Here is a 56,794-nt window from a genome sequence, read left to right on the forward strand (position 1 = left end):
GGCTGTTCGCATGCGTCGGCGCGCTGATGGGCATCGGCCTGACGGGGCTGGTCTGCACCTGGCTCGGCGCGGGCGACCAGGCTTTGCCGCTTCTCGTCGCGCCGATCGGGGCGTCGGCGGTGCTGCTGTTCGCGGTGCCGGCGAGCCCGCTGGCCCAGCCCTGGTCGGTCGTCGGCGGCAATATCGTGTCCGCGCTTGTGGGCATCACGGTCGCTTGGTTGATTCCCGACCGCGTTATCGCCGCGGGCCTCGCGGTTTCGCTGGCGATCCTGGCGATGTCGCTGCTGCGTTGCCTGCATCCGCCTGGTGGCGCCGCCGCGTTGACCGCGGTGATCGGTGGCCCGGCGGTCGCCGCGGCCGGCTATGGCTTCGCATTCATGCCGGTCGGGCTCAATTCGGCGCTACTGGTCGGGCTCGGCTGGCTGTTCCACCGGTTCTCGGGACACAGCTATCCGCATCGGCCGGTTCCCGTTGCATCCGCACCCGCTCCGGTGAGCGTCGCGCCTGGTTTGTCGATCGAGGATATCGATCTGGCGCTGGAGGAATTGGGCGAAACCTTCGATGTCAGTCGCGAGGATCTCGACGTCCTGTTTCGCAAGGCGGAAGCCAATGCGGCTGCGCGTCTCGCACGCGACGGGCCGGGCGACTATGTGATCTGATCGCCGGTCGGGCGGGGAAGGGGGCGGCTGAGGATATAGGCAGCGCACCCCGCAAGAATTGCCGCAACGAACACCCCCAGCCCGGCCGATGGCCGCGAGCACAAATAGAAGATCGCATAGCCGATCGTGATCCCGGTGCAGGCCGCGATCTTGGCGCGCAGCGGGATCGCACCCTCCGCGCGCCATGCGCGAAGCGATGGGCCGAAACGCGGATGATCGAGCAGCCAGGCTTCGAAGCGTGGCGAGGATCGCGCGAAACAGGATGCGGCGAGGATCAGGAAGATCGTTGTCGGCATCAGCGGCAGCAAGGCGCCGATGATCCCCAACCCGACGCAGAAAAAGCCGAGCGCGAGCCACATCATCCGCAGCTTTTGCACCGGTGGCGCGGATGGATCGGGATCGTCTGTGCGGATGTTCGAGCCCTCGATAAGCGACCTTGCCGCATCGTTAGTTGAGTCGCGAACCATTCGCAACAAAGCGCCGGCGCTTGTGTCGAAGATCTCGCAGACCTATCTGGCGGGAACGGGGCCACGACCCCTCCCATCATGGGCAGCAACGACCGGGACGGCCCGGCCCTTTGAAAGGAGGGCCGTAATGGCCTGGTTTATTCTTCTTCTGGCAGGCTTGCTCGAGATCGTCTGGGCTTATTCCATGAAGCTCTCGGAGGGGTTCAGCCGTCCGGGGCCTGCCGCCGTCACCATTGTCGCGATGATCGCCAGTTTCGGATTGCTGTCGATGGCGATGCGTACGTTGCCGCTGGGCACCGCCTATACGGTGTGGACCGGGATCGGCGCGCTCGGCGCGTTCGTGCTGGGCATCGTGCTGCTCGGCGAACAGGCTGGCGCCGGCCGCATTTTCGCGGCGGCGCTGATCGTTACCGGCCTTGTCGTGATGAAACTCTCCACGCCATCGGCGTAAGTTGGGCACGTTCCCATTGCGGCTCCCGCGATTGCGGCATAGCAATGCATCTTTCCGATTTTGAAAAATGAGGGGGAATTATGCGTGGCGCTCGACTGATTCACGGATTGATCGCAATTGCCTGTATGGCCGGTCTGCCGGCGGCCGCGTCCGCCCAGTCGAAACCAAGCGGCCTCAAGGCCCGGGCGATCTCGGGCGTAGAGGCGCGCGCCAAGCTGGCGCAGGTGGTCAATGACTCGGTTTTCAGCTTCGCGGAACTCGGCCTGCACGAAACCGAAACCAGCCGCTACCTGACCGACCTGCTCGAAAAGGAGGGCTTCACCGTCGAGCGCGGCGTTTCCGGTCTTCCCACTGGCTGGGTCGCACGCTGGACGCACGGCAGCGGCGGTCCGGTGATCGCGGTCGGCAGCGATATCGACGGGATTCCCAAGGCGTCGCAAAAGCCCGGCATTCCTTGGCATGATCCGATGGTTCCCGGCGGCCCCGGCCATGGTGAGGGCCACAATAGCGGCCAGGCCGTCAACATCGTCGCCGCCCTCGCGGTCAAGGAATTGATGCAGAAAGAGAATATCGCGGGAACGCTGGTGCTTTGGCCCGGCGTTGCCGAGGAACTGCTGGCGGGCAAGGCTTATTTCGTGCGCGACGGCGTCTTCAAGAACGTCGATGCCGTGCTGTTCACCCATGTCAGCAACAATCTCGGTACCGCCTATGGCCAGCCGGGCGGCACCGGGCTGGTCTCTGTCGAATATACTTTTTCGGGCGAAAGCGCGCACTCCGCCGGAGCGCCCTGGCGCGGCAAGTCCGCGCTCGACGGCGTGATGCTGATGGGCACAGGCTGGGATTTCCGCCGCGAACATCTCCGCCCCGAACAGCGCTCGCACTATGTGATCACCGATGGCGGCGACCAGCCCAATGTCGTGCCACAGCGTGCATCGATCTGGTTCTATTTCCGCGAGATCGGTTTCGACGGGATCAAGAAGAATTTCGAGATCGGCAACACCATCGCGGAAGCCGCCGCAAAGATGACCGATACCACGGTCACGCGGCGGATACTGGGAACCGCCGCGCCGCGCCATTTCAACAAGCCGATGGCCGAGGCCGCCTATGCCAACATCAAGATGGTGGGACTGCCGCAATGGAGCGCCGACGACCAGGCGTTCGCCAAGGCGGTCCAGACCAACCTCAAGGCAGAGAAGGTGGAGGGGCTGGCGACGAAGATCGAGGAATTGAAGCCGCCCGTCGAGAATCCGCCGAGCGGGGGATCGGACGATATCGGCGACGTCGCCTGGACGGTGCCGACGATCACGATCGGCTATCCCTCGAACATTCCCGGTCTTCCGGGGCATAACTGGTCCAATGCCATCGCGATGGCGACGCCGATCGCACACAAGGGCGTGGTCGCCGGCGCGAAGGTGATGGCGATGACCATGATCGACCTGCTGACGAAGCCGGAACTGCTCAAGGCGTCCAAAGCCTATTTCACCGACGTCCAGACCAAGAACCAGAAATATGTGCCGATGATCAGCGCGACCGACAAGCCGGCACTCGAACTCAACGCGGACATCATGGCCCGCTTCAAACCCGAACTCAGCAAATATTATTATCAGCCCGAACGTTACGGTACCTATCTTGAGCAGCTTGGCATAAAGTGGCCGACGCTGACCAAGGCTGACGTGGCGAAAAGCGCGGGCGACGGAGGGCAGTAAGGGACCGGGTCGGAGTGTGCCGGGGGCGTCCGGCGCACTTCGGCGACAAATGGGGGTGGAATGGCAAGCATCGCGGTTGATGCCGTGCGGGAACCGACGCGCAAGGAGATCCGGCTGGTCATCGCCGCCTCCACGCTCGGCACGGTGTTCGAATGGTATGATTTCTTTATCTACGGCACGCTTGCCGCGATCATCGGTCGCACCTTCTTTCCCACCGGCAATCCGACGATCGAACTGATCCTGTCGCTGCTCGGCTTCGCGATCGGTTTCGGCTTCCGGCCGCTGGGCGCGATCCTCTTCGGTTATCTGGGCGATCGGCTCGGCCGAAAATACACCTTCCTCGTCACCATCACCATGATGGGCCTGGCGACCGCCGCGATCGGATTCGTGCCATCGGCCGCCAGCATCGGCCTGGCGGCCCCCGTCATCCTGCTCGCCCTGCGCATTCTGCAGGGGCTGGCGCTGGGCGGGGAATATGGCGGCGCCGCGATCTATGTCGCTGAACATGCGCCGCCCGGCAAACGCGGCTTCTTCACAAGTTTCATCCAGGCGAGCGTTTCGGGCGGCTTCGCGCTCAGTCTGGCCGTGGTGCTGGGAACCCAGGCCGTCGTCGGCCCTGAGAACTGGGAAGCATGGGGCTGGCGGATTCCCTTCATCGTTTCGCTGTTGCTGCTGGGTATTTCGCTGTGGATGCGGCTCAAGCTCTCGGAAAGCCCGGTTTTTCAGGCGATGAAGGCGGCCGGGCAGGTTTCGAGCAACCCGCTGAAGGAAAGTTTCACCCATCCCGGTAATGCGAAGCGCATCCTGGTCGCGCTGTTCGGCCTTGCCGCGGGCGTCACCGTCATCTGGTACACCGCGCTGTTCCAGGTGCTTTATTTCGTTCAGAACGCGATGAAGGTCGATGATCGCACCGCGCAGATCATCGTCGGCATCGGCGCGATGTCGGGGCTTTTCTGGTTCATATTGTTCGGCTGGCTGTCGGACAGGATCGGCCGCAGGAAACCGATCATCATCGGTTATGTCCTGACCTTGCTGCTGCTTTTTCCACTCTTCAAGCTGATCGGCGGGGCCGCCAATCCGCAAATGGCGCAGGCGTCGGGCGCCGCGTCGGTCGTCGTCGCCGGCCGGGATTGCGCCTATGATCCCTTCGCGAAGGTGCAGGCGGACGAATGCGGCAAGTTGCTCGATCATCTCTCGCGCAAGGGCGTGCATTATTCGACGGTCGATGCGCCGGCGATCGGGGTCAGCATCGGTGGCTCGGCGGTCGCCGATACCAGCCCCACGGGGCTTGACGCGGCGTTGAGCGCGGCGGGCTACAGTTTCGAGAAGGTGCGTCCATCGCACGGCAATATGGCGTTGATGGTGCTCGGCATTCTCGTGCTGTCGGCTTTGTCCGGACTGACATTCGGCCCGATGGCCGCATGCATGGCGGAGTTTTTCCCCGCGCGGATCCGTTACAGTTCGATGTCAATCCCCTATCACATCGGAACTGGATATTTCGGCGGTTTCCTGCCGGTGATCAGCCAGTATATCGTGGCACGGACGGGCGATCCCTATTCCGGGCTCTGGTACACCTTTTCGGTGACGCTGGTGGCGCTCGTCGTCGCGATATTATGGTTGCCGGAGACGACGCGCTTGAACCTCGACAATGCAGGGCGGGACGACTGATGTCTGTGCCGACAATCGAGATATCCTCCCCATTGCGCATCCGCCTGGACGGCGATGCGCTGGTCGGCAATTGGCGTTGGCTGGACGCCCGCAGCGGTTCGGCGGCGTGTGGTGCGGCGTTGAAGGCGAACGGATATGGGCTGGGCGCGCGAGAAGTTGCGACGCGGCTCGCCGATGCGGGGTGCCGCGACTTCTTCGTCGCGACCTGGGCGGAAGCGCAGGCATTGCTGCCGGTGATCGACGGCGCGGCGCTTTCGGTTCTTCACGGTGTACGCGCCGACGACATGGCTTTTGCCGTCGGATCGCGCGCACGACCGGTGCTCAATACGTCCGAACAGGTGCGCCGCTGGCGCGAGGCCGGTGGTGGCCCATGCGACGTGATGGTCGATACGGGCATGAACCGATTGGGCGTGTCGGTGACCGATGTGGCTGATGGATTGCTCGACGGACTGGAGATCGAGACGCTGATGACGCATCTCGCCAGCGCGGACGAGGATCTGCCGGTGAACGGTCTTCAGCGCGACGCCCTGACGGGTCTGCGCGGCAAGACCAGCGCCCGGCGCCTCAGCGTCGCGAACAGCGCGGGCATCTGCCTGGGCGATAGCTATGCTCTTGATCTGACTCGTCCCGGCATCGCGCTTTATGGCGGCGTTCCACGCATGGAGGCGGCAGGCGATATCCGCCAGGTGGTCGCGATCGAAACCCAGATCCTGCAGCGCCGTCGCGTCGCGGCTGGCGATATGGTGGGATATAATGGCACGTTCCGGGCGACGCGCGCGATGGAGCTGGCGATCCTAAATCTCGGCTATGCCGACGGTTATCTGCGATGCTTCTCCGGTACCGGCTATGCGCTGGCGGGTGGGCATGAATTGCCGGTGATCGGGCGCGTATCAATGGATCTGACCGCGATCTGCATCGACACCTGTTCGGATCTGCATGAAGGCGACTGGGTCGAGATCGGCTACGACCTGCCCGATGCCGCGATGCGGTCCGGCCTGTCGCAATATGAACTGCTGACCGGACTGGGGCAGCGTTATGCGCGCGTCTGGTCCTAGCTTGACGCGCTAGAGTGATTTCGAGGCAGGTGGAAACACCTGCCGACCCGGAAATCACGGCAACAAACGAATATTCGGAGTCCATCCGGTTCGATCCGAACCGGATGGACTCTAGCCGATCCGGTTCAGCGTTCGACGCACATGGCGATGCCCATGCCGCCGCCGATGCACAGGGTCGCCAGGCCCTTCTGCGCATCGCGGCGTTCCATCTCGTAGAGCAGGGTGGTCAGCACGCGTGCGCCCGATGCACCGATCGGATGGCCGATCGCGATAGCGCCGCCATTGACGTTGACCTTGTCGGGATCGAGCCCCAGTTCCTTGCCGACTGCCAGCGCCTGGGCGGCGAAGGCTTCATTGGCCTCGATCAGGTCGAGGTCGCCGACGTTCCAGCCCGCCTTTTCCAAGGCCCTCTTCGTGGCGGGGACCGGACCCAGCCCCATCACCGCGGGATCGACACCGGCAGACGCCCAGCTTGCGATCCGCGCCAGGATCTTCACGCCGCGCTTCTCGGCTTCCTCGCGCGTCATCAGCACGATCGCCGCCGCACCGTCGTTGATGCCGCTGGCATTGGCGGCGGTCACTGAACCGTCCTTCTTGAAGGCGGGCTTGAGGCTGGCCATCGCTTCGATGGTCGCGCCATCGCGAATATATTCGTCGCGCTCGACAACGGTGTCGCCCTTTCGCCCTTTGACCGTCACCGGCGCGATTTCGTCGGCGAAGCGGCCGGCGGCCCGCGCCGCCGACGCGAGCGTCTGCGAGCGGACGGCGAACGCATCCTGCTGCTCGCGCGTCACCTGGCATTGCTCGGCGACATTCTCGGCGGTGATGCCCATATGATAATTGTTGAACGCGTCGGTCAGCCCGTCGGTGATCATGGTATCGACCAATGATACCGTGCCCATCTTCTGCCCGGCGCGCAGCGCCTGGGCATGGGTGGAAAGTGACATGCTTTCCTGTCCGCCCGCGACGACGATGCTCGCATCGCCATTGGCGATCGCCTGAGCGCCGAGCGCGACCGCGCGCAATCCCGATCCACAGACCTGATTGACGCCCCAGGCCGGCACTTCCTTGGGAATGCCCGCCGCCATCGATGCCTGACGCGCCGGGTTCTGGCCCTGCGCGGCGGTCAGTACCTGGCCCATGATGACTTCGGAGACGTCGGCGGCATCGACGCCGGACTGCGCCAGGGCGGCCTCGATCGCGATCCGGCCCAGTTCATGTGCCGGCACCGATCCGAATGCGCCCAGGAAGCTGCCCACGGGCGTGCGCTTGGCCGCGGTGATCACGATATCGGTCATTGGAAATCTCCGGTGGAAGAGGTTTCCGGCAATCTATCAATGATTGTGCAGGTGCGAAAGCCAGGCGGCGAGCGGCTGCCAAAGCTGGGCTTTGGCGCGGCTGCCCACGACCATGCCGACATGGCCGGCGCTCAATTCGAGTCGTTCGGCAAGGCCGGTCGATGACGCCGCGGGCACGATGCGGTCGCTCAGCGAAACCAGATCCAGCAGCGGACATGAAAGACTGGCGGGGTCGATTGCTTTTCCGCCCACGTGCCAGCGGCCGTTGCCGGGCAGGTCCATGCCGAACAAATCCTCGAACGCTTCGCGTCCGGCCTCGAGCGTCAGCGGCGCGCCGGCATTGGCCCAGTCCTCCAGCGCCACGAATGCGCGCGCCTCCGCCGACTCCGGATCGAGCATGCCAAAGCGCTCATATTTGCCAACGGTGCGGCCTGGATCGAGCTTCCAGAAGGCGGTCTGAAGGATCTCCATCGGCAGGTAGCCGAGCGCCGCGCAGGTCGGTTTCGCGCCTTCCCACAGTGACGTCATGTCGTTGCGCGCGCCCTGCGGAAAACCGGAAAAATGCCAGGGCGCGGCGATCAGCGCGAGGCCGGCAACCGGGCGCAGCGAAGCCGCCGCCACCGCCATGGTGCCACCCAGGCAATAGCCGACCAGTGCCGCATCTTCGCCCAAGGCATCGAGCAGCGGCAGCAGCAGCGTTTCGACATGGCTGGCGATGCCCATCCCGCTTTCCCCGGGTAGAGGCGCGCCCCAGTCGAGCAGCAGCGGCCGGATTCCCTGGCTGGCCACCCAGCGGATCAGCGAATTGTCCGGCGCCAGATCGAGTACAAAGGGGGGATTTATGAGTGAAGGCACGAAGACGGCCGGGCGGCCGCTGCCGCCATAATCGCGCAGACAGGCCCGGCCGATCCGGGCGGCAACAGGCATGGGCGGGCCGCGATCGGCGCGGCGGGCATGCTGATAGGCCTTCAAGCCCCGGATCGCCGCCGCCGCGCGATCGGGCGATGCTGCGGTTTCGCTGCGCAGCAACTCGAGGAACAAGGGCAGGGGGCGCGGCCCGTGTTGCGGTGCGGCATCAAATGGTGCAGGGTGAGCCATTGTCTTGCGGGGGATGCTCCAGACCATGAAGAAGAACGCAGCCGCCGACGGCATCGTCATCATCAAGAAATACGCCAATCGTCGGCTCTATAATACCGACACGTCCAGCTATATCACGCTTGAACATCTCGCGGCGATGGTTCGCGAGAATCGCGAATTCAAGGTGCTGGACGCCAAGACCGAAGAAGACATCACGCACAGCGTCCTGACCCAGATCATCATGGAAGAGGAACAGCGCGGTCAGGCGATGCTGCCCGTCAACTTCCTCCGCCAGCTCATCTCGATGTATGGCGATTCGATGCAAGCGGTAGTGCCGGGCTATCTCGAAGCCTCGATGGAGGCTTTTCGCCGCAACCAGGAACAGTTCCGCACGGCTGTGGAAGGCGCGTTCGGCGCGGGGCCCTTCGCGGAAATGGCAAAGCGCAACATGGCGATGTTCGACGCGGCGGCCAGTGCATTCAAGCCCGGCGCCGCGAAACCCGTCGAAGTGGCGGGCAAGGACGATGAGATCGACGCGTTGAAGGCGGAACTGGCCAGCCTGAAGGACAAGATCGAGAAGCTCGGCAAATAGCCGATGTCCGGCTGTTCAAGCCGGCCGAATTCGTGATGAAGGACGGCGGGGTTGTGAAGCCACTTCGCCGGGCCGCAGGCGGATTCGGAACCCGCACCCACCGTCGCTCATTCTGCTCCGGTAACGACGGAGCTTGATATGGCGGCACGCGCATATTGGCAGGGGCAGATCCGGCTCGCGCTGGTTTCGATCCCGGTCGAGATCTATCCGGCGACCAAATCGACCGCGGCGGTCGCGTTCCATCAGATTCACGAGCCTTCGGGCAAGCGCATCAAATATGAAAAGGTCGTGCCCGGTATCGGCCCGGTCGATGCCGACGAGATCATGAAGGGGTTCGAGATCGCCAAGGGCGATTATGTCCTGCTCGAACAGGATGAAATCGACGCGGTGAAGCTCGAAAGCCGCAAGACGCTGGAGCTTGTCCAGTTTGTCGAGGCCAGCGAGATCGACGTGCTCTATTTCGAAAAGCCCTATTTCGTGGTGCCGGCCGACGATCTGGCTGAGGAAGCCTATGTGGTGCTGCGGGAGGCGCTGAAGCGCACCAGGAAAGTGGGACTGGGTCAGCTCGCGATGCGCGGGCGCGAATATGTGGTCAGCCTGAAGCCGTGCGGGCGCGGCATGGTGCTGGAAACATTGCGCTATGCCGAGGAAGTCAACAAGGCGCAGGGCTATTTCCGCGATATCGGCGATGCGAAGGCCGATCCCGAACTGCTCGATCTGGCCGAAACGCTGATCGAGAAGAAAAGCGCGGCCTTCGATCCGAAGAAGTTCACCGACCATTATACCGATGCGGTACGCGCACTGGTCGAACGCAAGCGCAAGGCTAAGGGCCGCAAGATCACAGCGGAGCCGGAGGAGGCGCGCCCGAGCGGATCCAATGTCGTCGATCTGATGGCCGCGCTCAAGAAATCGCTCGAACGACCGGGTGCGAAGGCGCCCGCGAGAAAGCCTTCGGCGAAGAAGGCGGCGTCCAGGAAAGCACCGGCGCGCAAGCGAGCGACGGCGTAACGCGCGAAGGAGTGGTTGAATTGTCCTGCGCAGCCGATCCACTTGCCGCCTATAATGCCAAGCGCGACTTCGCGAAAACGGCGGAGCCGGCGGGCAGGAAGGGAAGAGCGCGGGGAAACGGCTTCATGGTGCAGAAGCATGATGCCACCCGTCTGCACTGGGATTTCCGGCTGGAACTGGACGGCGTGCTGAAGAGCTGGGCGGTCACGCGTGGGCCGAGCCTCGATCCCGATGACAAAAGGCTGGCGGTCCGCACCGAGGATCACCCGCTCAGCTACGCCAGCTTCGAAGGAACGATCCCCAAGGGCGAATATGGCGGTGGCACCGTCATGTTGTGGGATCGGGGTACATGGACGCCCGCACCCGGCAAGGATCCACGCAAGACGCTTGAACAAGGGCATCTGCATTTCACGCTCGATGGCGAGCGAATGAAGGGCGAATGGCTGCTGATCCGCCTCAAGCCGCGCCCCGGCGAGAAACGCGAGAACTGGCTGCTCCGCAAGCTGGATGATGCCCATGCCGGCGGCAGCGACGATCTGGTTACGCATGCGCTGACGAGCGTGGCGACGGGACGCTCGATGGCGGAGATCGCGTGCGGCGCGAAACCCGTTTCGCTGAAAGGTAAGCGGGGCAGGGCCTTCGACGCGGCGATGAAGAAGGCGGAAAAGGTCACCCGGGCTTCCACGTCATCTCCTCGGGATCCGGGGAAGCTGCCCGCTTTTCGTGCGGTGCAGAAAGCGACGCTCGTCGATCATGCGCCAACCGGCAATGGCTGGTTCCACGAGATGAAATATGACGGCTATCGCTGCCTGCTGGCGATCGGCGGCGGTAAAGTGAGGATCCATACGCGCACCGGCCTGGACTGGACCGACAGGTTTTCGGGGATCGCTGAGGCGGCGCAGGCGCTGGATCTGCCGCCGGCGCTGATCGACGGCGAAATCGTGATGCTGGGCAAGCGGGGAAAACCCGATTTCTCGGCGTTGCAGGCGGCGCTTCGCGAAGATCGGCAGGGATTTACGTTCTTCGCCTTCGATCTGTTGTCGCTTCAGGGCCGGGATCTGACGAAAACGCCCAATATCGCGCGTAAGGAGAAGCTGGCCGCGCTGCTGGCTGATGCGGCTCCCCCGATCATCTACGCTGAACATGTGCTGGGATCGGGCGAGCGCCTGTTCGACGCGATGTGCAAGGCGGGGCAGGAGGGCATCATCTCCAAAAAGGCTGATGCGCCTTATCGCGCCGGTCGTACCAGGGCGTGGCTCAAGGTGAAGTGCACGCGGCGGCAGGAGTTTGTGATCCTTGGCTGGCTACCGTCCAGCGCTGGCGGACGGAGCCTGAGATCGCTCTATCTTGGCACGCGCGAGGATGGGGAGCTCCGCTATGCCGGGAAGGTCGGGACCGGATTCAACGCTGGCAATTCGGGTGACCTGATGGCTCGCCTTGCCCGGATCGAACGTAAGTCCCCCGCCGTGGGTATTCCGCGCGCGGTCGCGCGTGGCGGCCATTGGGTGACGCCGAAACTGGTCGCCGAGGTCGCCTTCGCCGAATTCACCGCCGACAAAGCGGTGCGTCATGCGAGTTTCCTGGGATTACGCGAAGACAAGGAGGGCAGGCAGGTGTCGCTGGAGGAACCAGGCAGGCTGGATGACGAGGAACCCGTCAGGATCACCAATCGCGACCGCCTGATCTTTCCCGAGGCGAAGGTCACCAAGGGCGATCTCGCCGATTATTACGAGGCGATTGGCCCGGTCATGGCACCTTGGGCGCTCGGCCGGCCGATCAGCCTTGTCCGCTGCCCGCAGGGGCGTGCGAAGAAGTGCTTTTTCCAGAAGCATGATGCCGGCAGTTTCGGAGAGGCTGTGCGCCATCTCGACATCCGCGAGAGGGATGGTGGCGTCGAACCCTATCTCTATGTGGATACGATCGATGGACTGCTCGCTTGTGTCCAGATGGGCACGATCGAATTCCATGGCTGGGGGGCTTCGGTTCCCGACATCGAAAAACCCGACCGGCTGATCTTCGATCTCGATCCCGACCCAGCGGTGGGTTTCGATGATGTGAAGGAGGCCGCCAATGATATTCGCGGTACGCTGGAAGAGATCGGGCTAGCGAGTTTCGCGATGCTTTCGGGTGGCAAGGGCGTCCATGTGGTGGTTCCGCTGACGCCGAAGGCGGAATGGTCGGAGGTCAAGGATTTCGCGCAGCGTTTCGCGCTTTCGCTGGCCCAGGCGGAACCTGAACGCTTCATCGCCACCATGTCCAAAGCCAAGCGCAAGGGCCTGATCTTTGTCGACTGGCTGCGCAACCAGCGTGGGGCAACGGCGATTCTGCCCTATTCGGCGCGCGCTCGCACTGGGGCACCGGTTGCTGTGCCTTTGAGCTGGGCCGAACTGAAGAAGGTGGAAAGCGCCGGGCTCTATTCGGTCAAGGATGTGAAGGGGCTGCTTAAACGGGCCGGGTCGGCTGCGCTGCAAGGATGGGGAGAGGCGGCGCAAGTGTTGCCGGATCTCTGATCTCAAGCCTTTCCTCTTCATGGGGTGGGGGACCAGTACCAAAAGAAAAGCCGGGGTGTCGAGCCCCGGGCTTTTCTCACCCGCCCCGAAGCCCTTCCTCAAAAGGAAGGGACTTTGGTATCACTTAGGCTTCACGAACTTCAGCGTCATGCGGTCACTCTCGCCGATCGCGGCATATTTGGCCTTGTCGACTTCACCGTTGCGGTAGGTGGGGGGCAGCGTCCAGACGCCCTTTTCCCAGTCCGCCGTGTCCTTGGGATTGGCGTTGATCTCGCTTTCGCCGGCCAGCTTGAAGCCCGCCTTTTCGGCAAGCGCCACCACCGTCGAGCGTTTCAGATAGCCACTGGTCTTCTCCAGCGCGGAATCACGGCTTTCGGGAAGCCGATGATCGACGATGCCCAGGACGCCGCCGGGCTTCAGCGTTTTGAAGAAGCTGGCGAAGATATCATCCGCAGCGGTGCCGCCGCGCATGATGAAATTATGGACGTTGCGGAAGGTCAGGATCGCATCGGCGCTGCCCGGCGCGACATCGTCGATCGGCAGGCCGGTCCATTTCACCTTGCCATAGGTCGCGGCATCGGTGCCGAGCTTTTCCGCCAGCGTATCGCGGCCCTTGCCGGGGGCCTGCGCCAGGACAAGTGAGCCCTTGGCCTTCAGGTAGGGCGCCAGGATCTCGGTATACCAACCGCCGCCGGGCTGGACCTCTATCACCGTATCGCCCGGCTTGACGCCAAAAAAGGCAAGAGTTTCCGCCGGATGGCGATATTGATCGCGGGCGCGGTTGGCATCGGTCCGTGTCGGCGCCGCGACGGCCGCCGTCAGCGCCGGGGAGGGAGCGATCATGTGGCCGGCATGGCCTTGATGCTGGGCAGCGGCGGGGGCGCCGATTCCGATCAGTAGCGCGGAAAACATCAGGGTCTTTCGCATCTCGATTCCTCTCCTATCTGGGTGCGGCGAACATTGGCGACGGCGAAAGGGACTGGCAAGTGCAACTCTGGACGATGGCTGGGGCATCCGCCGCGCTTGCCGCATTTTCAAGCTTTGCCGACTGGAAGCGCCAGCGCCGATCCGATCCGGATCGGGTCGGCTTCATGCCCTGGACTTCGCTCTCTCTGATCGGGGTGGTGGCGACCATGATCTTCATCGCGCTGGCGCTCAAGACGCCCGCGTGACGCGCGATCGTCATGTGACCGCAACCAAATTGACTTCGATGCGCAAGGTGCACGTCACCACCGCCGGATAGCGGCGGCCCCGAAAAGGATTCCGATCCGCGAATCCAGTTAGGGGCCCGTCCATGAAATTCCATCCCGTCGCCCACCGTAGCGGCGTGCTCGCTATAACCTTGCTGTCGACGACGGCGCTTGTCGCCACGGGCGCGTACGCTGAGACGCTGCGTGGGGGCGTCGTCGATGCCAGCGGCACGCGCGCTTTGCAGGGCACGGAGATCACGATTGTCGAGCTTGGCCGGACCGCAGAGGCGGCCGCCGATGGCAGCTTTCGCTTCCCCGATGTTCCGGCAGGAAGCTACACGGTCATCGCGCGCTATGCTGGCGCGGACGAGGCGGTTGAGAAGGTGACCGTCGTTGAAGGCGCACCCGCGACGGTTTCGTTCAGCATGGGGACGGCGGGCAGCGACATTCTGGTGATCGGCCAACAGGCGAACCTGTCGAGTTCGCTGTCGCGCCAGCGTGCGGCGGATGGCGTCGAAAGCGTTCTCACGCGCGACGGAATCGGCCAGTTTCCCGATCAGAATGTCGCGGAATCGCTCCGTCGCCTGCCCGGCGTCAACATCCTCAACGATCAGGGCGAGGGGCGTTTCGTCTCGGTTCGCGGTCTTGATCCTGAACTCAACGCCGCATCCGTCAACGGCGTGCGCCTGCCGGCGCCCGAATCCGATGTCCGCTCGGTCGCGCTCGACGTGATCTCGAGCGACCTGATCGAATCGATCGAGGTCAAGAAATCGCTGACGCCGGACATGGACGCCGATACGATCGGTGCATCGATCGAGATCAACACGACCAGCGCCTTCGACCGCAAGAAGAACCTTTTCAAGGTAAGCGTCGAGGGCAGCTATAATGATCTGATCAACGAATTCTCGCCCAAGGGCAGTCTCGATTTTTCGGCCAAGCTCGGTGAGAATGTCGGCGTCGCGGGCGGTGTTTCCTATTATCGGCGCAAATTCGCGACCGACAATATGGAGATGGACGGCTGGGACGAGGATGACGGCATCGTCTATGCCGACACGGTCGAATATCGCGACTATGACGTCACGCGCGAACGGATCAGCGCGTCGCTGGGCTTCGATTTCCGCGTTGGGGAGACCACCAAGCTCTATGCGCGCGGCCTCTACAGCCAGTTCGACGACCAGGAATATCGCCGTCGGCTGATCTTCGAGATGGACGAGGCGCCGAGCAGCGGCACCGCGAGCAGCGCGACCTTCCGCTCGGACGATGGCGAGATCAGCGTCCAGCGCGATCTGAAGGATCGGTTCGAGTCGCAGAAGATTCGTTCCCTTTCGCTCGGCGGTGAGACCGTGACCGGTCCCTGGAAGATCAGCTATTCCGGAAGCTACGCCAAATCGACCGAACGTGAGAACGGGTCGATCGATCCGGTGGTGTTCGAACAGAAGTTCGAGGATCCGGGCCAGCTTGGCGTCGTGTTCGATTACAGCAAGGCCAATTATACCGGATATAATGTCACGGCCGGTCAGGCGGATTTCCTGAACGCCGGCAAATATGAATTCGACAAGGTCGAGCGCACCACGCTCAGCGACTCGCAGGATCGGGAATGGGCGCTGCGCGCCGATGTGTCGCGCGCCTTCGCGATGGAGGGTGGCGAATTCACGGTGCAGGCCGGCGCGAAGGCGCGCTGGCGCAAGAAGTCGTACAACGCTCAGATCGATGTCTATGACGGTTATGACGGTGATCTGACGCTCGCCGATGTGCTGGGCAAACAGGATTACGGGCTTGCGCTTATCGATCCCGTGCCGGCGAAGGGCACGTTCCGGCCGATCTTCAAGAGCAAGATGGGCGATTTCGAGCTGGATCCGATCGACACCGCAACCGGCTCGTCGGAATCGGACTATAGCGTCGACGAAGATGTGACCGCCGCGTATCTGCTCGGTCGTTGGGACAGTGCGACGCTGCGGGTCGTCGGCGGTGTTCGCATGGAGCGGACGAAGAACGACATCAGCGGCAACATCGTCACGATCATTCCTGAAGAGGAGGACGATGACGGAAATGTCACGCAGGAGGAAGATGTCGTCGTCACGCCGCAGTCCTTCAAGCGCAGCTATACCGACTGGCTGGCGAGCCTGACGATCCGTTACGAACCGGTGCGCAATCTTGTCCTGCGCGCGGCCGGATACAAGAATCTGGTCCGCCCCAAATTGTCCAAGCTCGCGCCGCGCGCGGTGATCGAGGATAATGAGGGTGAATTCGGCAATCCTAACCTAAAGCCCTATCGTGCCTGGAACGCCGACCTTTCGATCGAATATTATTTCGGGAAGAGCAGCGCTATCTCGGCTGGCTTTTTCTACAAGGATATCAAGGACTATATCGTCGATCAGACGATCCAGGATGTGGTGTATAACGGCATCACGCTGGATGAAGGCACCACATCGATCAACGGCGACAGCGCCAAGATCAAGGGTTTCGAGTTCAGCTACAGCCAGGCGTTCGGCTTCCTGCCGTCACCGTTCGATGGCCTGCTGGCGCAGTTCAACTACACCTATACCGATGCGAAGGGCACCGTGTTCACCGATGGTGACATCACCGATCCGCGGCGCATTCGCCTTCCGGCTTCGGCCAAGCACACGTTCAACGCTGTGCTCGGTTACGAAAAGGGACCGCTCAGCCTGCGCGTGGCTGGCACCTATCGCGACAAATATCTGGATGAAGTGGGCGGCAAGGCTGACGAAGACCGCTATGTCGCCAAGCATTTCCAGCTCGACCTGAGCGCGAAATATCGGATCACCAACAATGTTCGCCTGTTCGCGGAATGGGTGAATGTCGCCAACGAGCCCTATTTCGCCTATCAGAATTTCGGCGGGTCGCGGCGCCTGCTCCAATATGAGGAGTATAGCTGGACCGCGAAATTCGGCGTGACGGCGAACTTCTGATGCAAGGAACGATCGCGCGACGCTGGAGGAATGGCATGAGGATTCGCGAACTTTTGCCCGTCGCGGCCCTGATGGTCGGGGCATGCGCCACCGCCGAAGAACCCGTGGAGATGCGCATCGCGCGAGCGGCGCCTGCGGTGACGGTTCAGGCGCGCGGCGAAACCGCTCCGGTGGGCACGAGCAATGCGGATGCGGCGGATGATCCCGCGATCTGGCGCAATGCGGCGAATCCCACGGCGAGCCTGATCGTGGGAACGGACAAGAAGGCCGGCCTTTATGTCTATGGCCTGGACGGCAAGGTGCGCGACTTCAACGACGCCGGTAGGGTGAACAATGTCGATCTGCGCGATATGGGGGCTGCCGGCATCATCGTTGTGGCAAGCGATCGCAACGATGTCGCGAATGCCAGGCTGGTCGTGTTCCGATTGGATCCGGCCACGGCGAAGCTGACGACATTGGGCGCGGTCGCGGCCGGATCCGGTGAGGCTTATGGCGTCTGCCTGTTGCAGCGGGGCAGCGCGCTGGACGCATTCATGGTGGTGAAGGACGGTACGATCAACCAGGTGTCGATCGACATTTCGGAGAATGCTGTTTCCGGAAAGATCGTGCGGACGATGAAACTCGGAACCCAGTCCGAAGGCTGCGCGGTCGATGAACGTATCGATCGTCTGTATGTCGCCGAAGAAGATGTCGGCCTTTGGCGGTTCGAAGCCGCCGCGACGGGCTCGACGAAGCCGGTGAAGGTCGCACCAGCTGATGGCAAGCATCTGGTCGCGGATGCCGAAGGTGTCGCGATCGCCCCGGTCGGGGAACGTGGCGGCTATGTCATTGTCTCCAGCCAGGGTGACAATGCCTATACGCTCTACCGGATCGAGGACGACAGCTATGTCGGCCGTTTCCGGATCGCGGCGGGTATTGTCGGCGCGACTGAGGAGACCGACGGAATCGATCTGGTTACGGGCGATTTCGGCCCTGCCTATCCGGGCGGGCTTTTCATCGCGCAGGATGGTTTCAACGAAGCAGGCGCGCAGAATTTCAAGCTGGTTGCCTGGGATGACGTCAGGAAGGCGCTCGGACTCGACTGACCCCTTGCCCCGGTGAGGTGCGAAGAGGTGCGAGGCTTGTCAGCCTCACAGATCGTGCCTGATCAGAAGTCGATCGACACGATTGGCGTCGTCCACGGCACGATCGCACGGTCCGGGGCGCACGAAGCGGCAGAAATCGCGGGTATCCACATCTGTCGTACCATGTCCGCCTCGCGCGCTTCGGCACTCAGTCTTGATATATGAGCGTGGAATCTTGGCGCTGGAGCCGATCGGCGCGACGATGACGTTGAAGCCGGCGCTATCCAGCGCCAGTTTCTGGGTATCTGCCGCCGTCCCCTCGTAGAAGAAGAGCGGCACATCGCGATGAATATGGCTGTAGCCGCCAGATCCCCAGATCGGATCGACATCATGATAGGCGATGCCGCACAGGCCGGGCACCGATCGCATTGTCAGAGCGAGATCCAGAACCGGCTGATGGCCGGTCCATTTTGGCCGCATCTGGGCGTCCGCCGCGCGAGTGACTGACGCCACGCTCCAGAAGGCGAGCATGGCGACAAGAAGCACGGGCATGGTGGTTTTGTCAGCCCGCTTTTCGATCCAGCGCAAGAGGTCGACGGATCCGATCGCGGCGATGAGGATGAAGATCGTCATCGACAGCAGGATGAAACGATACTCCTTGTGGCCGATCATCATATGGAATGCGAGATTGGCGAGCGCGGCGGCGCACAGGGCAGGCTGCCTGCGTAGGCCAATGATTAACAATGCCATGATGGGGACGATCCAGAGCGACCAATAGACCGCGATGAAACGGAAATATTCAGTCGGACCGCTGACGCCGTAATTGGCGGCGCGATCGTGGATGATGTTCTGACGAAAATTCTCGACGATCCACGCGAACGGGGTTTGCCCCATCCAGAGATCAACCATGGCGCCGGCCGCCAGCGCCGTGCAGCCGCCGGCCACCATCGGAAGCCATTTGTCGCGTATCGCCAGGCGATTGGCGAAAAGCACATAAACCCCGATTGCCGGCGCATAGTGGAAGCGGACAAGAACGGTCAGCCCCAGCAATATGCCGGCGATCACGAAGGAACGGCGATCGCGGCCGTTATTGGCGAGGGCGGCGGCCGAAATGAACAAGGCCGTGGCGATCGCTTCGGTCAACGCATGGCCGGCGAAGAACACCAGTTCGAACCAGATCGCCGTGACGAACATGGCGACGAGGCCGTGCAATGGCGAGATTTGCCGGCCGATCGCCCGCGCCGACCAGACGATAGCGAGTGAAAGCAGGACCAAGGTAAGCTTGGGCAGAAACAGGTACAATGAAGAGGCGGGGGAAAGGATCGCGCCCAGTTGCATTGGGCCGCTCAACAGCCAGGGCAGCAGCCAGCTTCGCATGCCATAGCGATATTCCCAGGTGACCACGCCATATCCGAAGATCAGGCGGTGCGCCTGCTCGATATACTGGAAGATCTCATCCGGATGATGCATCGAGAGGGGCAGCGCCGCGGCGATACGCAGCGCCAGCGCAAGCATCAATATTGCGGCCGAGGCCCATGCGAAGGCGCGTGGGGTCAGATGCGGTCGAGTCGCCCCGCCGCCGGCACCGGCTGCTTCCGCCATGATCGTGCCCCGATCAGAGGCACGCCTCGAGGAAGGCCTGGTCGAAGCCGTACTGCTTCGCTTTCTCCAGCGTGTAAGGACGCAGGCCCATCGGGCGGTATTCGCCGATGATCTTGCCGTCGGCGCTCTCGTCCAGATATTCGAACTTGAAGAGTTCCTGGGTGACGATCACGTCGCCTTCCATGCCGATCACCTCGGTGATGTTGGTGGTGCGGCGCGAGCCGTCCCGCAGGCGCTTCACCTGGACGATCAAGTCGACCGAATCGGCGATCTGGCGCGAGATCGCTTCCTTCGGCACCTTGATGTCGGACATCATCACCATGTTCTCCATACGCGCCAGCGCCTCGCGCGGGCTGTTGGAGTGGAGCGTACACATCGATCCGTCATGGCCCGTGTTCATGGCGGCGAGCATGTCGAAGCACTCGGCGCCACGAATTTCGCCCAGGATGATGCGATCCGGACGCATACGCAGCGCGTTGATGACGAGATCGCGGATGCTGATCTGGCCCTGGCCCTCCAGGTTGGCGGGGCGGGTTTCGAGCGGCAGCCAGTGCGGCTGCTGCAGCCGGAGCTCGGCCGCGTCCTCGATCGTCAGCACGCGTTCGCCCGGATCGATCATCTTCGACAGGGCGTTGAGCATCGTCGTCTTGCCCGAGCCGGTGCCGCCGGAAATGACGATGTTGAAGCGGCTGGCGCCTGCGACCTTGAGCGCGGTCGCCATCTTCTGCGACATCGATCCAAAACCCGCCATCATGTCGAGCGTGATCGGCTTGTCGGAGAATTTACGAATCGAGATCGCGGTGCCGCGCAGGCTGAGCGGGGGCACGATCACGTTGACGCGGCTGCCGTCCTTCAGACGGGCGTCGGCAAGCGGCGTGGTCTGGTCGACGCGGCGGCCGACCTGGTTAACGATGCGCTGCGCGATCTGGAGCAGATGCTCCTCGTCGCGGAAGCGGATATTCGCCAGCTCCAGCTTGCCCTTGCGCTCGATATAGGTCTGCTCGGGGCCGTTCACCATGATATCGGAGATTGCTGGATCGGACAGCAACTCTTCGAGCGGGCCCAGGCCGAGCAATTCATCGACCAGAACCTTTTCGAGCGCGAATTGTTCGCGCCGGTTCAGCGTCAGCTTCAGTTCGGCGAGCACTTCGCCGATGATCGGGCGGAATTCCTCCGCCAGTTCGTCCTTGTTGAGCGTGGCGGCGGCTTCCGGGTCGACGCGCTCGAGCAGGCGCGGCAGCACCTGTTCCTTGATCTTGTGGATCGATGCTTCGAAGCCTTCGACGCGGCTGACATTATCGTGGACTTCGTTGACGCGATTCTCGAGCCGCTTCATCGCATCGGTGATCGCGGCCGGCTGCGTGCCGGCATCGTCAATGTCGGTGGGCAAGGGCAGGGTGTCGAGCGGCGGGAACTGGCTGCCGCCTTCACCATCTTCAGGTGCCCGCCGTTGCGTGGGGGAGCCTTGCATCGGCTTCGCGACCCCGAAGGATGGACGGTTTCCTGACGGTGTTCCGCCGATCCCACCCCGTTTTCCGAAAGCGCTCATGCTACGCTGCCATTCCTCTGTCCGATCCCCGAACTGGTATCGGGAAAAGGTGAATAGAGTGGAAACTTTGACAATTACCTAATTCCACCCCGTTTCAGACGAAAGGGCCGCGCCCTCGCGCACGTATGGTCTGCGCGTTCTTGCCGGCCATTTCGCGAAAGCTGCGCGCCACATGCGCCTGGTCGGCATAACCGCGTTCCGCCGCCTGCTCCGCAAGTCCAGCAGAACTTGACTGCACTTCCGCAAAGGCGCGCTGAAAGCGGAGCAATTTCACATAACGGCGCGGCGCCATTCCGACCTCCGATGCGAACCAGCGCTGAATCTGGCGATAGGAAAGGCCGCTGCGGATCGAAACCTCGGCGACGTTGCGTGAGCGCAGGATCGCTGGCGCGATGGGTGGAATTGTGAAACCGGCCATCGTTTCGCTGAGTGCGGCGACGACACGATCGGGATCAGCCAAAAGCAGCGATGCCAGAGATTCGGGTGGAGCGGCGAACCAGTCGTTCAGGAACCGGGGTGTCGATGGAGCCCCCAACAGGTTCCAGGCCCAGGGCCAGAGCCGGATGCCGACGAAGCGGGCGTCTCCGCTCAACGTCAATATGGTGGGCGTGTCGATGACGCCTGCCACGAACAGTTCGGGCTGATCGCGCCGCCAGCGCGAGCAGCCGGCAAGGCGGCGAATGATCTCGACACAGCCGTCGGGCGTGGCTTCCTGGGAAATCCACTCTCCGGCCTTGCCGCCGGATTCCATCGTCCAGACGGTTTTCACCAGTCCATCCAGCGCATCGGGCAGCGGTATTTCGCGATAGTCCACGCGCGCTCTCGCCTGTCGTGTTCGTTCAGGCCATGATGCCCGCGTCAGGTTATCAAATGTTGAGCGACAGGAGAGGGGCCATGCAATATTTCGGATTGATGACGGCGGCTGCGCTGTTGGTCACGGCTGATGCGCCGGCGCCATCAGCGCCGAACTGGATGGCGGGCGCCTGGATCGAGCGGAAGGGCGATCGATGGGCCGAGGAATATTGGACTGCCGCGCGTGGCGGGATGCAGATGGGATCCAGCCGGTCCGGCACAGGAACAAAGCTCGAAAGCTGGGAATTCGCGCGGATCGCGCCCGACAGTGATGGTCGGCTAGCCTATTTCGCATCACCGCTCGGCAAGGCACCGACGGTTTTCAGGATGACCCGGCAGGATGCGCTTTCGATCAGCTTTGAGAACGCCGCGCACGATTATCCGAAACAAATTCGCTACTGGCGTGAGGGTGCATTGCTCAAGGCGGAGATATCGGGTGCTGATGGCGCGAACGCCATCGCATGGACCTATCGGCCGATGGGTGGGTGATGTTCCAGCCTTGGGGCTGAACGCGAAGGCTCAGCCTTCGGCCTTCTCGGCGAGGACGGTGAGGCCTTTTTCATTCACTTCGGCGAAACCGCCTTCGATGCGGATACGCTCGGGCTCGCCCGTTTCGCTGCGGTAGATGGCGAGATCGCCGTCACGTACCGTCGACATGAAGGGTGCGTGGCCGGCCAGAACGCCGAATTCGCCCTCGGTGCCGGGAACGACCACCATGTGAACCTCTTCCGAGCGGACGAGCTTTTCGGGAGTGACGAGTTCGAAATGGAGGGTGGCCATTGCTCTTTCCTTAGATCCGCTCACGCATCTGCGTTCGCGCTGTGGGTGAGGGGCTTCTTCCGCCTGGGCAGTTCGGTGCCTGGAAGCGGAAGAAGACCCCCACCAGCCCCCGTCGCCGCGAAGCGAACGGGGACATATTCAAATCAGGCTGCTTCCGCCGCCAGCTTCTGCGCCTTGGCGACGGCTTCGTCGATGCCGCCGACCATGTAGAAAGCGGCTTCGGGCAGATGGTCGTATTCGCCGTCGACCACCGCCTTGAACGACTTGATGGTGTCTTCGATCTGCACGAACTTGCCCGGGATGTTGGTGAACACCTCGGCGACGTGGAAGGGCTGCGACAGGAAACGCTGGATCTTGCGGGCGCGCTGGACGGTCAGCTTATCCTCTTCGGACAGCTCGTCCATGCCCAGGATCGCGATGATGTCCTGAAGCGATTTGTACTTCTGGAGCAGCGACTGGACGGCGCGGGCGGTCTCGTAATGCTCCTGGCCGACGACGCGCGGCTCGAGCACGCGGCTGGTCGAGTCCAGCGGATCCACCGCCGGATAGATGCCGAGTTCCGAGATGGCGCGCGACAGCACGGTCGTTGCGTCCAAGTGGGCGAACGAGGTTGCCGGCGCGGGGTCGGTCAAGTCGTCGGCGGGCACGTACACGGCCTGCACCGAGGTGATCGAACCCTTGTTGGTCGAGGTGATGCGCTCCTGCAGCGCGCCCATGTCGGTCGACAGGGTCGGCTGATAACCCACGGCCGAAGGAATACGGCCCAGCAGAGCCGACACCTCGGCGCCCGCCTGGGTGAAGCGGAAGATGTTGTCGACGAAGAAGAGCACGTCCTGGCCTTCCTGGTCGCGGAAATATTCGGCGATCGTCAGGCCCGAAAGCGCGACGCGCGCGCGTGCGCCCGGCGGCTCGTTCATCTGGCCGAACACCAGCGCCACCTTCGAACCCTCGGCGATCGGATTGCCTTCGGCATCCTTGGCGATAACGCCCGCATCGAGGAATTCGTGATAAAGATCGTTGCCCTCGCGGGTACGCTCGCCGACGCCGGCGAACACCGAGGTGCCGCCATGGCCCTTGGCGATGTTGTTGATCAGCTCCTGGATCAGCACGGTCTTGCCGACGCCCGCGCCGCCGAACAGGCCGATCTTGCCGCCCTTGGCGTAGGGCGCGAGCAGATCGATCACCTTGATGCCGGTGACGAGGATCGAGCTTTCGGTCGACTGATCGATGAACTCGGGGGCCTTGGCGTGGATCGGGGCACGCAGGTCGGTCGCGACCGGGCCGCGCTCGTCGATCGGTTCGCCGACGACGTTGAGGATGCGGCCGAGCGTGGCGGGGCCGACGGGAACCTGGATCTGGCTGCCGGTGTCGGCGACGGGCTGGCCGCGGGTCAGGCCCTCGGTCGAGTCCATCGCGATCGTGCGGACGGTGTTCTCGCCGAGGTGCTGCGCGACCTCGAGGACGAGGCGATTGCCGCCATTGTCGGTTTCGAGCGCCGACAGAATGGCGGGCAGGCTGCCCTCGAAGCTCACATCGACGACGGCGCCGATGACCTGGCTGATGCGGCCGGTCGCGGTGCCGGCTGCGGCGGTGGCGGCGGGCGTCGCCGCCTTGGTCGCGCGCGGCTTGCGGGCGGGCTTGGCAGTGGTTTCGGGCGTGCTTGCCATGACTGGTTTCCTTGCCTTCTTAAGTCTTTAGAGCGCTTCGGCGCCCGAGATGATCTCGACGAGTTCGGTGGTGATCGCGGCCTGACGCGTGCGGTTATACTGGATCGACAGGCGATTGATCATGTCGCCGGCATTGCGCGTGGCATTGTCCATCGCGTTCATGCGGCTGCCCTGTTCGGACGCCGCATTCTCCAGCAGCGCGCGGAAGATCTGGATCGCGACGTTGCGCGGCAACAGGTCCGCCAGGATCGATTCCTCGTCAGGCTCATATTCGACGGCTGCGCCGGCACCCGTGTCCGCCGTAACGGCGGGAATGGGGACGGGGATGATCTGCTGGCCAACGGGCTCCTGGACCAGCGCGGAGACGAACTTGGCGTAGAAGACGTGGGCCACGTCGAATTCGCCGGCCTCGTAACGGGCGATCACGTCTTCGGCGAGCGCCTGGGCGTCGGCGAAGGCCACATTCTTGATATGGCCCATTTCGTGATCATGGACGATCTGCTTGGCGTGGAAGCGGCGCAGCACGCCGCGGCCCTTCTTGCCGGCGATGTAGAAGCGCACGGTCTTGCCGCTACGCTCCAACTCCTCGGCCTTCTTGCGGGCGGCGCGGACGATGTTCGAGTTGAACGCGCCCGCCAGGCCGCGCTCGGATGTCGCGACGACGATCAGATGGGTCTGGTCGCTGCCGGTGCCGGCGAGGAGCTTGGGGCTCGACGCGCTGATGGTCACCTTCGATGCGAGGCTCGCCATCACCGCTTCCAGCCGCTCGGCATAGGGGCGGCCGGAAATGGCGGCGTCCTGCGCACGGCGCAGTTTCGCCGCGGCGACCATCTTCATCGCCTTGGTGATCTTCTGCGTCGACTTCACCGAGCCGATGCGGATCTTGAGGGCCTTGAGGCTTGCCATTGTTTCCCTTCAACCGTCATTCCGGCCGAGGCCGGAATCTCACTGTCTTACCAAGAGCAAGGGAGATCCCGGCTCTCGCCGGGATGACGACTTCCCTTAAGCGAACGTCTTCGCGAACTGGTCGAGCGCAGCCTTCAGCTTGCCCTTCACCTCGTCGCCCAGATCCTTGGTCTCACGGATCGTCTTGAGCACGTCGGCGTGATTGGCGCGCAGGTCGGCGAGCATCGCCGCTTCGTAGCGGACGACGTCCTGAACCGGAACGGTGTCGAGATAGCCGTTGGTACCGGCGAAGATCGACGCAGTCTGCTCTTCGAAGGGCATCGGGTTGAACTGGGGCTGCTTCAGCAGTTCCGTCAGGCGCGCACCGCGATTGAGCAGCTTCTGCGTGGACGCGTCGAGGTCCGAACCGAACTGCGCGAACGCGGCCATTTCGCGATACTGGGCGAGCTCGAGCTTGATCGAGCCCGACACCTTCTTCATCGCCTTGGTCTGCGCGGCGGAACCGACGCGCGACACCGAAAGGCCGACGTTGATGGCGGGGCGGATGCCCGCGAAGAACAGGTCGGTCTCAAGGAAGATCTGGCCGTCCGTGATCGAGATCACGTTGGTCGGGATGTACGCCGAAACGTCGCCCGCCTGGGTCTCGATGATGGGCAGCGCGGTCAGCGAGCCATTGCCATTCTCGTCGTTGAGCTTGGCGGCGCGCTCCAGCAGGCGGCTGTGGAGATAGAAGACGTCGCCGGGATAGGCTTCGCGGCCCGGCGGGCGGCGCAGCAGCAGCGACATCTGGCGATAGGCGACGGCCTGCTTGGAGAGATCGTCATAGACGATCACGGCGTGCATGCCGTTGTCGCGGAAATACTCGCCCATCGTCACACCGGTATAGGGCGCGAGATACTGGAGCGGAGCGGGCTCCGAAGCGGTCGCGGCGACGACGATCGAATATTCCATCGCGCCATTCTCTTCGAGCTGGCGGACGATCTGGGCGACGGTCGAGCGCTTCTGGCCGACGGCGACGTAGATGCAATAGAGCTTCTGGCTCTCGTCGTCGCCCGCATTCGCGGTCTTCTGGTTGATGAAGGTGTCGATTGCGACGGCGGTCTTGCCGGTCTGGCGATCGCCGATGATCAGCTCGCGCTGGCCGCGGCCCACGGGCACCAGCGCGTCAAGCGCCTTCAGGCCGGTCTGGACGGGCTCGTGCACCGACTTGCGCGGAATGATGCCCGGCGCCTTCTTCTCGACGCGCATGCGCGTTTCGTACTGGATCGGGCCCTTGCCATCGATCGGATTGCCGAGGCCGTCGACGACGCGGCCGAGCAGACCCTTGCCGACGGGAACGTCGACGATGGTGCCGGTGCGCTTGACGGTGTCGCCTTCGCGGATCTCGCTGTCGGTGCCGAAGATCACGACGCCGACATTGTCGGCTTCGAGGTTGAGCGCCATGCCCTGGATGCCGTTGGCGAACTCGACCATCTCACCGGCCTGGACATTGTCCAGCCCGTGGATGCGCGCGATGCCGTCGCCGACCGACAGCACGGTGCCGGTCTCGGAGACCTGGGCCTCGGAGCCGAAATTGGCGATCTGGTCCTTGATGACCTTCGAGATTTCTGCGGCGCGGATATCCATGTTCAGCCTTTCATCGCGTGCGCGAGGGAATTGAGACGAGTGCGGATCGAGCTATCGATCATCTGGGAACCGATCTTGACGACCAGTCCGCCCAGGATGGCGGGATCGACGGTGAGGTCGACCGAAACGTTGCGGCCAACGCGGGCCTTGAGCTGGCTTTGCAGTTCCTTGACCTGCGCCGAAGTCAGCGGATGAGCCGACGTGACCTGCGCTGTGGTTTCGCCGCGATGAGCGGCGGCGAGCTGGCCGAAGGCGCGGATGATGTCGCCGACCTGCGCGAGGCGACGATTCTCCGCAAGCACGCCCAGGAAGTTCGCCGTCAGCGGATCGAGCTTCATCGCCTTGGCGACGGCGGCGATGCCACGTCCGGCATCGGCGCGCGAAAGCAGCGGGCTGGCGGTCAGCGCCTTGAAATCACCCGATTCGGCCAGAGCGGCCTTCACGGCGCCGAGGCTCTTCTCGACAGTCTCGATCTTGTTGGATTCGCGGGCCAGATCGAACAGCGCGGTTGCGTACCGCCCTGCTAAGCTGGCCTGAATGCCGCCGGAAGTCTCCACGCGCCTGATATCCTCTTGGACAGTCGGAATTAGCCCCATGCGAAAAGGGGGCGAACGAGCGCCCCCGATGGGTCGCGGCGCGGTTAGCATCGGTTGTTACAGGATGCAAGACGGGCTAGCTGCTGAATGAGCGTTGAATGAAATCTAAGCGCGCCGCCCGTGAATGGACGGGCGCGATACTGGGGAGGGCCGGCGCCATGACGGGCGAAACGATCGCAGTGATCATGAGCGATGGCGCTGAGGTTTCGGTCTACCGTGCCATGCCGGATGGGGAACGCCGGGGCGGGCTGGTGCTGGTCCAGGAGATTTTCGGCGTCACCGATCATATCCGCGACATGGCCGATGATTATGCCTCCGAAGGCTATGAAGTGCTCGCGCCCGCCTTGTTCGATCGCGAGGCCCCGGGATTCGAGGCCAGCTATACCGGCACCGATCTGGAACGTGCGATGGACCTCGCCCGCAACCGGCACCCGTTCGAACTGTCGATGGCGGATGTGCAGAGCTGCATCGATACGCTGCGGGGCAAGGGGCCGGTGTTCATCGTCGGCTATTGCTATGGTGGGTCAGTCGCCTGGCTGGCAGCGGGACGGCTCGACGGACTAGACGCGGCTTCGGGCTATTATGGCAGTCTGGTGCCGGACAATGCCGGGCTGGAGCCCAGATGCGCGACGATCATGCATTTCGGACGCTACGACACGGGCATTCCGATGGAGGGGGTGGAGAAGGTGATCGCCGCCGATCATCCGACCGCGCAGATCTTCGTCTATGATGCGGGGCATGGCTTCAGCTCGGATCGGCGCAAGGATTTCCACGCCTCCAGTGCCGAACTGGCGCGCGAGCGGACGCTGGCTCTGTTCAGGGTATGTGGCGGCTGATCGCGCCTCGCGCTTTGATCGCAAGCCTCGGGATGCGGGCCGCCGTCCGTATCCCTAGATAGGCTGTATGAGTACAGAAACCCACATTGATCCCGATATGGCCTGGGCCGCCTTCGAACGGCGCGACCGCAATTTCGACGGCAAGTTCGTCGGAGCGGTCAAGACCACGGGCATCTACTGCAAGCCGAGCTGCCCGGCGCGACACCCTAAGCGCGAGAATGTGGAATTCTTCGCGGATGGCGTGGCGGCGCGCGCGGCAGGCTATCGCGCCTGCCTGCGCTGCACGCCCGACGAAGTGGGGCGAGATCGGGTGGCGGTGGCGCAGGCGATCAGATTGATCGAATCGTCTGAGGATGGGCTTTCGCTCGATGAGCTGGCGATGATGGTCGGCTATGCCCCGCATCACTTCCACCGCCTGTTCAAGCGCGCGACGGGCGTGACGCCCGCCGCCTACGCGCGGGGGCTGCGTGCTGGCAAGGCGGCGGAGGCGCTCACCAAGGAGGATCGCGTGACCGACGCCATCTATGACGCCGGCTATTCGGCGCCAAGCCGCTTCTATGAAGATGCCAAGCGCCGGCTCGGCATGACGCCCAGCGCCTGGGCCCGGGGCGGAGCCGGGATCACGATCCGCTGGACCGTGGCCGAGACCAGCCTGGGTCCGCTGCTTGTCGCCGCGACGGACAAGGGGCTGTGCCGCGTTTCGTTCGACGAGGGCGAGGAGGCGCTGCGGACCCGTTTTCCCAATGCCGATATCCAGTCAGGCGGCGAGGCGCTGGCCGCGCTCGCGCGCAAGGTCGTCACTGAGGTCGAACATCCCGAGCGAGATCAGGATCTGCCGTTCGACGTCAAAGGCACGGCGTTTCAGGAAGCCGTGTGGCAGGCCCTGCGTGCCATCCCGCCGGGCGAGACGCGGACCTATAGCGAATTGGCGGCCGTGGCCGGCAATCCAAAGGCTGTCCGCGCCGCCGGAACCGCGTGCGGCGCCAACCACCTGGCAGTCGTCATTCCCTGTCATCGTGCCCAGCGCAGCGACGGCACGATGGGCGGCTATGCCTATGGCGTCGATCGCAAGGTGGAGCTCAGGAAACGCGAGGGTGTTGCCTGAGCCCCCATTTATTCCGGCGACCGCGGCATCAGGACGGTTCCGGCGATTGTTGCGAATCGTTCGGCTTCGCCTTGCCGTCGCCGGATGGCGTCTTCACCGATTTTGAATCGCCTTTGCTGTCGATGTCCGCGATCATCTTGCGCGCTGCTTCGGCGCCATCGCCGCCATGTGGAGCGTAGGCGATCGGCATCAGTACCGCGCGGGCCAATTTGGGTTGCTTGCTGCGTATGAACTGGTCGGCGAGCGAAAGCCGGATCGCTCCGAATTGCGGAGCCAGTTCATAAGCGCGGAACAAGCCGTCCACCGCGACCTTGGGTGGATCGACGCCTTCGCGCATGAATGATTGATAGTAGCGGAAGAGCGCGGTGGTATCGTCGTTGTTGAGCCGGTTCGCCTTCACGATCAGGGTCCGCACAGTTTTCCAGTGCGTTGCGCTATCTTCGGCGTCGTTCACTTTGTTCGCCATGAACTCTGCCTTGCGCAGTAGCGCCGGTCCGTAATCCGGCTTGAGCGCGATCAGTTTGTCGTTGAGCGTGTTCGCTTCGTCCTCTTTGTCTTCAAGCAGATATGCCTGGACAAGCATGTCGATCGCATAGGGATTGTCGGGAAAGCGCGCGGCGGTCTTGCGGACCGACGAAAGCGCGCGCGATTTCTCCTCCTCTGTGATACCGGTTTGATAGTTCAACCGATCGAGCAGCAGCGCGTCCTGCGCCGGATCGAGCGCATCGACGACGATCCTGGCGGCCTTGGTGTCGAATCCGGTGAGCTTGCGATACTGCATCCCGCCCTTCACATAGGTATCCAGATCCTTCTCCAGCGCGGACAGCGGGCCGAACGCGTCGATGGCGGCCTTTTCGGCGGGCGTGCCCGAGGCGAAGGCGCTCAGATAAGCTTCCAACTGGCCTTTGCGCTTGTCGGAGAAGGTGAGCATATGCGCGAGGAGCCATGAACGCCCGTAATAGGCATCGACTTCCTCGCCGCCCTTCATCTTCGGATTGTTCGACAGCAATTGTTCGATCGGAAACGGCTTGGCGAGGATGAGGCCATAGGCGCGATGATAGGCGGGCTTGCCGATCGACGCATTCCCGTCGTCGCCGATCTCTGCGGTCGAATAGAATTCGGCGAAGCCCTCGACATACCAGGGCGGATAGGCGCTCGGGAAATATTGCATCATGAAATGATGCGCATATTCATGGAACAGGACGGTTTCCCCATCCATGTCGAACTTGGTGCCGCGCCCCAGCCGCGGAACGACGGCGATGGAGCCTGCCAGCCGAGGCGTATAGAAACCCGCGACATTGCGGCCGCCCTTGCCGAGCAGGCGCTGTACCGAATTCGTATCGCGCAGCAGGTAGATTTCCAGGCGCTTGGGCGCGGGGGGCGCTTTCACGCCCGACGCTCTCCGCAACAGCGCGTCGAAGGTCTCAACCTTGGCGGTGAATTCCAGCAGCGTTTTCTCGCTGCCGCTCGAATAGACGACGAAATTGTCCGAGGTCGCGCGCTTCCATTGGGCGTGCGCGGCTGCGGGGAATAGCACCACCGCCAGGGCGATCATCAGTCTCGCGAACATTTCAACTCGGCTATCCCAGGAAGAACCGCCATCTTTCCTAGCGCCTTAATCGGAATTGGGCGAGGTGCCGTCTGGTCGCATTCGGACCAATCTATCGGGAAGCGCGGCCAGGATCGCTTCGCGGCGCTCGGGCGTTGCCGCCCCCCATTCCGCGATCTCACCGATCGTCCGTCCACAGCCGCGACACCATTGTGTCGCCGGATCGAGCATGCAGACCTTGGTGCAGGGCGATGCGGTCACAGGAAGCTATAAGGGTCGACGTCCACCGAGACCCTGACCTTCTGGCTCCATTCGAGCGCGCCGAGCCAGTCGCGGATCACATCCTGCACGTCCAGCGCGCGGCGGGCGTGGACGAGCAGGCGGAAACGGTGCCGGCCGCGCAGCATGGCGAGTGGCGCGGGGGCGGGGCCGAACACCGCCATGCCGTCCACGCGCGGCGCGGTACGGCCGATCCGCGCCGCCGTATCCTGCGCAAGCTTCTGATCCTCGGACGAGATGATGATGCCGGCATAGCGGCCGAATGGAGGCGCGCCCGCGCTGCGCCGCGCCTCCGTCTCCGCCGCATAAAAGCTTTCGGCGTCGCCCGAGATCAGCGCTTCCATCACCGGTGAACCGGGGCTGTGTGTCTGGATCAGCACATGGCCGGGCTTCTCGCCGCGCCCGGCGCGGCCCGCCACCTGCATCACCTGCTGGAAGGTCCGCTCCGCCGCGCGCAGATCACCGCCCTCCAGCCCTAGATCGGCATCGACAACGCCGACCAATGTGAGGTTCGGGAAGTGATAGCCCTTGGTGATGAGTTGGGTGCCGACGACGATGTCGATTTCGCCCGCTTCCATCCGGCCGACGAACTCTGCGGCCTTGGCGGGCGACCAGATCGTGTCAGACGTGACGATCGCGGTGCGCGCGTCTGGAAACAGCGCTTTCACCTCATCGGCGATCCGTTCGACGCCGGGGCCGCAGGCGACCAGGCTGTCCTCCTCGCTGCATTCCGGACAGGCAGCGGGCGGTGGCATGACATGGCCGCAATGGTGGCAGGCCAGGCGCCGTATCAACCGGTGCTCGACGAGCCAGGCCGTGCAGTTGGGGCATTGGAAACGATGCCCACAATGCCGACACAACGTCAGCGGCGCATAGCCGCGCCGGTTGAGGAACAACAGCACCTGTTCGCCGCGCGCCAGCGTTTCCTCGGTCGCCTGCACAAGCGCCGGCGCCAGCCAATGGCCGCGCTCGGGCGGATCCTGGATCAGGTCGATCGCCGCGATCTCGGGCATGATGGCGTTGCCGAAGCGCGCGGGCAGGCGAAGTTCGCGATAACGTCCAAGCTCGACCTGCTGGCGCGTCTCAATCGCCGGCGTGGCTGATGCGAGGATAACTGGGCAGCGTTCGAAGCTGCCGCGCATCACCGCCACGTCGCGCGCATGGTAATGAACGCCGTCTTCCTGCTTGAAGCTGGTCTCGTGCGCCTCATCGACGACGATCAGGCCGAGATTGCGATAGGGCAGGAACAGCGCGGAGCGTGCGCCCACCGTCACCAGTCCCTCACCCGAACTGATCGCCCGCCAGGCCCTGCGACGCTGCGACTGGCGCAGTCCCGAATGCCAGGCGATCGGCGCATGGCCGAAGCGCTGGGTGAAACGCTTGAGGAACGGTTCGGTCAGCGCGATCTCGGGCAGCAGCACCAATGTCTGGCGGCCCTGGCGGATCGCTTCGGCGACGGCTTCGAAATAGACTTCGGTCTTGCCCGAACCGGTGACGCCGTCGAGCAGGAAGGGCTGAAAGGCGCGATCGCGCACTGCTTCGACCAGCGTTTCGGAGACGGATGCCTGAACCGCCGACAGATCGGGCGCGCCATAAGTTGGATCAGGCACGGGGTAGGGCGTGTCGATATCGACTTCGACGGGCTCGATCGCGCCGACCTTCACAAGGCCGCGGATCACCGCGTCGGTCACGTCGGCGGCGGTCGCGAGTTCGCGGATCAGCCCCTGGCGATCATGGAGCCGCTCCAGCGCCTGTTCTCGCTGTGCGGTCAGCCGTTCGGGGCGCTGGCCGGTCAGGCGATATTCGGTGATGGTTCGTCCACCGTCCAGCGCGGATGAGGATGGCAGCGCCATGCGTAGCACCGCTGCGGGCGGCGCCAGATAGTAATTGGCAGTCCATTCGATCAGCCGCCGCAGTGGATCTCCGAGCGGCGGCGCGTCATGAACCTGAAGCAGGTTGCGCAGGCGATTGTCGCCAACCTCGTCGCGTGAAGGCATCCGGTCCGCTTCCCAGACCACGCCGACAAGCTGGCGCGGCCCCAAAGGCGCGACCACGATCGAGCCGGGTTCGACCGACATGCCGCGCGGCACCCGATAGTCGAGCGGCCCGACGGCATTGTTGAGGATGAGAACGCGAGCCCGAGTCATGCATCCCATCTAGGGGCTTGTTCGCGTGCTGGGGAGAGGGCGGGGGGAGCGGGAGCGATACACAACGACCAGGGAGGTATCGCTCCCGCTCTGAAGCGACACGGCAGGAGACCGTGTTGGGAACGCTGATAAAGTAGCAGGCGGCGTGCCAAATATGCGATCCGGCGGAAATGCTGCGACACGATGGTTCGCACACGTTAACCATAAGCGAGATTTGTAAGAATTCCCGACAATTTTGGCACTGTTTTGCCAGTGTCGACGGCGAAAGATCGGATGCCGGTCGGCGATATTGTGTCGCTGCCACGAACCTGTCCGGCCCGTTCATCCAGCGTTCAGCGCTTGCATGACTACAACTGTAGTCGTAATGAGATTACGCCTGTAGTCAGCCGAAAAGGGGGCTAGTCGATGAGCGAGCGGATCAGTGAAGCCGAACATGCGGTGATGGAGGTGCTCTGGGAAGAGGCCCCGCTGACCGCGAGCGAAGTCCATGAACGGATCGATCCGGCACGCGGATGGAGTGACAGGACCGTGAAGACCATGTTGTCGCGCCTGCTCGCAAAGGGCGTGCTCGTCCATGAAGAGGATGGGCGGCGTTACCTCTACCGTCCGGCGGTCGCCCGCGAGGATTATGTTTCGACCGAATCGCGGCGGCTGGTCGATCGGCTGTTCGGCGGGCGCGGTGCGGCGCTGGTGGCGCATCTGGCCGAACGCGACGAATTGAGCGACGACGATATCGTCGAGATCGAAGCACTGCTGAAGGCGCTCCGGTCATGAGCGGCTGGGTCGTCGAAACGCTCGTCGCGACCACCGCGCTGATGGTGGTCGTCCTTCTGGTTCGCGCGCAGGTTGCCGCGATGTTCGGCCCGCGCATCGCCTATCTCCTGTGGCTGCTGCCGGCTTTGCGCATGGTGCTGCCGCCGCTTCCCGACAGTTTCGGGCCTGCGCCGATCGAGCAGATTCCGGCGTTGGCGAAACTGTCGTTTCCCGATCTGCCGACGATCGACATGTCGGCGTTGCAGACCGGGGCGCAAGCCGTTCCGGCCGTCCCGTCGATCGACTGGCCGTTGTTGTTGCTCGGCATCTGGCTGGGCGGGGCGATGCTGATGATGGCCTGGCATCTATTCGCCTATCATCGGTTCGTCCGTTCGGCGTTGCGCGAGTCCGTCGACCTGCCCGAAATGGACAGCAACGGAATCGAGGTCTGCGCCAGCCGGTTGGTCGAGGGGCCGTTCGCCGCGGGCGTGCTGATGCCGACGATCGTGCTGCCGCACGACTACCGTACCCGCTACAGCGCCGAGGAACTGCGCCTGGCGATGACGCATGAGGCCGTGCACCACCGTCGCGGCGATCTGTCGATCAACATGGTCGCGCTCGCCATGCTGTCGCTGCACTGGTTCAATCCGGTCGCCTGGCGCGCCTGGCGTGCCTTCCGCGCCGATCAGGAACTGGCTTGTGATGCGGTTGTGCTCCAGGGCGCGACGGTGGATGAACGGTGCAGCTATGCGACGGCATTGGTCAAATCAGCCTGTCCGCGAACTCCCGTGGCGGCCTGCTCGCTCAATCCGCGCGACCAGCTCAAGACCCGGCTGCGCATGATGCGCGATGCACCGGAACGTGGGATGAGCGGGCGAGTGCTTGCGCTCGTGCTGGTCAGCGGCGGTCTGGCGATCACTGCGTCGGGGGGCATCGCGGCGGAGACGACCGCTGGAATCCGCGAGAAGATGCAGGTGCGCATGATCGAGCCTGTTGTCTCCGCCGTGTCGACCGGCATGGATGGCATCGTCGAAATCGCGCATGTCGCCGCACCGATCCCACCGGTTCCGCCGGTGCGCCCGGCAAGGCTGGCGAATGTCGATGCGCCGGTTCCACCTGCTCCGCCTGTTCCCCCCATTGCGCCGATCGCGCCCGCGCTGTCCGAAATGCCGGCCGTGCCTACGGCTCCCAGGGCGCCAATACCACCGTCTCCGCCCGCTATGCCGGTGGTCGCGATGAGCTTCGACGAGCATGGCATGGCGATGCGTATCGCCGCCGATGCGGCGCAGAATCGGGCCGAGCAGATCCGCCTGGCGGTCACGACCGCGCGCAAGGCCACGGCATGCAACGGCAAAAGTGGTGCGCTGATCTCGATCGCGGATGACACGCGCAACGAGCGTCGCAACGTCACCTTTTGCGGTCGGGGTATCAGCGACGCCGAAGTGCGCAAGGTGCAGCTCAACGCCATGGTCCAGGCACGCAAGAGCCTGATCGAATCCCGGAAGATCGAGCGCGAACGGCTGCGTGAGGCTCTGGAGGGCCTCGATGCCGAGATCGAGCGGCTCAAGGATTCGATCGAAGATATGCATTGAACGAAGCGGAGGAGGAAAAACGAATGACAATGATCGCGAAGATGCTGGCCTGCGGTGCTGCGCTGGCGCTCTCGGGTGCGGCCGTGCAGGCGCATCCGCACAATGATGGCGACAAGGCCGAGGCGAACCAGGTCAAGAAGATCGTCATTCACAAACGCGACGGCAGTACCTCTGAAGTCGATGTCGATGCGGCACGCGAGAAGGCGATGCTGGCTGCCGGCGAACACTGCAAGGGCAAGCGCGCCCAGATCGATGAAGACGACAAGTCGGGCGCGGATGGCAAGGTCAACAAGAGTCGTATCGTCGTGTGTGCGCCGGACGATGGCACGCTGATCGCCGCGCTGCAAAAGGCCCGCACGCAAATCGGTGAGGAGAAAGCACTGAGCGATGTCCAGCGTGAGAAGGTGATCGCCTCGCTCGACCGCCAGATCGAGCAACTCAAGGCCGGCACGATCAGCAAATAATCCGCGTCTCGGGGAGGGAATCGGGCGACGCCGCGGATCCGTGGCGTCGCCCGATCTTGTTTCGCGCGCGGAAGCTGCCACATGAGCGGCATGGACGATTTTCCCACCGGCCAGACGATGCGGCTGACTCCGCTGGTACGGCGTATCCTGGCGCCCAATCCCAGCCCCTTCACCTATAGCGGCACCCAGACCTATGTGGTCGGCAATGGGGATGTCGCGGTGATCGACCCGGGCCCCGATGATCCAGTGCATGTCCAGGCCATATTGGAGGCGGTTCGTGCCGAACGCGTGGTCGCGATCTGCTGCACCCACACCCATCGCGATCATAGCCCGGCCGCTGCGCCGCTACGCGATGCAACCGGTGCGCCAGTGATCGGCTGCGCGCCGCTTGTGCTCGACGATAGCGGCCCGCGTGCCGACGCGGCATTCGATCGCCATTATGCGCCCGATCGCGTGCTGACCGACGGCGAGGCGATCACGGGTACGGACTGGAACCTGGTCGCGGTGGCGACGCCGGGACACACCTCCAACCATCTCTGTCTGGCCCTGCCCGAGGAAAAGGCGCTTTTCACCGGCGACCATGTGATGGGCTGGTCGACAAGCGTCGTTTCTCCGCCCGATGGTGACATGGCGGCCTATATGAAAAGCCTGGCGCTGCTGATGGAACGAGAGGACATCGTCTATTATCCCGCGCATGGCGATCCTGTGGAGCGTCCGCAGCGCTTCGTACGTGGCCTGATAGGCCATCGGAAGCAACGCGAAGGGCAGATATTGCGGCTGCTGAAAGGCGGCACAGGTGAAATCCCGGTGATGGTCGAACAAATGTACAAGGGTATCGACCCCAGGCTCTATCCTGCCGCAGGGCGATCGGTGCTGGCGCATCTGATCGACATGCGCGACCGCGGCGTGGTTCGTGAAGCCGAGCAGAGCTGGCAATTGATCGACTGAGATGATCATTCCCGCTTCTGCTTGCGGGATGACGGCATTAAAGGCAGCGCGACGCCCGCAAAAGCGGGTGCGACGACACAGCAAGGATCCGAGGGACATGGATGCACGTGGTGGAATTGGCGGAAGCCTGACGGGGCTGGACCTGCGCGCCGAGATCGAAAGGCTGCGCAAGGAACGCAACGCCGTGATCCTGGCGCATTATTACCAGAAGCCCGAGATCCAGGATCTGGCCGATTTCGTGGGAGATTCGCTGGAACTGTCGCGCAAGGCGGCGGAAACCGACGCCGATGTGATCGCCTTTTGCGGCGTCCGCTTCATGGCCGAGACAGCGAAGATCCTGAGCCCGCAGAAGATCGTCATCCTGCCCGACATGGAGGCGGGGTGCAGCCTTGAGGATTCGTGCCCGCCCGAAACCTTCAAGGCGTTCCGCGAGGCGCATCCCGATCACATCGCGCTGACCTATATCAATTGTTCGGCGGCGGTGAAGGCGCTCTCCGACATCATCGTGACGAGCTCCTCGGCCGAGAAGATCCTGAGCCAGATCCCCAAGGATCAGAAGATCATCTTCGGACCGGACCGGCATCTGGGAGGGTATCTGAAGCGCAAGGTCGGTCGCGACATGCTGTTGTGGCCGGGTGTCTGTATTGTGCATGAGGCGTTCAGCGAGACCGAGTTGCTGAAACTGAAGGCGCAATATCCCGGCGCGCCGGTCGCGGCGCACCCGGAATGCCCGGCGCATGTGCTCGATCATGCCGATTATGTCGGTGCGACGAGCGGCATCCTTGAATATGCGAAGACGATGGCGGGCGACACGCTGATCGTCGCGACCGAACCGCATATCATCCACCAGATGGAAAAGGCGGTTCCCGAAAAGACCTTCATCGGTGCGCCGGGTGCCGATGGTAACTGCAACTGCAATATCTGCCCCTATATGGCGCTCAACACGATGGAAAAGCTCTATGTCGCGCTGCGCGACCTGGAGCCCCGGATCGAACTGGACGAGGAGATGCGCGTCGCGGCGAAGAAGTCGCTCGATCGCATGCTCGAAATGGCGAGCGCCACGGTCGGCATGGGCGATCTCGGGCCGGCGAAGGTGACGGGTGACTGAGCCCTTCGGGTTGCCGGGCTTCGATCTCGGCGAGTTCGTCGCGGCCACCCTGGCAGAGGATCTGGGCGATGCGGGGGATATCACCTCCGCCGCCGTGATCCCGGCGGATGCGGCGTTCGGGGGGGTGATGGACAGTCGTGAGGCGGTGACGGTCGCCGGTCTCCCGATCGCCGAAGCTTTTTTCCGGACGCTTGATCCAGACGTCGTGATCGAGGCGCTGGTGAAGGATGGCGACAGGGTTCAGCCGGGAACCGATCTGCTGCGTCTGAAAGGCCACGCCCGCGCCATGCTGACCGCCGAACGCTCGGCGCTCAACACCGTCCAGCACCTGACCGGCATCGCCACGCTCACGCGTCGTTATGTCGATGCCATCGCCGGTACCGGCGCGGTCCTGCTCGACACGCGCAAGACCATTCCGGGACTGCGTTTGCTCGAGAAATACGCAACGCGGATGGGCGGCGCGCAAAATCATCGGATGGGCCTGTGGGACGCGGCGATGATCAAGGACAATCATGTCGCGGTCGCCGGTAGCGTGGGCGAAGCCGTCCGCCGCGCCGTCGATGCCGGGATCGAACGGATCATCGTCGAGGTGGACAGGGTCAATCAGATCGAACCGGCGCTCGATGCCGGCGCGACCCATTTGCTGCTCGACAATATGGATCCGGCGACATTGCGTGGCGCGGTGCGGCTGGTGGGCGGCCGCGTGCCGACGGAGGCCTCGGGCGGCGTGACGCTGGAAACGATCGGGACGATCGCCGAGACCGGCGTTACCTATATCTCGGTCGGCAGGCTCACCCAGTCGGCCCCCGCCGCCGATATCGGCCTGGACTTCGCATCGGCCTGACGGTCGCCGGCCCGAGGCATCACCCCTCGATCGTCACCGTCGAAGGGTGATGCTTGTCGAGATGCCGTCTGATGATGCGCAGATTCTTGCTGTTCGAACGGTAGAGGAAATCGAACAGATCGCCTGCGATCGGAACCGCACCGAGCAGCGTGTCGATGCCGACATTGGCGGCCATGCGGGCAAGCTGGAATTTGGACATGCCCAGATTACGCGCTTCCCAGACGATCCACGCGCCCATGGCCGCGGTCACGATATCCCCGACCACCGGAACGAGCCCGACGATCGAATCGAGCCCGATCGGCCGGTTGATGCCGGGAATGACGAAGACCCGTTCCAAGATCGCCTCCATCGCTTCCACGCGCTGGCGGATCGATGCGGGATCGCGCCCCATTTGGGGCAGGCCCTGGGCGATACGTTCGAACTGATCGGGTGACACGCGCATGCGACAATCCTCTCCTGAATGAACGATATGGGAGCTGTGCTCAGTCGTTCAACAGGTGATGCAATGGATGAGCGGCGCGGTTGTTGGTGCGGAAGCCGCGCAGCGACGGGCGAACCAGCGACCAGCGCAGCGGCGTCGCAAGCGGGATGAAGGGCGTATTGACGGCATAGGCCGCGTCGGCCTCGACCAGCCTTGCCGCACGTTCCGCCAGCGTCGAGGCGGCGCGCGAGGCGGCAAGTGCCGCGCCGCCGGTTTCGCCGCATGGCAGGCCGACTCCGCACGAAAGGCGCGTAAGATACCAGGTCGCGCTGTCATTGGGGGCGACTGAGTCGATCAGGCGCAGGTCGGCAGGCGCTTCGAAGGGGACACGCTGGGCGATCACGCCGATCCGGCCGAGGTCGATGGCGATCCGCGTGAACAGCAGCCGTGCGCCAGGGCCTTTGGGCAACGCGATCCGCATGCGCGGAAATTCGGGATTGTTCCCGCGCCATGCGGTGACGCGCCCGCGCGCGAGCGCGATCCGCTGCGCCATCGGCAGGGCCGCCCATTCTGGCAATGCCGGACCGGCGGGCATTTCCAACCGATCCGGAACGATCGACAGCATCGGTTTCCAGTTTGGAACGCCGAAAGCCGACACCAGCGCGTCGCGATCGATGGCCATCGCGATCGCCGCGCGATTTTCGGCGCTGCTCAGGAAACCTTCCTCGCTCGTGACCGCAAGACCGAACAAGCCTCGGGCCGGATCGAAGCGAAGCTGCGTCGTCGGCGGATCCAGCGCGCGCGCGACCGCGAGATCGACAAACGTCCCCCCCAGCACGAGATCGGCCTGGCCACGGCCGTAACGGGCAAGTGCGCGCGCCGCCCGTTCCGCGTGCAGCGCCACCGGATAGCGCGCCTGCTGCTCCTCGGGAAAATCGGGATCGGCGATCGGTGCCAGCGCGATCACGCCGTTTCTCTGCCCTGTGATGCGATATGGGCCGGTGCCTTGCTTGCGCTGGAGGAAACCCATCTCCGGTTGGGTAAGCAGGTCGAGGAAATGCGGGCGTGGGCGGCTGAGGCGGATTTCCAGGATTTCCGGCGTGACGGCGACGATTTCATCCACCGCGCTGAAATAGGGGGCGAAGCGATTGCCCTGTCCCGGATTGACCGCGGCGCGCAGGCTGCGCGCCAGTTCCTCCGTCGTTACCCTGCGGCCGGGTCGCCATTCGGCGCGGCGCAGCCTGAAGATATAGCTCAGTCCGTCATCCGAAACGATCCAGCGCTGTGCAAGTCCGGGTTCGATCCGCCCCGACGCGTCGAGCGCGACCAGCCCCTGCGCAACCGACAGAAGCAATGCGGCTTGCGGTGCGGCCGCCTCATCGCGCCCTACGGCGGTGATCTCAGGCGTAGGCCCGATGACGCTGACCCGGATCGGCCCGTCGGGTTCGTCCTGATTCCCGCATCCAGCGAGCGACGCGGTCGCCACGGCGGTGAGGGCCACGCGCAGGACTCGACGGACAAAGAGCCGGACATACGGCCACACCGCTGGATCACCATGGGTCATCATGTTGTGATCGGGGTTACCGTAACCCTGCCGACGCGGCAAATGCTGATGGTCGTCTCGGCCGCCTCAGGCCAGCCGCTCGACGATCATTCGGCGGATCGCTTCCTGGCGGCTGATCGATGGATCCTCGCGCGCGATCCAGTCGTCGAGCGCGGCGACGAGATCCCTGTCGAGCCTTATGCCGACGAGGATCTTCGCACCACCGCCTTCGCTCTCGATACGGGGCCATCCCACGGCGGAATGTCTCATGATACGCTGCCTCCATTACAGGCCGGCCGATTGCAGGGCCGGCATGGAGAGAACGATCGAAGCGGCCGAATTCATCCGCGTGTTGCGATCACGGCTTGCGTTGCGATGCTTCCCCGTTCCATGAGGGCCGCCGCGCCCCCTTGGCGAAATTGGTAGACGCACGGCACTTAAAATGCCGAGCCTTAGGGCGTCCCGGTTCGAGTCCGGGAGGGGGCACCAGGCGGATGGATCGGGCACGATTCGTCAGCGCCCAGGCTTCAGATGTCGATCGAAGAAGGTTGCGATCAAGCGATAGGCTTCGATCGATTCCGGCATGTCCGGCCAAACGAAGAATGCGTGCGGCAGGCCGTCGAACAGATGCAGTTCGGAAGATACGCCCGCAGCGCTCAGGCCGCGGTGCGCGAGCGTCAGTGCACTGGCCGCGAAATCGCGGCTTCCCGCGAGCAGCAGGGTCGGCGGCATGGCGGCGATCTCTTCCCGCGACGTCATCGGATAGGCCAGCGGATCGCCCGCCGCTATTCCGGCGAGATAGGCCGTCGGGAGTGTGCCGGGTAGCGGATCGACCGGGGCTGGGCCCGATCCGGTGGTCGGGCCGGCCAGATATGGGCCGTCGCCGCTATAGGGCGCGCCGGTTCCACAAAAGGTTCCGATCGCGCCAGGCCTTGGAAGTCCCTGCTTGCGGATCCACGCGGTCGCCTGTGCGGTGATGATACCGCCCGCCGAACAGCCATAAATGCCGATCGTGGCGGCGCGGTGGCTCTTCAGCAGCGCACGATAGACGGTGGTCACGTCCTCGGATGCTGCGGGATAGCGGTTCTCCGGGGTCAGTCGGTAGTCGACGGTGACGACCTCGATCCCCATGACGGCGGCGATCGGGATCGCTTCCACCAATGCGCCGCTGCCGGATCCCCACATGAAAGCGCCGCCATGGACATTGATCAGCACGCGCCTGCGCTGGCGGGCAGCGACGCCGCTTCGCGGGGTGACGATGTGGACGGGAACGCCGGCGATCGTGGTCTCCCGCTCGCTGGTCTGAAAATGCCGGCGCATCTCCGCCAGGCGATCGTCGTTATAGCGCTGGAAAAATGCGCGGGACTTGGCGATGTCGCCCTTGAAATCCGGACTTCTCGCGGCGGCCATGCGCGCCAGGACCTGCCTGGCTTCGGCGCTGAGCTGGCTGGACGGGGGCAGGGTGAAGGCCGGCACCTGCTGTGCGGCGGGATCCTGCGCGACGGCCGGCATCGCGCAGAACAGGCTCGCGATCGTAATGGCTGATCTCATTGCTTGTCTTTCCCTGTCCGTCCGTTCGAAGTGCGCGGCATGATCCGATGGCGTCCCGCAAGCATCGCCTGCTTGCATGATCTTTCGTCCCTACCCAAACAGGATGATGCCGGGGCACGCCCGCTTGCCCGTGGCTGGATGGTCGGATACGCGGGCTTATGGTGCCGGGCCGCGATCCGGCATCGACATTGGGGAAAAGACGCATGGCGGACAATGGGCGCGTGACCATGGCGGATGTCGCCCGGATCGCTGGCGTCTCCAAGATCACGGTCTCGCGCGCGTTGAGCGGGAGCGAACTGGTCCGCCCGGAAGTCCGCGATCGTATCCGCGATGCCGCCGCCGCCGCGGGCTACCGGATCAATCTGGCCGCGCGCGATCTTCGGCTGCGCCAGCGCCGGCGCGTCGCGGTGGTGATCGACATGTCCGCGACCGACGACCGGCCGATGTCGGATCCCTATCCGCTGGCGCTGCTGGGCGGCATCGTCCAGGAATGCGCCGTGGCGGGCTTCGCGGTGGTGCTGACCACCAGCGATCCGCGAATGAGCGCCGAAGTGCAGGATGCGAGCGGGATCATCGTGCTGGGCCAGGGCTCCCATCACCATGCCGTGCGGGCGCTCGCCGCGCACGATGTTCCCATGGTGGTCTGGGGCGCCGATGACGGCGTCGAATCCGCGCTCGGGGTTGTGGTGATCGGCGGCGATAATCGCCGGGGCGGCGAGCTGGCGGCCGAACATATGCGCGCGCATGGCCGTCAATCGCTCATCTTCCTGGGTGACAGCAGCCATGCCGAGCTTGCCGGCCGGCTCGAGGGGTTCAGGGCTGGCATCGCCGGGCATGGTGCGCGGCTGATCGCCGCGCACAGCAGCGGCTTCACGATCGAGAGTGGCGCCGCCGCCATGGCGTCGCTGATCAGGCAAGGGATAGCTTTCGACGGCGTGTTCGCTGGCAGCGATCTGGTCGCGATCGGCGCGATGCGGGCGATGCGCGAGCATGGCCTGCTGCCTGGCCGAGACGTTTCGGTGGTGGGGTACGATGATTCGCCCGCCGCTGCGGCGCATGTGCCGCCATTGACCAGCATCCGGCAGGACTGGACGGAAGGCGGGCGGCTGCTGGCATCGACCCTGCTCGCCAGCCTGGAGCCTGACGGCGCCCCGCCGGCATCCGCCAGGATCGTTTCCGCCAATTTGATCAGTCGCCAAACCTGAATTCCTCCCCGAATCCTTCTTTATGATATCGATACCAATTTTGCTTGGTATCGATATCATTTCCCGCTAAGGCAAGCCTATTGCCGCTCTGACGGCTTGAAACAGGGGAGGAGAGTCGGTGCTCGCCGACGGTGATTCGACGATGACGAGCGCGCGGTCGGGCGGCGATGCTGGCGCCGGCTGGCTTTTGACCTTGTCCGACATTCCGGCCGATCGCGAACCCTGGGCCGAAACGCTTTGCGCGCTTTCGAACGGTGCGCTCGGCGTGCGCGGCGTGATCGAGGAAGCTCCGGCGGGGCGCCCCTCGACCTTCCTTGCCGCGGTGTTCGAGCAGAATCCGATCCACTATCATGAGCAGCTCAAGGGTTTTGCGACCAGCACCGATACGCGTGTGCCGGTGGCGGACGGCACGGTTGTCGAGCTGTTCGTCGATGGCGTCTCGATTGGATCGACGCTCTGGCCCGCCACCAGCGAGCGCGTGCTGGACCTGCGCACGGGCGTGCTGACGCGGCGCTGCGTGTGGGACAGCGCGCATGGCCGGATCGCGGTCACATCCGAACGGGTTGTGCCGTTTGACACCGACGCGACGATTGCGACGCGATTGACGATCGAGGCGCTCGACCGACCGGTAGTGGTCGAGGTCCGCTCGCTGCTGTTGCCATCGGTGGCCGGCGCGGCGCAGGGCGATGATCCGAGGATCGGTGCCTCGGGGGACGGGCAGGGGCTGGAAACGATCGTCCGCGATGCGGTGCGCGGCCTGCTGGTCCAGCGCACCCGTCGAAGTCACATCGAAGTGGCGGCCGCGATCGCGCACGACCTGACGGGTGAGCCGCTCGATGTCGCGGGTGGAGTCGGTACGCGGCTGGTGGCGAAAACGGCGCCTGGGCGACCCTTCCGGTTTGAAAAAATGGTCGCCTATCGCTGGCGCGATGGTGGCGCGGATCGTGACGTGCGCGCGGCGATCGCGCGCGGGTTCGCAGCGATCGCCGAGGCACAAGCAGATGCGCTTTCCTCCTTCTGGCGCGACGCCGACGTCGTGATCGACGGAGACGATCGGGCCGCGCTCGCGCTCAGGCTGAACATGTTCCACGTCTTCCAGGCGGCCAGCCGGACGGGAGAGACGGGTGTCGCGGCCAAGGGGCTGACCGGCGAAGGCTATGAAGGCCATTGCTTCTGGGACAGCGAGATCTTCGTCCTGCCAATGCTGGCATGTACCGCGCCGCGGCTTGCCCGGGCGATGCTCGATTACCGCTTCTCGACGCTTGAGGCTGCGCGCGCCAATGCGCGGGCGCTCGATCTCGATGCCGGCGCGCTCTTCGCGTGGCGGACGATCGCGGGGCGCGAATGCTCCGCCCATTATCCAAGCGGTTCGGCGCAATATCATATCAATGCCGATATCGCCTTTGCCGTCGGCCTCTACGATACGACGACCGGCGATCTGGATTTCCTCGCCGAAAAGGGCGCGGAACTGCTGATCGAGACCGCCCGGATCTGGCCGCTGCTGGGGCATGATGCAATTGATGGATCGGGCGAGTTTCGCATCCATGGCGTGACCGGCCCGGACGAATATACCGCGCTCATCGACAATAACTGGTACACTAACCGCATGGCGCAGGCGCATCTGCGCCTCGCCGCGAACAGCGTCGACCGGCTGCGTGCCGAACGGCCGGACGCATGGCACGCGATCGCGGCGCGCCTGGCGGTGACGGACGAGGAAGTGGCACGTTGGCGCTCGATCGCCGATGCGATGCGCCTGCCTTATGACGAAACGCTCGATATCGACGCGCAGGACGACAGCTTCCTGTCCAAGCCGCGCTGGGATATCGCGGGAACGCCCCCGCGCAAATTCCCGCTGCTGCTCCATTATCATCCGATGACGCTTTATCGGCACCAGGTCGCGAAACAAGCGGATCTCGTCCATGCCTTGATCCTGGCGGGCGAGGATATCGATCGCGATCGCAAGCGCCGCGCCTTCGATCACTACGCGTCCGTGACCGTTCATGATTCGACGTTGTCGGCCTGCGCATTCTCGATCCTGGCGAGTGAGGTGGGCCGCGATGCGGAAGCCATGCGCCATTTCCGCGAGGCGGCGTTCGTCGATCTCGAGGATCGGCACCGCAACACGCATCATGGCGCGCATATGGCGGCGATGGCCGGTAGCTGGCAGGCTCTGGTCTGGGGTTTCGCCGGCTTTCGTCCGATCGGCGGCATCCCCCATTTTTCTCCTGTTTTGCCCGACGCATGGGATCGTTATGCGTTCACCCTGTCGTGGCGGGGATCCCGTCTGCATGTTGAAGTGACGGGCGACGGTTGTGGCTATTCACTGTCATCGGGGCCGTCACTGCCGCTGTGTCACGGCGATACCGAGATCCTGCTCGCACCGGGCGATCGCAGATGGTTCGGCGACACCGCACGATGAGGCATCCACCCCCCATCTCCGCGGTCCTGTTCGACCTGGACGGCGTGCTGACCGACACCGCCCACGCACATTATGCTGCCTGGAAAAGGCTGGCCGACGAATTGGGCGTGCCCTTCGACGAAGCGACGAACGAGGCGCTGAAGGGCGTCGACCGCATGGGATCGCTCGATCTTCTGCTTCGGCATGGCGGCCTTTCCGTCGATCAGGCAGGCCGCGAGGCGCTGGCGAGCCGCAAGAACGGATGGTATCTTGAGGCGATCCAGGCTTACGGCCCCGCCGATCTTTTTCCCGGCGCGCGCGAGGCCTTGTACGCTGTACGCGGCGCCGGTCTGCGCAGCGCCCTGTGCTCGGCCAGCCGGAATGCACCTGCCCTGATCGATCGCCTGGGCATCGCGGACCTGTTCGATGTCGTCGTGGACCCGGCGTCGGTCGCGCACGGCAAGCCGGCGCCCGACATCTTCCTGGCCGCCGCCCGCCAACTCGACATGTCCCCAGATCGATGCCTGGGTGTGGAGGACGCGCCGGCCGGTGTCGCGGCGATCCATGCCGCCGGCATGTTCGCGATCGGCATCGGCGATCCGCAGGTGCTTTCGGACGCGGATCGCGTCATTCCCTCCATCGCCGATTTCCGGCTGGAGAATTATCATGCCCGCTGAGATGGCGATACGCGCGCAGCGCCGGCGGGTCGCGCTTGCGCTGATCCTCACCTACGCGAATTTCGCGATCCTGCTGAACAGCGTCGGCACGGTGATCCTTCAGGCAATGCTGAGCTTCGGTATCGCCAAGGCCGAAGCCGCGATCCTCGAAGCCTTCAAGGATCTGCCGATCGCGATCGTTTCGCTCGCCGTCGCGGCGATATTGCCCCGGTTCGGCTATCGTCGTGCGATGATCGTGGGGCTGTGTCTGGTCGCGGCGGGGGCGCTGGCCATGCCGCTGATCCCGTCATTCGCCACGGCCAAGCTGATGTTCCTGTTGACGGGGGTGGCATTCGCGCTCGTCAAGACCTCGACCTACGCGACGATCGGGCTGGTGACTGAAGACCGGCGTTCCCACGCAGCCCTCACCAACCTGATCGAAGGGTTGTTCATGGTCGGCGTGCTCGGCGGTTATTGGTTGTTCGCCGCCTTCATCGATCCCGCCGATCCGTCGGGCAACGGCTGGCTCGATGTCTACTGGATCCTCTTCGCTGTCGCGCTGGCCAACATGGCGTTGCTCGCGGCGAGCCCCTTCGACGAACGCGGCGCCGTCGATCCCGCGTCGTCCGGCCCGATCCAGGATATGCGGGCAATGATGGCGCTGGTCGCGCGCCCTGCGGTGTTCGTGTTCGTTTTCTCGGCATTCCTCTACGTGCTGATCGAGCAGGGCGTGGGCACCTGGCTGCCCACATTCAATGCCGAAGTGCTGCATCTGCCGACGGCGATGAGCGTACAGGCGGCGAGCCTGTTCGCTGCTGCACTCGCGATCGGCCGGTTGGGGGCAGGGGGGCTGGTTCGCGTGGCCGGTGGGCTGCCGGTGCTGCTGGGATGCATCGTCGGCATTCTGGCGGTCGTCCTGATCGTCATGCCGATCGCCGCGCGATCGTCGCCGCATCCGGACATGAACTGGTTCAACGCGCCGCTCGCAACTTATGCGATGCCGCTGATCGGGCTGTTCCTGGCGCCGATCTATCCGACGATCAACTCGACGATCCTGTCATCGCTGCCACGCGAACGGCATGCCGCGATGACCGGGCTGATCATCGTCTTCTCCGCGCTCGGCGGCACCACCGGCTCTCTGGTGACGGGCCGGGTGTTCGCGGCGCTGGGCGGCGCGACTGCCTTCAAACTTGTGGTCGTTCCCGCGCTGTTGCTCGGGCTGCTGCTGGTGCTGATGCATCGGATGCTTGGTGAAAGGGCGGCCGCACAGGCGGTCACGGACTGATTTTGGGGCGAAGGCACATGAAAACGAGATATGCAGGGAAAGGAAAAACACCGATGATTTTCGACACGCGCACAGTGTTGCTGGCCTCCGCGGCTTCGGTCCTGATGACGGCGCCGGCCTATGCCGAGGATAATGGCGCTGCCGGAGCCGGCCAGTCGCAACCGGCTGGATCCGCCAATGATCAGGGCGGCGACGACTCCGCTGCGAATGATATCGTTGTCACCGGCACGGCGCGGTCGAGCGGCCTGCGCCGGCTGGATGCCGGCTTCTCGATCACGACGGTCACGGCGGAAGACCTGCAGCGCATCACGCCGCTGAGCACCGCGGACGTGCTCAAGACGGTGCCGGGCACCTATATCGAGTCATCCGGCGGCGTCGCGGGCCTGCGCGTCGGCGTGCGCGGCTTTCCGATGAACGGCGGCGGGCAATTCTCCACCGTCCAGCTCGACGGCACCACCTTGTTTCCGCCCAATACCCTGGGCTTCATCGAAAGCTTCAGCCTGTTCCGCGTCGACGACACCGTCGAACGCACCGAGGTGCTTCGTGGCGGCCCCAGTCCGATCTTTTCCAACGGCCAGCCGGGCATCACGCTCAACTTCATCCAGAAAAAGGGCAAGGACGTTCCCGAAGGAAGCGCACGCGTCACGGTCGGCGCCGAAGGCCTTTACCGGTTCGACGGGTTCCTGGGCGGCAAGATCGGCGAGGGCTGGTATGCGACGGTCGGTGGTTTCTATCGCGTCAGCGACGGCCTGCGCGATACCCAGTTCCGCGCCGATGACGGCGGGCAGATAAGCGCGACGCTCACCCATCGCTTCGCGGATGGTGAAGTGACGGTGTGGGCCCGCCGCGTGAAGGATTCCAATGTCTTCTTCTCGGGTGCACCGTTGCTGTCCTCCGCCAGCGGAAAGCTGAGCGTCTATCCCTTCTTCGATCAGCGCAAGGATGCGTTGGCCGGCGAGGATACCCGTTTGCTCACCTTCCAGGTGACGCCGGGCGCCACGCCGGGGACGATCAACCGCGATTTCTCCGACGGGCGGACCATCAAGCTCACCCAGTTCGGCGGCAGCTTCGATTTCACGCCCGGCGATTGGCGCATCAGCAACAAGATCGGGTATCTGACGGGCACGGCGGACACGCGCGCGATCTTCACCAGCGCCGTTCCGACCACGCTGAGCGCCTATATCGCGGGACGGGTGACCGCGATCAACGCGACCCCGGGAATCGTGGCCGCCGCCGGTCTCGCGACCTCAGGCACGGCGCGGTTCACCTCCACGGGCACCGCGATCACCGACGGCAACCAGCCCGTGATCGTCGCCGGCTTCTGGTCGATCGACAAGCATGTCGAAACCTTCACCAACGATCTGCGCGTGAGCCGGACTTTCGGACAGCATAATTTCACGATCGGATCCTATTTCGCGACGCATTCGATCAGCGACCTTTGGTACCAGGGCAACAATGCGCTGCTGGCGTTCGAACCGAATGCCCGTCGCATCGATGTGACGCTCAACAACGGCGCGCAGATCACACAGAATGGCTTCACGGGCTATGCCACCAACAATTTCAGCGACAGTTTCGACGGCACGAACATCGCCGGCTTCATCGCCGACGAATGGGAAGTAAGCGACGCGCTGCGCGTCGATGCCGGCGTGCGCGTGGAACATTACAAGACGAGCGGTTCGGTCGGGCTTGCCTCGAACGTCAACCTCGATAACAACCTGCTGACGGTCTACAACAATGCCGTGTCCGTGCTCACCGGGCAGACGCGCGCTTATGAATATTCGAAGACGCAGTTCTCCTACACCGCAGGTGCGAATTATTACATCACGCCGCGCCTCACCACCTTCGTGCGGATCAACTCGGGCTTCCGCTTCCCCACCTTCGACGAAATCTATGGCGGCTTCCGCACCGTCCAGAAGGTCAAGCAATATGAACTGGGCTTCAAGACGGCGCAGCGGTTCCTGGATGCATCGCTAACGCTGTTCCGCAACGACTTCGAAGGCCAGACCTATTCGCAGCAGGTGGTGAACCCGACCACGGGCGCGATCACCACCGTGATCGCGGTCGCCGGATCGCGGACCTGGGGCGCCGAACTCGAAGGCGCGCTGCGTCCGACGCGCAACCTTGCGATCAACTTCAACGCCACCGCCTTCCGCGCACGGTTCCGCGATATCGACGCCGGCGTCGCCAATGGCGTCCAGAACGGCTATCGGGTGCCGCGCCAGCCGAGCTTCCAGGCGCGGATCGGCCCCAGCTACATGATCCCGTTCGATGGCGGCGATCTGACGCTGTTTGGCGCCTATACCCATGTCGGCGCGCGCTTCTCGGACATCCAGAACCTTCAGAAGCTGCCCGCCTATGACACGATCGATCTGGGCGCCGCGCTGAAGGTCGATCCGTTCGAACTGCAGGTGACGGTCAACAACCTCACCAACACGCTGGCGTTGACCGAGGGCAATGCGCGGATCATCGGCACCACCGGCGGATCGGTCATCGCGCGCTCGAACTTCGGCCGCTCCTTCCAGGCGACGGCGGTGTATCGCTTCTGATCGCGCACGCCGGGCCGCTGCCGGCCCGGCGCTAAAGGAGAAAGAGGGTATGGAGATGAAGCGCAGGGAGGTCCTGGGCATCGGGGCCGGCGCGGTGCTGGGTCTCGCTCAGGCGGGGCGGGGGCTAGCCGCCGGACTCGATCGCGCACGCAGGCGCAATGTGCTGCTGGTGGTGAGCGACGACCAGGGGCTCGACCTGGGAAGCCTTGGCGTTGCGGTGAAGACGCCGCATCTCGATGCGCTGGCGAAAGAGGGCACGCGCTTCGATCATGGCTATGCCGCGGTATCGTCATGCAGCCCGAGCCGGGCCACGCTTTATACCGGGCTCTACACCCACCAGAACGGAATGTACGGGCTGGCGCACGACGTTCACAACCAGTCGCTGAGGGACGGCGTGGAAACGCTTCCGGCCCTGCTCAAGGCGTCAGGATATGCGACCGCGCTTGTCGGCAAGAAACATATCCGTCCGGACAGCGCCTTTCCATATGACGCGGAGCTTGCGCCCGAGAAATCGGGCATCCGCGACGTCGCGCTGATCGCCGACGCGACCGAGCAGTTCGTCCGCGCTGCCGGAGACAAGCCCTTCTTCGTCACCATCGGCTATAGCGATCCGCATCGCGCGCCCGTCAATTTCGGGAACGACCGGCCCTGGCCCCGGGTGGAGGAGGTCAGATATGATCCGGCGCGCGTGACGGTGCCTTCGCATCTGCCCGATTTGCCGCAAGTGCGCGCCGATCTCGCGCAATATTATGAATCGATCAGCCGCCTCGATCAGGGTGTCGGCATGTTGCGCACCATGCTCGAGAAAACGGGGCATAGCGATGATACGCTGATCATCTTCCTGAGCGACAATGGCCGGCCCTTTCCGGGCGCCAAGACCAATCTCTATGATCCGGGGCTGCATCTGCCGCTGATTGTGCACGCGCCGGGCGTGGGCGGCGGGGCTGTGTGCGACGCGATGGTGAGTTGGGTCGATATCGCACCGACGATTTTGGCGTGGACGGGAACGGCGGGGCCGCGCCAAGCGCTTCCCGGACGTTCGCTGTTGCCGCTGCTGGGGCAACGCAGCGCACCCGGCTGGGACGAGATCTTCGCCAGCCACGAATTTCATGAGATCAATCAATATTATCCAATGCGCGCGATCCGCACGCGCACGCGCAGCTATATCGAGAATCTCGCCTGGCAATTGCCCTATCCGGTCGCGGGCGACGTGGCGGGGTCGGAGAGCTGGAAGGCGATCGCGTCGGATTCCCGGATCCGGATCGGGCGGCGAACCCAGGCGGCCTATCTCCAGCGCCCGGCGCGCGAATTCTACGATCTCACGCGCGATCGCGACGAGGTGGTCAACCTTGCCGAACAGGCGGATCGACGCGTGGAGCGCGAGGCCCTGGCTTCGCGGCTGACCGCGTGGCGGGCCGCGACCAGGGATCCGTGGCTGGAAGGCCAGACCTCCCCGCATCAGCCGGAGCAGCATTGACTGTCCGCCAGTCTATTGCGCGCGAGATGATGCTTGTGGTCGTTGCAGTCGGCAGGGTCAGCGCCTAAATATCCGACCCATGCAGCCGATCATCTCGATCTCGGATCTCACCAAGACTTACAAATCCGGCCACCAGGCGCTGAAGCGCGTGGATCTGGAGATTCGCAAAGGTGAGATCTTCGCCTTGCTTGGCCCCAATGGGGCCGGCAAGACCACGCTCATCAGCATCATCTGCGGGATCGTGCGGCCAAGTTCGGGCATGGTGACCGCCGATGGCCACGACATCGTGCGCGACTATCGCGCCGCGCGCACCAAGATCGGGCTGGTGCCACAGGAACTGCATACCGACGCGTTCGAGACGGTGCTCGCCACGGTCAGCTTTTCGCGCGGGCTGTTCGGCAAGGCGCCCAACCCGGCCTATATCGAGAAGATCCTGCGCGACCTGTCGCTGTGGGACAAGCGCAAGTCCAAGATCATGGAATTGTCGGGCGGCATGAAGCGCCGCGTGATGATCGCCAAGGCGCTGAGCCACGAGCCCGAGATCCTGTTCCTCGACGAGCCGACCGCCGGCGTCGATGTCGAGCTGCGCCGCGATATGTGGGGGCTTGTCCACGAACTACGCCAGAGCGGTGTCACCATCATCCTGACCACTCATTATATTGAGGAGGCCGAGGAGATGGCCGATCGGGTGGGGGTGATCAGCAAGGGCGAACTGATCCTGGTCGAGGAAAAGACCGCGCTGATGAAGAAGCTCGGCAAGAAGACGCTGACGCTCAACCTGTCCGAGCCGATGACGGCACTTCCGGACGGGCTGTCGGACTGGACGCTGGAGTTGAAGGACGACGGCCATGAGCTTGAATATGTGTTCGATACGCATGACGAGCGCACCGGCATTCCGTCGCTGCTGCGGCGGATGAGCGACCTCGGCATCGGCTTCAAGGACCTCAACACGCGCCAGAGCTCGCTGGAGGAGATCTTCGTGAGCCTCGTCCATGACGGCGCGGGGAGCAAATGATGGCGTTCAACCTTCACAGTGTCTGGGCGATCTACAAGTTCGAGGTCGCGCGCTTCGGGCGGACCGTGCTGACCAGCCTGATCACGCCGGTCATCACCACCTCGCTTTATTTCATCGTCTTCGGCTCGGCGATCGGATCGCGGATGACGGAGATCGGCGGGGTGCCCTATGGCGCGTTCATCGTGCCGGGGCTGATGATGCTGACGATGTTCACGGAGAGCATCTTCAACGCCAGCTTCGGCATCTACATGCCCAAATGGTCGGGGACGATTTACGAACTGCTCTCCGCGCCGGTTTCGGCGTTCGAGACCGTCGTCGCCTATGTTGGTGCGGCGGCGACCAAATCGATCGTCATCGCCTCGATCATCTTCGCGACCGCGCACCTGTTCGTCGATGTGCAGGTCGCTCATCCGCTGGCCATGATCTTCTTCATGCTGCTGATGGCGGTCACATTCTGCCTGTTCGGCTTCATCCTGGGCATCTGGGCGCAAAGCTTCGAACAGCTTCAGGTCGTGCCGATGCTGGTGGTGATGCCGATGACCTTTCTGGGCGGCGCCTTTTACTCGATCGATATGCTGCCCGCGGCGTGGCGGACGGTCACCTTGTTCAATCCGGTGGTCTATCTGATCAGCGGTTTCCGCTGGACCTTCTTCGGCAAGAGCGACGTCGCGATCGAAGTGAGCCTGATCGCGGTCTTCGTGTTCCTGCTGATCTGCCTCGGCGTCGTCGGCTGGATGTTCCGGACGGGATATCGGCTGAAGAATTGAGGGCGGAATATCTTGCCAGATATCAGCTTTCGCATCCGTATGGGATTCGAGGGCTGGAATTGGGGGCAGGCCGAGCCGAGCCGTGGACGATCGCGTCACGCGGTCAAAATCGAGAAACTTGAAAACCGGAGCACCGCGCAGTTCAGCACGTCGGCGCCGGAAGCACAGAATATCGCCGTTTTCAGGCCGGCATAACCCGAATTGCGCGCGCCTCAGACGTTCAGGCGCTCGCGCATTTCCTTGCCCGGCTTGAAATAAGGGACACGTTTCGCGTCCACGTCCACCGACTCGCCGGTGCGCGGGTTGCGGCCGACGCGGGCCGTGCGTGCGCGCGTCGAGAAGGCGCCGAAGCCGCGAAGCTCGACGCGTCCGCCTTCTGCCAGGCGTGCGGTGATCTCGTCGAAGAACACATCGACGATGCGCTCCACATCCTTGATCGAAAGATCGGGATTTTCGCCGGCGAGCCGCTGGACGAGTTCTGATCGGATCATTCCCAAACCCCTAAACCACATTGGCAAAGCCCCGACCCATCCCGACAAGGGCCGGCCGCCCGAAAACCGGACGGAATTTTCCTGGAAACCGGCGAAGGATATCGACGGCTAACCTCGATCAACTTGCCCAAAAACGCTTCAAATCGCAAGTTTTTCTGCGAAACATTCGGGAACGGTCGTGCCGAAGCGGGACCATGGAATCAGGCAGTCGATTGGAAAGACTGGCGAATTCCACTCAGCCTCAAAAAACCACTCCAAAGCGCGAAGGTCGTTTCGGCAGCGAATCGCTCGTTATTCGTGCCGAAGCGCGTCGATCGGATTGAGTTGCGCCGCACGACGAGCCGGAAAATAACCGAATACCACCCCGATCGCGGCTGAGAAAAGAAAGGCAAGCAGGTTGATCTTCACGTCGAAGATGAAAGGAACCTGCATCAGCGGTGCGATCGCGATTGACGCGATCAAGGCGATGAACATGCCGATCAATCCGCCCAGGCACGACAGCACGATCGCTTCGACCAGGAACTGAAGCAGCACTTCGCTGGCGACCGCGCCGATGGCGAGGCGGATGCCGATCTCGCGCGTGCGTTCAGTCACTGAAACCAGCATGATGTTCATGATGCCGATACCGCCGACGAGCAGGGAGATCGCTGCCACCGCCGCGACGATCTGGGTCAGGATCGTCGTGGTGCCGGTCAGCGTGTCCGAGATCTGCTTGGTATCGAACACGTTGAAATTGTCCTGGTCGCCGGGCTTGATGCGGCGCCGTTCGCGCATCAGTCCCTCCAGCGAGGTCTGCACGACCGACGTGTCATAAGCGTCGTCGACAGCGACCATGATCAGGCCGAGGTCGCGGTTGCCGGTGAATCGCCGCTGGACGAACTTGATCGGCATCACCGCCACATCGTCCTGATCCTGGCCGAAACCGCCCTGGCCCCGTGTGGTAAGAACGCCGACCACCTGGCAACTGATGCCCTTGATACGGAAGCGCTGGCCGAGCGGATCGGCCTGTTTGAACAGGTTGCGCCGCAGCGTGCTGCCGATGATGCAGACCGGTTTACCGGCTTCTTCCTCCTCCGGCATGAACAGTCGCCCCGATTCCAGCGCCCATTGCTGCGCCTCGAAATAGGACGCGGTGGTGCCGTTGATCGTCGTCGACCAGTTGTTGCCTTCGTAGATCGCGGTGCCCGACGTCTGCGCCTGCGGCGCGACGGCACGGACCCCGGTGATCTGGTTGGCGATCGCGGTCACGTCTTCTGGTTTGAAATCGGGCGGCCGTGGTCCACCGCCGCCGCGGCCGAAACCCTGGCCTGGGCGAAGCTGAAGGATATTCGCACCCAGGCTGGCGATCTGCTCGCGCACCGCAGCGGTCGCGCCATTGCCCAGCGTGGTCATGGTGACGACCGCCGCCACGCCGATGATGATGCCCAGCGTCGTCAGGAAAGATCGCAGCTTGTGGCGCAGGATCGCGCGGAAGGCGAGCGTGACGGTGGTGCCCAGGATCATGCGCGCTGCCCCTTTTCGATCCGTTCGACCAGCCCGTCCTTGAAATGGACGATGGTGTTCGCGAAGGCCGCCATGTCGGGCTCGTGCGTCACCATCAGCACGGTGATGCCGCTGTTGCGATTGAGGTCGGTGAGCAACTCCATGATCTCGATCGAGCGCTCGCTGTCGAGATTGCCGGTCGGTTCGTCGGCCAGCAGCACGTCGGGGTTGGTCACGATCGCGCGCGCGATGGCGACGCGCTGCTGCTGACCGCCCGACAGTTCGGCCGGGGTATGATCCCACCAGGGTTTCAGCCCGACCTTGTCGAGCGCGGCCATGCCGGCGTCGTAACGCGCCTTCTTGTCCTCGCCGCGATAAAGCAGGGGCAATTCCACGTTCTCGAGCGCGGTCGTGCGGCTCAGCAGGTTGAAGCCCTGGAAGACGAAGCCGAGATAGCGGCGGCGGAGCAGCGCGCGCTGGTCGCGATCGAGCGATTCGACTCGATGCCCCTTGAACTCGAACGATCCGCCGCTCGGCACGTCCAGACAACCGAGGATGTTCATCGTCGTCGACTTGCCCGAGCCCGACGGCCCCATGACAGCGATGAAGTCGCCACGCTGGATGTCGAGATCGACGCCCTTCAGCGCCTGAAAGGCTGTCGGGCCGCTGCCATAGGTCTTGGTGACCCCACGCAGGCGGATGATCGGATCATTGGCCATTGGGCGCGGCCGCTCCGCCGGATTGTCCGCGCTGGCGGCGTTCCGGTGTTTCGGCCCCGCCGCTGTCTCGCGGCGAAGTCGTGCTGGCACCGGCGGCGGTGCCGGTCTGACCGGAGCCGGATGGCGGTAAGGTCGCGGGCGTCGTTCCGTTGGCGGGCGCATCCGGGCCGCCGCGCTTGCCGCTGCCACGCGCTTGGCCCTCGCCGCGATCCGCTTCTGGCGCCTGCTGTCCGGCCGCGAGCTGGCCGGTGATGACTTTCATGCCTTCCTTGAGGTCGCCGCCGGTGATGACCGTCCGATTGCCGTCGCTGTCGCCGATGACGACGTCGATCGACTTGGGTTTGCCGTCGTCGCCCACCA

Annotated in this window: 51 protein-coding genes and 1 tRNA gene (2 of these 52 only partly in view); 29 read left to right on the forward strand and 23 right to left on the reverse strand. The window is 63.8% G+C overall.

The genetic code is table 11. The features are described 5' to 3' along the window. Nucleotides 1-659, forward strand: the 3' portion of a protein-coding gene (locus ACODTA_RS02125) for an HPP family protein (RefSeq protein ID WP_489064159.1). Its footprint begins 52 nt before the window's first position; only the last 659 of its 711 coding nucleotides appear in the window; its start codon lies beyond the left edge, outside the window; the stop codon is at nt 657-659. Here the strand turns inward: ACODTA_RS02125 and ACODTA_RS02130 are convergent. Continuing rightward, nucleotides 647-1,021, reverse strand: a complete 375-nt coding sequence (locus ACODTA_RS02130; protein ID WP_489065376.1) for a YbaN family protein — start codon at nt 1,019-1,021, stop codon at nt 647-649. The two genes, ACODTA_RS02125 and ACODTA_RS02130, sit on opposite strands and share 13 nt — an antisense overlap. 232 nt (nt 1,022-1,253) lie before the next feature. On the opposite strand from ACODTA_RS02130, the gene ACODTA_RS02135 reads away from it, so the two are divergent. The 4 genes from ACODTA_RS02135 to ACODTA_RS02150 all read left to right on the forward strand — a co-directional run bounded on the left by ACODTA_RS02135 (nt 1,254) and on the right by ACODTA_RS02150 (nt 6,006). Next, the gene (locus tag ACODTA_RS02135; protein WP_489064160.1) at nt 1,254-1,577 is read left to right on the forward strand and encodes a DMT family transporter; all 324 of its coding nucleotides are present in this window, start codon (nt 1,254-1,256) and stop codon (nt 1,575-1,577) included. 125 nt (nt 1,578-1,702) lie between these two features. Further along, the gene (locus tag ACODTA_RS02140; RefSeq protein WP_489064161.1) at nt 1,703-3,283 is read left to right on the forward strand and encodes an amidohydrolase; all 1,581 of its coding nucleotides are present in this window, start codon (nt 1,703-1,705) and stop codon (nt 3,281-3,283) included. Nucleotides 3,284-3,343: 60 nt separating this feature from the next. Next, entirely contained in the window at nt 3,344-4,951 is a 1,608-nt protein-coding gene (locus ACODTA_RS02145) for an MFS transporter (protein WP_489064162.1), read from the forward strand. Next, nucleotides 4,951-6,006, forward strand: coding sequence for an alanine racemase (locus tag ACODTA_RS02150; RefSeq protein ID WP_489064163.1), 1,056 nt, complete (start codon nt 4,951-4,953; stop codon nt 6,004-6,006). The genes ACODTA_RS02145 and ACODTA_RS02150 overlap by 1 nt, the downstream gene beginning before the upstream one ends. A 125-nt stretch (nt 6,007-6,131) precedes the next feature. Here ACODTA_RS02150 and ACODTA_RS02155 read toward each other — a convergent pair whose 3' ends face one another. After that, nucleotides 6,132-7,304, reverse strand: a complete 1,173-nt coding sequence (locus ACODTA_RS02155; RefSeq protein WP_489064164.1) for an acetyl-CoA C-acetyltransferase — start codon at nt 7,302-7,304, stop codon at nt 6,132-6,134. Between the two features lie 36 nt (nt 7,305-7,340). After that, nucleotides 7,341-8,351 carry an alpha/beta hydrolase gene (locus ACODTA_RS02160; protein ID WP_489065377.1) on the reverse strand — a complete coding sequence of 337 codons (1,011 nt, stop codon included), beginning with the start codon at nt 8,349-8,351 and terminating at the stop codon, nt 7,341-7,343. Nucleotides 8,352-8,427: 76 nt separating this feature from the next. On the opposite strand from ACODTA_RS02160, the gene phaR reads away from it, so the two are divergent. The 3 genes from phaR to ligD all read left to right on the forward strand — a co-directional run bounded on the left by phaR (nt 8,428) and on the right by ligD (nt 12,491). Further along, entirely contained in the window at nt 8,428-8,973 is a 546-nt protein-coding gene (phaR, locus tag ACODTA_RS02165) for a polyhydroxyalkanoate synthesis repressor PhaR (RefSeq protein ID WP_489064165.1), read from the forward strand. Nucleotides 8,974-9,111: 138 nt separating this feature from the next. After that, on the forward strand, nt 9,112-9,981 hold the full coding sequence (ku, locus tag ACODTA_RS02170; RefSeq protein ID WP_489064166.1) for a non-homologous end joining protein Ku: 870 nt from the start codon (nt 9,112-9,114) through the stop codon (nt 9,979-9,981). A gap of 11 nt (nt 9,982-9,992) precedes the next feature. Next, nucleotides 9,993-12,491 carry a DNA ligase D gene (gene ligD, locus ACODTA_RS02175; protein WP_489064167.1) on the forward strand — a complete coding sequence of 833 codons (2,499 nt, stop codon included), beginning with the start codon at nt 9,993-9,995 and terminating at the stop codon, nt 12,489-12,491. Between the two features lie 120 nt (nt 12,492-12,611). Here ligD and ACODTA_RS02180 read toward each other — a convergent pair whose 3' ends face one another. Next, nucleotides 12,612-13,418 (reverse strand): class I SAM-dependent methyltransferase, encoded by an 807-nt coding sequence (locus tag ACODTA_RS02180; RefSeq protein WP_489064168.1) that lies wholly within the window; start codon nt 13,416-13,418, stop codon nt 12,612-12,614. 59 nt (nt 13,419-13,477) lie between these two features. Here ACODTA_RS02180 and ACODTA_RS02185 point away from each other — a divergent pair, with 59 nt between their 5' ends. The 3 genes from ACODTA_RS02185 to ACODTA_RS02195 all read left to right on the forward strand — a co-directional run bounded on the left by ACODTA_RS02185 (nt 13,478) and on the right by ACODTA_RS02195 (nt 17,696). Beyond that, nucleotides 13,478-13,663: a hypothetical protein gene (locus ACODTA_RS02185; RefSeq protein ID WP_489064169.1), complete on the forward strand. Its 186-nt coding sequence runs from the start codon at nt 13,478-13,480 to the stop codon at nt 13,661-13,663. 122 nt (nt 13,664-13,785) lie between these two features. Next, nucleotides 13,786-16,611 (forward strand): TonB-dependent receptor, encoded by a 2,826-nt coding sequence (locus ACODTA_RS02190; protein WP_489064170.1) that lies wholly within the window; start codon nt 13,786-13,788, stop codon nt 16,609-16,611. Nucleotides 16,612-16,646: 35 nt separating this feature from the next. Beyond that, nucleotides 16,647-17,696: a phytase gene (locus ACODTA_RS02195; RefSeq protein ID WP_489064171.1), complete on the forward strand. Its 1,050-nt coding sequence runs from the start codon at nt 16,647-16,649 to the stop codon at nt 17,694-17,696. Between the two features lie 45 nt (nt 17,697-17,741). Here the strand turns inward: ACODTA_RS02195 and ACODTA_RS02200 are convergent, their stop codons facing one another. From ACODTA_RS02200 to ACODTA_RS02210, 3 genes are all read right to left on the reverse strand, one after another. Further along, a complete protein-coding gene (locus ACODTA_RS02200; RefSeq protein ID WP_489064172.1) occupies nt 17,742-19,277 on the reverse strand; it encodes a glycosyltransferase family protein in 1,536 nt (511 codons plus the stop codon). Nucleotides 19,278-19,290: 13 nt separating this feature from the next. Further along, a complete protein-coding gene (locus ACODTA_RS02205; RefSeq protein WP_489064173.1) occupies nt 19,291-20,826 on the reverse strand; it encodes a TadA family conjugal transfer-associated ATPase in 1,536 nt (511 codons plus the stop codon). A gap of 94 nt (nt 20,827-20,920) precedes the next feature. Continuing rightward, nucleotides 20,921-21,640, reverse strand: a complete 720-nt coding sequence (locus ACODTA_RS02210; protein ID WP_489064174.1) for a helix-turn-helix domain-containing protein — start codon at nt 21,638-21,640, stop codon at nt 20,921-20,923. A gap of 80 nt (nt 21,641-21,720) precedes the next feature. Here ACODTA_RS02210 and ACODTA_RS02215 point away from each other — a divergent pair, with 80 nt between their 5' ends. Beyond that, on the forward strand, nt 21,721-22,167 hold the full coding sequence (locus ACODTA_RS02215; RefSeq protein WP_489064175.1) for a DUF6265 family protein: 447 nt from the start codon (nt 21,721-21,723) through the stop codon (nt 22,165-22,167). A gap of 30 nt (nt 22,168-22,197) precedes the next feature. Here ACODTA_RS02215 and ACODTA_RS02220 read toward each other — a convergent pair whose 3' ends face one another. The 5 genes from ACODTA_RS02220 to ACODTA_RS02240 all read right to left on the reverse strand — a co-directional run bounded on the left by ACODTA_RS02220 (nt 22,198) and on the right by ACODTA_RS02240 (nt 27,214). Continuing rightward, nucleotides 22,198-22,458: an ATP synthase F1 subunit epsilon gene (locus ACODTA_RS02220; protein ID WP_222988613.1), complete on the reverse strand. Its 261-nt coding sequence runs from the start codon at nt 22,456-22,458 to the stop codon at nt 22,198-22,200. A 143-nt stretch (nt 22,459-22,601) separates the two neighbouring features. After that, a complete protein-coding gene (gene atpD, locus ACODTA_RS02225) occupies nt 22,602-24,125 on the reverse strand; it encodes a F0F1 ATP synthase subunit beta (protein WP_489064176.1) in 1,524 nt (507 codons plus the stop codon). Between the two features lie 27 nt (nt 24,126-24,152). Next, the gene (locus ACODTA_RS02230) at nt 24,153-25,031 is read right to left on the reverse strand and encodes a F0F1 ATP synthase subunit gamma (protein WP_489064177.1); all 879 of its coding nucleotides are present in this window, start codon (nt 25,029-25,031) and stop codon (nt 24,153-24,155) included. 96 nt (nt 25,032-25,127) lie between these two features. Continuing rightward, nucleotides 25,128-26,657 carry a F0F1 ATP synthase subunit alpha gene (gene atpA / locus ACODTA_RS02235; RefSeq protein ID WP_489064178.1) on the reverse strand — a complete coding sequence of 510 codons (1,530 nt, stop codon included), beginning with the start codon at nt 26,655-26,657 and terminating at the stop codon, nt 25,128-25,130. 2 nt (nt 26,658-26,659) lie between these two features. Further along, entirely contained in the window at nt 26,660-27,214 is a 555-nt protein-coding gene (locus tag ACODTA_RS02240; RefSeq protein WP_489064179.1) for a F0F1 ATP synthase subunit delta, read from the reverse strand. Nucleotides 27,215-27,351: 137 nt separating this feature from the next. Here ACODTA_RS02240 and ACODTA_RS02245 point away from each other — a divergent pair, with 137 nt between their 5' ends. Continuing rightward, nucleotides 27,352-28,089, forward strand: coding sequence for a dienelactone hydrolase family protein (locus ACODTA_RS02245; RefSeq protein ID WP_489064180.1), 738 nt, complete (start codon nt 27,352-27,354; stop codon nt 28,087-28,089). A gap of 67 nt (nt 28,090-28,156) precedes the next feature. Beyond that, entirely contained in the window at nt 28,157-29,194 is a 1,038-nt protein-coding gene (ada, locus tag ACODTA_RS02250) for a bifunctional DNA-binding transcriptional regulator/O6-methylguanine-DNA methyltransferase Ada (protein ID WP_489064181.1), read from the forward strand. A gap of 28 nt (nt 29,195-29,222) precedes the next feature. Here ada and ACODTA_RS02255 read toward each other — a convergent pair whose 3' ends face one another. From ACODTA_RS02255 to ACODTA_RS02265, 3 genes are read right to left on the reverse strand one after another with little or no spacing between them, the layout of a single operon-like run. Next, nucleotides 29,223-30,764: a hypothetical protein gene (locus ACODTA_RS02255; protein WP_489064182.1), complete on the reverse strand. Its 1,542-nt coding sequence runs from the start codon at nt 30,762-30,764 to the stop codon at nt 29,223-29,225. A 45-nt stretch (nt 30,765-30,809) separates the two neighbouring features. Further along, a complete protein-coding gene (locus tag ACODTA_RS02260; RefSeq protein WP_489064183.1) occupies nt 30,810-31,004 on the reverse strand; it encodes a DUF1289 domain-containing protein in 195 nt (64 codons plus the stop codon). Then, complete coding sequence (locus ACODTA_RS02265; protein ID WP_489064184.1) at nt 31,001-33,169, reverse strand: primosomal protein N'; 2,169 nt, start codon at nt 33,167-33,169, stop codon at nt 31,001-31,003. Before ACODTA_RS02265 ends, ACODTA_RS02260 begins: the two co-directional genes overlap by 4 nt. Before the next feature lie 405 nt (nt 33,170-33,574). Between ACODTA_RS02265 and ACODTA_RS02270 the strand changes: the two genes are divergently transcribed. From ACODTA_RS02270 to nadC, 6 genes are all read left to right on the forward strand, one after another. Next, nucleotides 33,575-33,943: a BlaI/MecI/CopY family transcriptional regulator gene (locus tag ACODTA_RS02270; protein ID WP_489064185.1), complete on the forward strand. Its 369-nt coding sequence runs from the start codon at nt 33,575-33,577 to the stop codon at nt 33,941-33,943. Next, a complete protein-coding gene (locus ACODTA_RS02275; protein ID WP_489064186.1) occupies nt 33,940-35,514 on the forward strand; it encodes a M56 family metallopeptidase in 1,575 nt (524 codons plus the stop codon). The genes ACODTA_RS02270 and ACODTA_RS02275 overlap by 4 nt, the downstream gene beginning before the upstream one ends. A gap of 29 nt (nt 35,515-35,543) precedes the next feature. After that, the gene (locus tag ACODTA_RS02280) at nt 35,544-35,978 is read left to right on the forward strand and encodes a hypothetical protein (RefSeq protein ID WP_489064187.1); all 435 of its coding nucleotides are present in this window, start codon (nt 35,544-35,546) and stop codon (nt 35,976-35,978) included. Between the two features lie 81 nt (nt 35,979-36,059). Beyond that, nucleotides 36,060-36,926 (forward strand): MBL fold metallo-hydrolase, encoded by an 867-nt coding sequence (locus tag ACODTA_RS02285; protein ID WP_489064188.1) that lies wholly within the window; start codon nt 36,060-36,062, stop codon nt 36,924-36,926. Between the two features lie 97 nt (nt 36,927-37,023). Next, the gene (nadA, locus tag ACODTA_RS02290; RefSeq protein WP_489064189.1) at nt 37,024-38,034 is read left to right on the forward strand and encodes a quinolinate synthase NadA; all 1,011 of its coding nucleotides are present in this window, start codon (nt 37,024-37,026) and stop codon (nt 38,032-38,034) included. Next, complete coding sequence (gene nadC / locus ACODTA_RS02295) at nt 38,027-38,878, forward strand: carboxylating nicotinate-nucleotide diphosphorylase (RefSeq protein WP_489064190.1); 852 nt, start codon at nt 38,027-38,029, stop codon at nt 38,876-38,878. Before nadA ends, nadC begins: the two co-directional genes overlap by 8 nt. Before the next feature lie 19 nt (nt 38,879-38,897). On the opposite strand, the gene ACODTA_RS02300 is transcribed toward nadC, so the two are convergent. From ACODTA_RS02300 to ACODTA_RS02310, 3 genes are all read right to left on the reverse strand, one after another. Beyond that, the gene (locus ACODTA_RS02300) at nt 38,898-39,320 is read right to left on the reverse strand and encodes a DUF4112 domain-containing protein (RefSeq protein WP_489064191.1); all 423 of its coding nucleotides are present in this window, start codon (nt 39,318-39,320) and stop codon (nt 38,898-38,900) included. A 40-nt stretch (nt 39,321-39,360) separates the two neighbouring features. Next, nucleotides 39,361-40,800: an ABC transporter substrate-binding protein gene (locus ACODTA_RS02305; RefSeq protein ID WP_489064192.1), complete on the reverse strand. Its 1,440-nt coding sequence runs from the start codon at nt 40,798-40,800 to the stop codon at nt 39,361-39,363. A 129-nt stretch (nt 40,801-40,929) separates the two neighbouring features. Continuing rightward, on the reverse strand, nt 40,930-41,112 hold the full coding sequence (locus ACODTA_RS02310) for a hypothetical protein (protein ID WP_489064193.1): 183 nt from the start codon (nt 41,110-41,112) through the stop codon (nt 40,930-40,932). A gap of 134 nt (nt 41,113-41,246) precedes the next feature. On the opposite strand from ACODTA_RS02310, the gene ACODTA_RS02315 reads away from it, so the two are divergent. Next, nucleotides 41,247-41,331, forward strand: a tRNA-Leu gene (locus tag ACODTA_RS02315). Between the two features lie 24 nt (nt 41,332-41,355). Here the strand turns inward: ACODTA_RS02315 and ACODTA_RS02320 are convergent. Then, nucleotides 41,356-42,393, reverse strand: coding sequence for an alpha/beta hydrolase (locus tag ACODTA_RS02320; protein WP_489064194.1), 1,038 nt, complete (start codon nt 42,391-42,393; stop codon nt 41,356-41,358). Between the two features lie 203 nt (nt 42,394-42,596). Between ACODTA_RS02320 and ACODTA_RS02325 the strand changes: the two genes are divergently transcribed. From ACODTA_RS02325 to ACODTA_RS02360, 8 genes are all read left to right on the forward strand, one after another. Beyond that, on the forward strand, nt 42,597-43,598 hold the full coding sequence (locus ACODTA_RS02325; RefSeq protein ID WP_489064195.1) for a substrate-binding domain-containing protein: 1,002 nt from the start codon (nt 42,597-42,599) through the stop codon (nt 43,596-43,598). Between the two features lie 118 nt (nt 43,599-43,716). Beyond that, nucleotides 43,717-46,017: a glycoside hydrolase family 65 protein gene (locus tag ACODTA_RS02330; RefSeq protein WP_489064196.1), complete on the forward strand. Its 2,301-nt coding sequence runs from the start codon at nt 43,717-43,719 to the stop codon at nt 46,015-46,017. Beyond that, the gene (pgmB, locus tag ACODTA_RS02335; protein WP_489064197.1) at nt 46,014-46,673 is read left to right on the forward strand and encodes a beta-phosphoglucomutase; all 660 of its coding nucleotides are present in this window, start codon (nt 46,014-46,016) and stop codon (nt 46,671-46,673) included. Before ACODTA_RS02330 ends, pgmB begins: the two co-directional genes overlap by 4 nt. Next, nucleotides 46,663-47,937 (forward strand): MFS transporter, encoded by a 1,275-nt coding sequence (locus ACODTA_RS02340; protein WP_489064198.1) that lies wholly within the window; start codon nt 46,663-46,665, stop codon nt 47,935-47,937. Before pgmB ends, ACODTA_RS02340 begins: the two co-directional genes overlap by 11 nt. Nucleotides 47,938-47,990: 53 nt before the next feature. Beyond that, entirely contained in the window at nt 47,991-50,483 is a 2,493-nt protein-coding gene (locus ACODTA_RS02345; protein ID WP_489064199.1) for a TonB-dependent receptor, read from the forward strand. A 55-nt stretch (nt 50,484-50,538) separates the two neighbouring features. Further along, on the forward strand, nt 50,539-51,960 hold the full coding sequence (locus ACODTA_RS02350; protein WP_489064200.1) for a sulfatase family protein: 1,422 nt from the start codon (nt 50,539-50,541) through the stop codon (nt 51,958-51,960). A gap of 79 nt (nt 51,961-52,039) precedes the next feature. Next, nucleotides 52,040-52,975 carry an ABC transporter ATP-binding protein gene (locus tag ACODTA_RS02355; protein WP_489064201.1) on the forward strand — a complete coding sequence of 312 codons (936 nt, stop codon included), beginning with the start codon at nt 52,040-52,042 and terminating at the stop codon, nt 52,973-52,975. Beyond that, nucleotides 52,975-53,742 (forward strand): ABC transporter permease, encoded by a 768-nt coding sequence (locus ACODTA_RS02360; RefSeq protein WP_489064202.1) that lies wholly within the window; start codon nt 52,975-52,977, stop codon nt 53,740-53,742. Before ACODTA_RS02355 ends, ACODTA_RS02360 begins: the two co-directional genes overlap by 1 nt. A gap of 212 nt (nt 53,743-53,954) precedes the next feature. Here the strand turns inward: ACODTA_RS02360 and ACODTA_RS02365 are convergent, their stop codons facing one another. The 4 genes from ACODTA_RS02365 to ACODTA_RS02380 all read right to left on the reverse strand — a co-directional run. Next, nucleotides 53,955-54,233, reverse strand: a complete 279-nt coding sequence (locus tag ACODTA_RS02365; protein ID WP_489064203.1) for an integration host factor subunit beta — start codon at nt 54,231-54,233, stop codon at nt 53,955-53,957. Between the two features lie 291 nt (nt 54,234-54,524). Further along, nucleotides 54,525-55,733: an ABC transporter permease gene (locus tag ACODTA_RS02370; protein ID WP_489065378.1), complete on the reverse strand. Its 1,209-nt coding sequence runs from the start codon at nt 55,731-55,733 to the stop codon at nt 54,525-54,527. Continuing rightward, nucleotides 55,733-56,434: an ABC transporter ATP-binding protein gene (locus ACODTA_RS02375; protein ID WP_489064204.1), complete on the reverse strand. Its 702-nt coding sequence runs from the start codon at nt 56,432-56,434 to the stop codon at nt 55,733-55,735. Before ACODTA_RS02375 ends, ACODTA_RS02370 begins: the two co-directional genes overlap by 1 nt. Next, a protein-coding gene (locus ACODTA_RS02380) for an efflux RND transporter periplasmic adaptor subunit (protein WP_489064205.1) crosses the window boundary here: on the reverse strand, nt 56,424-56,794 show its final stretch. 1,192 nt of this gene lie beyond the right edge of the window; only the last 371 of its 1,563 coding nucleotides appear in the window; its start codon lies off the right edge, out of view — the gene reads right to left on this strand; it ends in the stop codon at nt 56,424-56,426. Before ACODTA_RS02380 ends, ACODTA_RS02375 begins: the two co-directional genes overlap by 11 nt.

Source organism: Sphingomonas sp. FG14 (genome assembly GCF_057809675.1).

What these genes read in the sequence shown, in the direction of transcription:
- ACODTA_RS02130 (WP_489065376.1), bottom strand. Translation starts at nt 1,021, where the DNA reads ATGATGTGGCTCGCGCTCGGCTTTTTCTGCGTCGGGTTGGGGATCATC.
- ACODTA_RS02135 (WP_489064160.1), top strand. Translation starts at nt 1,254, where the DNA reads ATGGCCTGGTTTATTCTTCTTCTGGCAGGCTTGCTCGAGATCGTCTGG.
- ACODTA_RS02140 (WP_489064161.1), top strand. Translation starts at nt 1,703, where the DNA reads ATGGCCGGTCTGCCGGCGGCCGCGTCCGCCCAGTCGAAACCAAGCGGC.
- ACODTA_RS02145 (WP_489064162.1), top strand. Translation starts at nt 3,344, where the DNA reads ATGGCAAGCATCGCGGTTGATGCCGTGCGGGAACCGACGCGCAAGGAG.
- ACODTA_RS02150 (WP_489064163.1), top strand. Translation starts at nt 4,951, where the DNA reads ATGTCTGTGCCGACAATCGAGATATCCTCCCCATTGCGCATCCGCCTG.
- ACODTA_RS02155 (WP_489064164.1), bottom strand. Translation starts at nt 7,304, where the DNA reads ATGACCGATATCGTGATCACCGCGGCCAAGCGCACGCCCGTGGGCAGC.
- phaR (WP_489064165.1), top strand. Translation starts at nt 8,428, where the DNA reads ATGAAGAAGAACGCAGCCGCCGACGGCATCGTCATCATCAAGAAATAC.
- ku (WP_489064166.1), top strand. Translation starts at nt 9,112, where the DNA reads ATGGCGGCACGCGCATATTGGCAGGGGCAGATCCGGCTCGCGCTGGTT.
- ACODTA_RS02180 (WP_489064168.1), bottom strand. Translation starts at nt 13,418, where the DNA reads ATGCGAAAGACCCTGATGTTTTCCGCGCTACTGATCGGAATCGGCGCC.
- ACODTA_RS02190 (WP_489064170.1), top strand. Translation starts at nt 13,786, where the DNA reads ATGAAATTCCATCCCGTCGCCCACCGTAGCGGCGTGCTCGCTATAACC.
- ACODTA_RS02195 (WP_489064171.1), top strand. Translation starts at nt 16,647, where the DNA reads ATGAGGATTCGCGAACTTTTGCCCGTCGCGGCCCTGATGGTCGGGGCA.
- ACODTA_RS02200 (WP_489064172.1), bottom strand. Translation starts at nt 19,277, where the DNA reads ATGGCGGAAGCAGCCGGTGCCGGCGGCGGGGCGACTCGACCGCATCTG.
- ACODTA_RS02205 (WP_489064173.1), bottom strand. Translation starts at nt 20,826, where the DNA reads ATGAGCGCTTTCGGAAAACGGGGTGGGATCGGCGGAACACCGTCAGGA.
- ACODTA_RS02215 (WP_489064175.1), top strand. Translation starts at nt 21,721, where the DNA reads ATGCAATATTTCGGATTGATGACGGCGGCTGCGCTGTTGGTCACGGCT.
- ACODTA_RS02220 (WP_222988613.1), bottom strand. Translation starts at nt 22,458, where the DNA reads ATGGCCACCCTCCATTTCGAACTCGTCACTCCCGAAAAGCTCGTCCGC.
- atpD (WP_489064176.1), bottom strand. Translation starts at nt 24,125, where the DNA reads ATGGCAAGCACGCCCGAAACCACTGCCAAGCCCGCCCGCAAGCCGCGC.
- ACODTA_RS02230 (WP_489064177.1), bottom strand. Translation starts at nt 25,031, where the DNA reads ATGGCAAGCCTCAAGGCCCTCAAGATCCGCATCGGCTCGGTGAAGTCG.
- atpA (WP_489064178.1), bottom strand. Translation starts at nt 26,657, where the DNA reads ATGGATATCCGCGCCGCAGAAATCTCGAAGGTCATCAAGGACCAGATC.
- ACODTA_RS02245 (WP_489064180.1), top strand. Translation starts at nt 27,352, where the DNA reads ATGAAATCTAAGCGCGCCGCCCGTGAATGGACGGGCGCGATACTGGGG.
- ada (WP_489064181.1), top strand. Translation starts at nt 28,157, where the DNA reads ATGAGTACAGAAACCCACATTGATCCCGATATGGCCTGGGCCGCCTTC.
- ACODTA_RS02255 (WP_489064182.1), bottom strand. Translation starts at nt 30,764, where the DNA reads ATGTTCGCGAGACTGATGATCGCCCTGGCGGTGGTGCTATTCCCCGCA.
- ACODTA_RS02265 (WP_489064184.1), bottom strand. Translation starts at nt 33,169, where the DNA reads ATGACTCGGGCTCGCGTTCTCATCCTCAACAATGCCGTCGGGCCGCTC.
- ACODTA_RS02270 (WP_489064185.1), top strand. Translation starts at nt 33,575, where the DNA reads ATGAGCGAGCGGATCAGTGAAGCCGAACATGCGGTGATGGAGGTGCTC.
- ACODTA_RS02275 (WP_489064186.1), top strand. Translation starts at nt 33,940, where the DNA reads ATGAGCGGCTGGGTCGTCGAAACGCTCGTCGCGACCACCGCGCTGATG.
- ACODTA_RS02280 (WP_489064187.1), top strand. Translation starts at nt 35,544, where the DNA reads ATGATCGCGAAGATGCTGGCCTGCGGTGCTGCGCTGGCGCTCTCGGGT.
- ACODTA_RS02285 (WP_489064188.1), top strand. Translation starts at nt 36,060, where the DNA reads ATGAGCGGCATGGACGATTTTCCCACCGGCCAGACGATGCGGCTGACT.
- nadA (WP_489064189.1), top strand. Translation starts at nt 37,024, where the DNA reads ATGGATGCACGTGGTGGAATTGGCGGAAGCCTGACGGGGCTGGACCTG.
- ACODTA_RS02300 (WP_489064191.1), bottom strand. Translation starts at nt 39,320, where the DNA reads ATGCGCGTGTCACCCGATCAGTTCGAACGTATCGCCCAGGGCCTGCCC.
- ACODTA_RS02310 (WP_489064193.1), bottom strand. Translation starts at nt 41,112, where the DNA reads ATGAGACATTCCGCCGTGGGATGGCCCCGTATCGAGAGCGAAGGCGGT.
- ACODTA_RS02320 (WP_489064194.1), bottom strand. Translation starts at nt 42,393, where the DNA reads ATGAGATCAGCCATTACGATCGCGAGCCTGTTCTGCGCGATGCCGGCC.
- ACODTA_RS02325 (WP_489064195.1), top strand. Translation starts at nt 42,597, where the DNA reads ATGGCGGACAATGGGCGCGTGACCATGGCGGATGTCGCCCGGATCGCT.
- pgmB (WP_489064197.1), top strand. Translation starts at nt 46,014, where the DNA reads ATGAGGCATCCACCCCCCATCTCCGCGGTCCTGTTCGACCTGGACGGC.
- ACODTA_RS02340 (WP_489064198.1), top strand. Translation starts at nt 46,663, where the DNA reads ATGCCCGCTGAGATGGCGATACGCGCGCAGCGCCGGCGGGTCGCGCTT.
- ACODTA_RS02345 (WP_489064199.1), top strand. Translation starts at nt 47,991, where the DNA reads ATGATTTTCGACACGCGCACAGTGTTGCTGGCCTCCGCGGCTTCGGTC.
- ACODTA_RS02350 (WP_489064200.1), top strand. Translation starts at nt 50,539, where the DNA reads ATGAAGCGCAGGGAGGTCCTGGGCATCGGGGCCGGCGCGGTGCTGGGT.
- ACODTA_RS02355 (WP_489064201.1), top strand. Translation starts at nt 52,040, where the DNA reads ATGCAGCCGATCATCTCGATCTCGGATCTCACCAAGACTTACAAATCC.
- ACODTA_RS02360 (WP_489064202.1), top strand. Translation starts at nt 52,975, where the DNA reads ATGGCGTTCAACCTTCACAGTGTCTGGGCGATCTACAAGTTCGAGGTC.
- ACODTA_RS02365 (WP_489064203.1), bottom strand. Translation starts at nt 54,233, where the DNA reads ATGATCCGATCAGAACTCGTCCAGCGGCTCGCCGGCGAAAATCCCGAT.
- ACODTA_RS02375 (WP_489064204.1), bottom strand. Translation starts at nt 56,434, where the DNA reads ATGGCCAATGATCCGATCATCCGCCTGCGTGGGGTCACCAAGACCTAT.